The organism is Rhizobium arsenicireducens (assembly GCF_964021225.1).
Genome location: NZ_CAXHYK020000001.1, coordinates 1,739,762 through 1,793,592 on the forward strand (window position 1 = coordinate 1,739,762; position 53,831 = coordinate 1,793,592).

At 61.2% G+C, this 53,831-nt stretch carries 63 protein-coding genes and 1 pseudogene (2 of these 64 running past the window's edge); 17 read left to right on the plus strand and 47 right to left on the minus strand.

What is annotated here, in order from left to right:
- The 4 genes from ACWPVA_RS08585 to ACWPVA_RS08600 form a co-directional block, all read right to left on the minus strand.
- On the minus strand, positions 1–196 hold the beginning of the coding sequence (locus ACWPVA_RS08585; RefSeq protein ID WP_454287292.1) for a DNA polymerase. 2,537 nt of this gene lie to the left of the window's left edge; only the first 196 of its 2,733 coding nucleotides appear in the window; it begins with the start codon at positions 194–196; its stop codon lies off the left edge, out of view.
- Entirely contained in the window at positions 193–930 is a 738-nt protein-coding gene (locus ACWPVA_RS08590) for a hypothetical protein (RefSeq protein ID WP_454287293.1), read from the minus strand. The genes ACWPVA_RS08585 and ACWPVA_RS08590 overlap by 4 nt, the downstream gene beginning before the upstream one ends.
- A 62-nt stretch (positions 931–992) precedes the next feature.
- Positions 993–1,712, minus strand: a complete 720-nt coding sequence (locus ACWPVA_RS08595; RefSeq protein WP_454287294.1) for a hypothetical protein — start codon at positions 1,710–1,712, stop codon at positions 993–995.
- Positions 1,713–1,806: 94 nt separating this feature from the next.
- Positions 1,807–3,222 (minus strand): helicase-related protein, encoded by a 1,416-nt coding sequence (locus tag ACWPVA_RS08600; protein WP_454287295.1) that lies wholly within the window; start codon positions 3,220–3,222, stop codon positions 1,807–1,809.
- A gap of 13 nt (positions 3,223–3,235) precedes the next feature.
- On the opposite strand from ACWPVA_RS08600, the gene ACWPVA_RS08605 reads away from it, so the two are divergent.
- Positions 3,236–3,502, plus strand: a complete 267-nt coding sequence (locus tag ACWPVA_RS08605; protein ID WP_454287296.1) for a hypothetical protein — start codon at positions 3,236–3,238, stop codon at positions 3,500–3,502.
- Here the strand turns inward: ACWPVA_RS08605 and ACWPVA_RS08610 are convergent.
- The 3 genes from ACWPVA_RS08610 to ACWPVA_RS08620 form a co-directional block, all read right to left on the minus strand.
- The gene (locus tag ACWPVA_RS08610) at positions 3,486–3,803 is read right to left on the minus strand and encodes a hypothetical protein (protein ID WP_454287297.1); all 318 of its coding nucleotides are present in this window, start codon (positions 3,801–3,803) and stop codon (positions 3,486–3,488) included. The two genes, ACWPVA_RS08605 and ACWPVA_RS08610, sit on opposite strands and share 17 nt — an antisense overlap.
- Before the next feature lie 152 nt (positions 3,804–3,955).
- Positions 3,956–4,180, minus strand: coding sequence for a hypothetical protein (locus tag ACWPVA_RS08615; RefSeq protein ID WP_454287298.1), 225 nt, complete (start codon positions 4,178–4,180; stop codon positions 3,956–3,958).
- A gap of 246 nt (positions 4,181–4,426) precedes the next feature.
- Complete coding sequence (locus ACWPVA_RS08620; RefSeq protein ID WP_454287299.1) at positions 4,427–4,864, minus strand: hypothetical protein; 438 nt, start codon at positions 4,862–4,864, stop codon at positions 4,427–4,429.
- 532 nt (positions 4,865–5,396) lie between these two features.
- Here ACWPVA_RS08620 and ACWPVA_RS08625 point away from each other — a divergent pair.
- Positions 5,397–5,636 carry a hypothetical protein gene (locus tag ACWPVA_RS08625; protein ID WP_454287300.1) on the plus strand — a complete coding sequence of 80 codons (240 nt, stop codon included), beginning with the start codon at positions 5,397–5,399 and terminating at the stop codon, positions 5,634–5,636.
- 126 nt (positions 5,637–5,762) lie between these two features.
- Here ACWPVA_RS08625 and wrbA read toward each other — a convergent pair whose 3' ends face one another.
- A complete protein-coding gene (wrbA, locus tag ACWPVA_RS08630) occupies positions 5,763–6,359 on the minus strand; it encodes an NAD(P)H:quinone oxidoreductase type IV (RefSeq protein WP_454287301.1) in 597 nt (198 codons plus the stop codon).
- Between the two features lie 228 nt (positions 6,360–6,587).
- Between wrbA and ACWPVA_RS08635 the strand changes: the two are divergent.
- From ACWPVA_RS08635 to ACWPVA_RS08655, 5 genes and pseudogenes are all read left to right on the plus strand, one after another.
- A pseudogene (locus ACWPVA_RS08635) lies at positions 6,588–7,377 on the plus strand (competence/damage-inducible protein A).
- Between the two features lie 114 nt (positions 7,378–7,491).
- Complete coding sequence (locus ACWPVA_RS08640) at positions 7,492–8,334, plus strand: universal stress protein (protein WP_454287302.1); 843 nt, start codon at positions 7,492–7,494, stop codon at positions 8,332–8,334.
- Between the two features lie 220 nt (positions 8,335–8,554).
- On the plus strand, positions 8,555–9,052 hold the full coding sequence (gpt, locus tag ACWPVA_RS08645; RefSeq protein ID WP_454287303.1) for a xanthine phosphoribosyltransferase: 498 nt from the start codon (positions 8,555–8,557) through the stop codon (positions 9,050–9,052).
- A 734-nt stretch (positions 9,053–9,786) separates the two neighbouring features.
- Positions 9,787–13,575 carry a vitamin B12-dependent ribonucleotide reductase gene (locus tag ACWPVA_RS08650; RefSeq protein WP_454287304.1) on the plus strand — a complete coding sequence of 1,263 codons (3,789 nt, stop codon included), beginning with the start codon at positions 9,787–9,789 and terminating at the stop codon, positions 13,573–13,575.
- A gap of 13 nt (positions 13,576–13,588) precedes the next feature.
- Complete coding sequence (locus ACWPVA_RS08655) at positions 13,589–14,320, plus strand: hypothetical protein (protein WP_454287305.1); 732 nt, start codon at positions 13,589–13,591, stop codon at positions 14,318–14,320.
- A gap of 221 nt (positions 14,321–14,541) precedes the next feature.
- On the opposite strand, the gene ACWPVA_RS08660 is transcribed toward ACWPVA_RS08655, so the two are convergent.
- Positions 14,542–15,174, minus strand: a complete 633-nt coding sequence (locus ACWPVA_RS08660; RefSeq protein WP_454287306.1) for an outer membrane protein — start codon at positions 15,172–15,174, stop codon at positions 14,542–14,544.
- Between the two features lie 1,046 nt (positions 15,175–16,220).
- Here ACWPVA_RS08660 and ACWPVA_RS08665 point away from each other — a divergent pair.
- The gene (locus tag ACWPVA_RS08665; protein ID WP_454287307.1) at positions 16,221–16,649 is read left to right on the plus strand and encodes a GNAT family N-acetyltransferase; all 429 of its coding nucleotides are present in this window, start codon (positions 16,221–16,223) and stop codon (positions 16,647–16,649) included.
- A gap of 123 nt (positions 16,650–16,772) precedes the next feature.
- Here the strand turns inward: ACWPVA_RS08665 and ACWPVA_RS08670 are convergent, their stop codons facing one another.
- Positions 16,773–17,015 (minus strand): hypothetical protein, encoded by a 243-nt coding sequence (locus ACWPVA_RS08670; protein WP_454287308.1) that lies wholly within the window; start codon positions 17,013–17,015, stop codon positions 16,773–16,775.
- Between the two features lie 174 nt (positions 17,016–17,189).
- Between ACWPVA_RS08670 and ACWPVA_RS08675 the strand changes: the two genes are divergently transcribed.
- Positions 17,190–17,501, plus strand: coding sequence for a DUF1883 domain-containing protein (locus ACWPVA_RS08675; RefSeq protein WP_454287309.1), 312 nt, complete (start codon positions 17,190–17,192; stop codon positions 17,499–17,501).
- A 6-nt stretch (positions 17,502–17,507) separates the two neighbouring features.
- Here ACWPVA_RS08675 and ACWPVA_RS08680 read toward each other — a convergent pair whose 3' ends face one another.
- From ACWPVA_RS08680 to ACWPVA_RS08690, 3 genes are all read right to left on the minus strand, one after another.
- Positions 17,508–18,818 carry a replication-associated recombination protein A gene (locus tag ACWPVA_RS08680; RefSeq protein ID WP_454287310.1) on the minus strand — a complete coding sequence of 437 codons (1,311 nt, stop codon included), beginning with the start codon at positions 18,816–18,818 and terminating at the stop codon, positions 17,508–17,510.
- A complete protein-coding gene (locus ACWPVA_RS08685) occupies positions 18,815–20,218 on the minus strand; it encodes a DegQ family serine endoprotease (protein WP_454287311.1) in 1,404 nt (467 codons plus the stop codon). Before ACWPVA_RS08685 ends, ACWPVA_RS08680 begins: the two co-directional genes overlap by 4 nt.
- 470 nt (positions 20,219–20,688) lie before the next feature.
- Positions 20,689–22,167 (minus strand): ferredoxin reductase family protein, encoded by a 1,479-nt coding sequence (locus tag ACWPVA_RS08690; protein WP_454287312.1) that lies wholly within the window; start codon positions 22,165–22,167, stop codon positions 20,689–20,691.
- 127 nt (positions 22,168–22,294) lie between these two features.
- Here ACWPVA_RS08690 and ACWPVA_RS08695 point away from each other — a divergent pair, with 127 nt between their 5' ends.
- Positions 22,295–23,383 carry a polyheme membrane-associated cytochrome C gene (locus tag ACWPVA_RS08695; protein WP_454287313.1) on the plus strand — a complete coding sequence of 363 codons (1,089 nt, stop codon included), beginning with the start codon at positions 22,295–22,297 and terminating at the stop codon, positions 23,381–23,383.
- Between the two features lie 99 nt (positions 23,384–23,482).
- Here ACWPVA_RS08695 and ilvD read toward each other — a convergent pair whose 3' ends face one another.
- Positions 23,483–25,318 carry a dihydroxy-acid dehydratase gene (gene ilvD / locus ACWPVA_RS08700; protein WP_454287314.1) on the minus strand — a complete coding sequence of 612 codons (1,836 nt, stop codon included), beginning with the start codon at positions 25,316–25,318 and terminating at the stop codon, positions 23,483–23,485.
- 447 nt (positions 25,319–25,765) lie between these two features.
- On the opposite strand from ilvD, the gene ACWPVA_RS08705 reads away from it, so the two are divergent.
- The 4 genes from ACWPVA_RS08705 (at position 25,766) to ACWPVA_RS08720 (ending at position 28,909) form a co-directional block, all read left to right on the plus strand.
- Positions 25,766–26,254 (plus strand): thermonuclease family protein, encoded by a 489-nt coding sequence (locus tag ACWPVA_RS08705; protein ID WP_454287315.1) that lies wholly within the window; start codon positions 25,766–25,768, stop codon positions 26,252–26,254.
- Between the two features lie 128 nt (positions 26,255–26,382).
- Positions 26,383–27,330 carry a protein-methionine-sulfoxide reductase catalytic subunit MsrP gene (gene msrP, locus ACWPVA_RS08710; RefSeq protein ID WP_454287316.1) on the plus strand — a complete coding sequence of 316 codons (948 nt, stop codon included), beginning with the start codon at positions 26,383–26,385 and terminating at the stop codon, positions 27,328–27,330.
- Between the two features lie 127 nt (positions 27,331–27,457).
- On the plus strand, positions 27,458–28,126 hold the full coding sequence (gene msrQ / locus ACWPVA_RS08715; protein ID WP_454287317.1) for a protein-methionine-sulfoxide reductase heme-binding subunit MsrQ: 669 nt from the start codon (positions 27,458–27,460) through the stop codon (positions 28,124–28,126).
- 141 nt (positions 28,127–28,267) lie between these two features.
- A complete protein-coding gene (locus tag ACWPVA_RS08720) occupies positions 28,268–28,909 on the plus strand; it encodes a hypothetical protein (RefSeq protein WP_454287318.1) in 642 nt (213 codons plus the stop codon).
- Between the two features lie 78 nt (positions 28,910–28,987).
- On the opposite strand, the gene lhpI is transcribed toward ACWPVA_RS08720, so the two are convergent.
- A complete protein-coding gene (gene lhpI / locus ACWPVA_RS08725; RefSeq protein ID WP_454287319.1) occupies positions 28,988–30,730 on the minus strand; it encodes a cis-3-hydroxy-L-proline dehydratase in 1,743 nt (580 codons plus the stop codon).
- Positions 30,731–30,947: 217 nt separating this feature from the next.
- Between lhpI and ACWPVA_RS08730 the strand changes: the two genes are divergently transcribed.
- On the plus strand, positions 30,948–31,379 hold the full coding sequence (locus tag ACWPVA_RS08730; RefSeq protein WP_454287320.1) for a YciI family protein: 432 nt from the start codon (positions 30,948–30,950) through the stop codon (positions 31,377–31,379).
- Positions 31,380–31,460: 81 nt separating this feature from the next.
- The gene (locus ACWPVA_RS08735) at positions 31,461–32,726 is read left to right on the plus strand and encodes an RNA polymerase sigma factor (protein WP_454287321.1); all 1,266 of its coding nucleotides are present in this window, start codon (positions 31,461–31,463) and stop codon (positions 32,724–32,726) included.
- Between the two features lie 80 nt (positions 32,727–32,806).
- Here ACWPVA_RS08735 and rplQ read toward each other — a convergent pair whose 3' ends face one another.
- The 31 genes from rplQ to rpsL all read right to left on the minus strand — a co-directional run bounded on the left by rplQ (position 32,807) and on the right by rpsL (position 52,169).
- Positions 32,807–33,223: a 50S ribosomal protein L17 gene (rplQ, locus tag ACWPVA_RS08740; RefSeq protein WP_454287322.1), complete on the minus strand. Its 417-nt coding sequence runs from the start codon at positions 33,221–33,223 to the stop codon at positions 32,807–32,809.
- Between the two features lie 119 nt (positions 33,224–33,342).
- Complete coding sequence (locus ACWPVA_RS08745) at positions 33,343–34,353, minus strand: DNA-directed RNA polymerase subunit alpha (RefSeq protein WP_454287323.1); 1,011 nt, start codon at positions 34,351–34,353, stop codon at positions 33,343–33,345.
- 94 nt (positions 34,354–34,447) lie between these two features.
- Positions 34,448–34,837: a 30S ribosomal protein S11 gene (gene rpsK, locus ACWPVA_RS08750; RefSeq protein ID WP_454287324.1), complete on the minus strand. Its 390-nt coding sequence runs from the start codon at positions 34,835–34,837 to the stop codon at positions 34,448–34,450.
- Between the two features lie 130 nt (positions 34,838–34,967).
- Entirely contained in the window at positions 34,968–35,336 is a 369-nt protein-coding gene (rpsM, locus tag ACWPVA_RS08755; protein WP_454287325.1) for a 30S ribosomal protein S13, read from the minus strand.
- 227 nt (positions 35,337–35,563) lie between these two features.
- Positions 35,564–36,214, minus strand: a complete 651-nt coding sequence (locus tag ACWPVA_RS08760; protein ID WP_454287326.1) for an adenylate kinase — start codon at positions 36,212–36,214, stop codon at positions 35,564–35,566.
- Positions 36,211–37,551, minus strand: coding sequence for a preprotein translocase subunit SecY (secY, locus tag ACWPVA_RS08765; protein ID WP_454287327.1), 1,341 nt, complete (start codon positions 37,549–37,551; stop codon positions 36,211–36,213). Before secY ends, ACWPVA_RS08760 begins: the two co-directional genes overlap by 4 nt.
- A gap of 236 nt (positions 37,552–37,787) precedes the next feature.
- Positions 37,788–38,267, minus strand: a complete 480-nt coding sequence (gene rplO / locus ACWPVA_RS08770; RefSeq protein WP_454287328.1) for a 50S ribosomal protein L15 — start codon at positions 38,265–38,267, stop codon at positions 37,788–37,790.
- Between the two features lie 16 nt (positions 38,268–38,283).
- Positions 38,284–38,493 (minus strand): 50S ribosomal protein L30, encoded by a 210-nt coding sequence (rpmD, locus tag ACWPVA_RS08775; RefSeq protein WP_007598359.1) that lies wholly within the window; start codon positions 38,491–38,493, stop codon positions 38,284–38,286.
- Positions 38,494–38,507: 14 nt separating this feature from the next.
- Positions 38,508–39,077 (minus strand): 30S ribosomal protein S5, encoded by a 570-nt coding sequence (gene rpsE / locus ACWPVA_RS08780; protein ID WP_454287329.1) that lies wholly within the window; start codon positions 39,075–39,077, stop codon positions 38,508–38,510.
- 140 nt (positions 39,078–39,217) lie between these two features.
- On the minus strand, positions 39,218–39,580 hold the full coding sequence (gene rplR / locus ACWPVA_RS08785) for a 50S ribosomal protein L18 (RefSeq protein ID WP_154720133.1): 363 nt from the start codon (positions 39,578–39,580) through the stop codon (positions 39,218–39,220).
- Between the two features lie 12 nt (positions 39,581–39,592).
- Positions 39,593–40,126, minus strand: a complete 534-nt coding sequence (gene rplF, locus ACWPVA_RS08790; RefSeq protein WP_454287330.1) for a 50S ribosomal protein L6 — start codon at positions 40,124–40,126, stop codon at positions 39,593–39,595.
- Between the two features lie 42 nt (positions 40,127–40,168).
- Positions 40,169–40,567 (minus strand): 30S ribosomal protein S8, encoded by a 399-nt coding sequence (rpsH, locus tag ACWPVA_RS08795; RefSeq protein WP_454287331.1) that lies wholly within the window; start codon positions 40,565–40,567, stop codon positions 40,169–40,171.
- Positions 40,568–40,579: 12 nt separating this feature from the next.
- On the minus strand, positions 40,580–40,885 hold the full coding sequence (rpsN, locus tag ACWPVA_RS08800; RefSeq protein WP_115672068.1) for a 30S ribosomal protein S14: 306 nt from the start codon (positions 40,883–40,885) through the stop codon (positions 40,580–40,582).
- 33 nt (positions 40,886–40,918) lie between these two features.
- Positions 40,919–41,476, minus strand: coding sequence for a 50S ribosomal protein L5 (rplE, locus tag ACWPVA_RS08805; RefSeq protein WP_454287332.1), 558 nt, complete (start codon positions 41,474–41,476; stop codon positions 40,919–40,921).
- Entirely contained in the window at positions 41,469–41,777 is a 309-nt protein-coding gene (gene rplX / locus ACWPVA_RS08810) for a 50S ribosomal protein L24 (RefSeq protein WP_454287333.1), read from the minus strand. Before rplX ends, rplE begins: the two co-directional genes overlap by 8 nt.
- A 12-nt stretch (positions 41,778–41,789) precedes the next feature.
- A complete protein-coding gene (gene rplN, locus ACWPVA_RS08815; protein ID WP_003495199.1) occupies positions 41,790–42,158 on the minus strand; it encodes a 50S ribosomal protein L14 in 369 nt (122 codons plus the stop codon).
- A gap of 231 nt (positions 42,159–42,389) precedes the next feature.
- A complete protein-coding gene (rpsQ, locus tag ACWPVA_RS08820; RefSeq protein WP_027677420.1) occupies positions 42,390–42,626 on the minus strand; it encodes a 30S ribosomal protein S17 in 237 nt (78 codons plus the stop codon).
- A gap of 14 nt (positions 42,627–42,640) precedes the next feature.
- Complete coding sequence (gene rpmC, locus ACWPVA_RS08825; protein WP_028735898.1) at positions 42,641–42,841, minus strand: 50S ribosomal protein L29; 201 nt, start codon at positions 42,839–42,841, stop codon at positions 42,641–42,643.
- A gap of 11 nt (positions 42,842–42,852) precedes the next feature.
- Entirely contained in the window at positions 42,853–43,266 is a 414-nt protein-coding gene (gene rplP / locus ACWPVA_RS08830) for a 50S ribosomal protein L16 (RefSeq protein ID WP_015915745.1), read from the minus strand.
- Between the two features lie 37 nt (positions 43,267–43,303).
- Complete coding sequence (gene rpsC, locus ACWPVA_RS08835) at positions 43,304–44,026, minus strand: 30S ribosomal protein S3 (protein ID WP_454287334.1); 723 nt, start codon at positions 44,024–44,026, stop codon at positions 43,304–43,306.
- Positions 44,026–44,415 carry a 50S ribosomal protein L22 gene (gene rplV / locus ACWPVA_RS08840; protein ID WP_454287335.1) on the minus strand — a complete coding sequence of 130 codons (390 nt, stop codon included), beginning with the start codon at positions 44,413–44,415 and terminating at the stop codon, positions 44,026–44,028. The genes rpsC and rplV overlap by 1 nt, the downstream gene beginning before the upstream one ends.
- 2 nt (positions 44,416–44,417) lie before the next feature.
- Positions 44,418–44,696: a 30S ribosomal protein S19 gene (gene rpsS / locus ACWPVA_RS08845; protein WP_028735901.1), complete on the minus strand. Its 279-nt coding sequence runs from the start codon at positions 44,694–44,696 to the stop codon at positions 44,418–44,420.
- Positions 44,697–44,712: 16 nt separating this feature from the next.
- The gene (gene rplB / locus ACWPVA_RS08850; protein WP_454287336.1) at positions 44,713–45,549 is read right to left on the minus strand and encodes a 50S ribosomal protein L2; all 837 of its coding nucleotides are present in this window, start codon (positions 45,547–45,549) and stop codon (positions 44,713–44,715) included.
- Positions 45,550–45,566: 17 nt separating this feature from the next.
- Entirely contained in the window at positions 45,567–45,860 is a 294-nt protein-coding gene (locus tag ACWPVA_RS08855) for a 50S ribosomal protein L23 (protein WP_028735903.1), read from the minus strand.
- Positions 45,857–46,477 (minus strand): 50S ribosomal protein L4, encoded by a 621-nt coding sequence (gene rplD, locus ACWPVA_RS08860; RefSeq protein WP_454287337.1) that lies wholly within the window; start codon positions 46,475–46,477, stop codon positions 45,857–45,859. Before rplD ends, ACWPVA_RS08855 begins: the two co-directional genes overlap by 4 nt.
- A gap of 12 nt (positions 46,478–46,489) precedes the next feature.
- Entirely contained in the window at positions 46,490–47,131 is a 642-nt protein-coding gene (gene rplC, locus ACWPVA_RS08865; protein ID WP_454287338.1) for a 50S ribosomal protein L3, read from the minus strand.
- 173 nt (positions 47,132–47,304) lie between these two features.
- On the minus strand, positions 47,305–47,613 hold the full coding sequence (gene rpsJ, locus ACWPVA_RS08870; RefSeq protein WP_006728688.1) for a 30S ribosomal protein S10: 309 nt from the start codon (positions 47,611–47,613) through the stop codon (positions 47,305–47,307).
- A 256-nt stretch (positions 47,614–47,869) separates the two neighbouring features.
- Positions 47,870–49,045: an elongation factor Tu gene (tuf, locus tag ACWPVA_RS08875; protein ID WP_454287339.1), complete on the minus strand. Its 1,176-nt coding sequence runs from the start codon at positions 49,043–49,045 to the stop codon at positions 47,870–47,872.
- A 72-nt stretch (positions 49,046–49,117) separates the two neighbouring features.
- Positions 49,118–51,217, minus strand: coding sequence for an elongation factor G (gene fusA / locus ACWPVA_RS08880; RefSeq protein ID WP_454287340.1), 2,100 nt, complete (start codon positions 51,215–51,217; stop codon positions 49,118–49,120).
- Positions 51,218–51,251: 34 nt separating this feature from the next.
- Positions 51,252–51,722, minus strand: coding sequence for a 30S ribosomal protein S7 (rpsG, locus tag ACWPVA_RS08885; protein WP_454287341.1), 471 nt, complete (start codon positions 51,720–51,722; stop codon positions 51,252–51,254).
- Positions 51,723–51,797: 75 nt separating this feature from the next.
- Positions 51,798–52,169: a 30S ribosomal protein S12 gene (gene rpsL / locus ACWPVA_RS08890; protein WP_003507760.1), complete on the minus strand. Its 372-nt coding sequence runs from the start codon at positions 52,167–52,169 to the stop codon at positions 51,798–51,800.
- A gap of 507 nt (positions 52,170–52,676) precedes the next feature.
- On the opposite strand from rpsL, the gene ACWPVA_RS08895 reads away from it, so the two are divergent.
- Entirely contained in the window at positions 52,677–52,970 is a 294-nt protein-coding gene (locus tag ACWPVA_RS08895) for a transcriptional regulator (RefSeq protein WP_454287342.1), read from the plus strand.
- 87 nt (positions 52,971–53,057) lie between these two features.
- Here the strand turns inward: ACWPVA_RS08895 and ACWPVA_RS08900 are convergent, their stop codons facing one another.
- Positions 53,058–53,831, minus strand: partial view of a cytochrome-c peroxidase gene (locus tag ACWPVA_RS08900; RefSeq protein WP_454287343.1) — the 3' portion only. It continues 282 nt past the right edge of the window; only the last 774 of its 1,056 coding nucleotides appear in the window; the start codon falls outside the window, past its right edge; its stop codon occupies positions 53,058–53,060.

Genomic DNA, 53,831 nt, shown 5'->3' on the forward strand with positions numbered 1-53,831 from the left:
CGAAGACCAGCTTGGCGGTCTTCGACTTGGTTCCGTCCTCCCGGTAACCGCAGAGGGTGTTGAGCCCCTCGTGGCGGTTGCTGTCCTGGGTCTCGACGTCGATGCCGACGAACGACGCCGATTTCATTGCCAGGATGATTGCGAGGGCGTGTTGCTCGAAGTTGGTCTTGTCGACGAGAATGGTCGTGATGCTCATTGGAAAAATTCCTTGAGATAGGCATCCGCCGCGGCGTAGTTCGGGCGACCGAACACGACGTGCTCAAGGAGTTCCTTGCGAGGAACATCGAAGAACGAGACGACTGCGTGGAGGGATTTGATAAGCTCGACGGTCGGCTTGACCGCCGGCGGGAGGCCGATGTCAATGATGACGTCACTCTTGAGTGCCGTTGTGGTAAGGAGCTGGAGTTGCTCCAGGTCCGTCCGCTCCCAGGTCTTCGGTCCGAAGGTCGGGATGCCGGAAATCTTGTCGGCGGGGTCACCGACCCAGATCTTGTAGAGGAGCGTCAGTTCGGGGGGCACCTTACCCGCGGCGGTGCAGGTGACCAGCTTTGGGAACTCGCCCTTCAGCTGCAGGAAGTCGGCGTCGGTGCTTTCAATGTGGACTGCCTGGCCAGCGCCGGCATATTCCCGGGCCAGTGTGGCGATCACGTCGTCGCCCTCATAGCCGGGGTGCATCATTTGCGTCACGTCGCAGTGCGACAGCACCTTCACCAGTGTGGTGAAGTGGAGGCTGATGTCCTTGTCGAGCGGCGTGCGGTTGGTCTTGTACTGCGGGTAGATGTCCCGGCGGCGCTGCGAGCCACGTTCTCCGTCCCAAACCACAATGGTCTGCACCTTCGGTGTGAGGAACGTGTTCAGGATCGACCGGGCGTCACTCCCGACCGAAACCAGCCGGCGGAAGTAGTTGTGGCCATCTATGATGTTGATCATGGTTTCCTCTCAAAGAAAAAGGGTGGCTTTCGCCACCCTCTTCTGTTGATCATCGATCGGTTTCAGTGAACGGTTTCGAACAGCGGGACCTGATCGATTTCCTCGAAGGAGAGGAAGCTCGGGATGGCCCAGTCGTTGACACCGGTCTTCTGCTTGACTTCGAAGCCGAGCTTCATCTTGACCGTACCGTCCCGGACGTCGAGGCCGGCGCGGGTCATGTCCCGGATGAGGGTCTGGAACGGCTTCCAACCAGTGGTCGAGAGCGTGAGACCGAGGGTCTCGCCGGCCTTGACCGCAACGGTCTTGCCATCCTTGCCCATCACGTCGACAGCGGCGATCAAGGGGATCTCCGCCGAGCGATACTCGAAGGCCTTCGGGTCGATCGACTGTGCCTTCTGGATGGTTGCCATCCAGGATCCACCGGCCGCGTCGGAAGTGCGGTCGTAGGAGCGGTGGTAAACCGCCGAGCCGTTGAGCTGGTACTTGATCTGGAAGCAGTAGGCGATCTCGTTCATGTTGAGGTAGACGTCGAGATCGTCCAGCGGCTTCGTCTTGTCGCCGATGGCGATGCCGTAGGCGGAGAGCTTCAACCAATGGTCGACCTGGACGCCGCCCGAGAGCATGTCGTCGATGCCGAGAGGTGCTCCGGGTGCGGTCGGGGCGCCGACTGCGGTGCCAGTGTTCTGCTGGACGGCCGGAGTGTTGGTGACCTGGGCGGGCATTGCTGCCGCTGCGGCCTGTGCCTGTGCAATTGCTTCTGCGATTGTCTGCTGCTGAGTCATGTGATTTCTCTTTCGTTTCTGTCTTGGTGACAAGGTGATAGATGGCATAAGTCTTTTGGCTTTTTTAGATCTCTTCTTTCTTGGTATGTCCCACTCAGTATTTTCCCTCAAAGCCGGAGAGTTGTAGGATTGGTCTGCTCGGATCGACCTTGTTGGCATCGACGCTCTTTTTGTAGATGAGCTTGCAGATGTGCTGGTCGAGTGAGTCGTTGTATTCGAGCGTGGTGATGCGGAGAGGTGACGACCTCTTGCCGCGGATCGCGCGCTGTCTGGCCTGGATGAAGGTTGCATCCCCGAAGTCGAGGGCGGCGAAGATCATGTGATCCACCTCCTTCTTTCCGTTGAACTGCCAGTTGTAGCCAAAGGCTGCAGTCTGGGGAGTTGCCAGCACCGCCTGCACCCTACCCTCTTCGAAATCCTCACTGGCTTTGTCCCGCTGGTTCTGCGTCACGCTGCCATTGATGAAGGCGTAGGTGATCTTGTGCTGCTCCAGCAGCCCAGCGATCCGCTGTTGCTGCCGGGTGAGCGGCGTGAAGATGATGAAGGGCTTCTCGTTGGTATAGTGTTCCTCGAAGTGAACCTTGAGTTCTTCCTCCTTCTCGGTCGGCTCGCCGTCGAGGATGTCGAGGAAGTGCCCTGGGTTCGAGAGATCGGGGAAGTTGGCCGGGTGCTCCATCAGCTGACGGGCGCGGGTGAAGGCCACGCCGGGCATCGTCCCGTCGATGAAGAACTTCTCCAGTTCGAGGATCGCCTCGTCGCGGAAGAGGTCGTAGAATTGGCGCTGCTTCGGCGCCATGTCGACCATCTCTGGGATGACGACCGACTCCTGCTCACCATGGACACTGGCGAAGGTCCGCCGGATGGCGTGCCGGCCGAAGATCCGGGAGAGCTTGTCGTGGTTCTTCCAGGCGACGACGTTTCCGTCGAAGTCCTTGACCCCGTGGTATTCGATGAACTGCTGTTGCGAGAGGTAGTAGCGGGGCTCGACGATCCGGATCGCCGGATAGGCCGACGACAGCTTGCCGTCGATCAGCGTGCCGGTCATGGGGATGAAGTGGGTCATCTGCCCACAATCAAAGGCCTTGAAGAGCGCCAGGGTCTGCTGACTATCAGCGGACTTGTAGCCCATGTGGAACTCGTCGACGTGGACCGCTCGGACGAACTTCGGGAGCTGGCGCCAGGATAGAGTGAACCGCCGGAAGCCCATCAGGAACACCTTGCCGCCTGAGGCGAGCTGCTTCTCGATCTGCTTCTTGGTCCCGTTGACGATGACAACGTCCTCGTCCTTGAAGTCCGTGAAGCGGAGAATTTCCTTTTTGTTCTTCTTGAGGAGAGATTTCGGTTGCGGCCACACAGTTCCGATGCCAAGCTGGGACCACATGTACCATTGCATGACACAGACCGAAGGGGTTTTCCCCGATCCCGGGTCGGAGAGATTGAGGCATTTAGGGTTGGCCATGTAGTAGGCCAGGTCCGCGATCTGATCGACCCGGAGTGAAGCATTAGTCATTGGAGACTCGCTTATGAAAGTGGAAGACATTGATCGGCAGATAGCCGAGCTGCAGGAGCTGCGCGCTCTCGCTGCCAAGGAAGCTGAGGAGAAGAAAATTCAGCAGAATTTTGAGGAAGCGCTCGAGATATACCCGCGCTTGATTGCGGACATTCGCCGCCTGGATGTGATTGGCTACATGCCGCCCAGACTGGCGGAGGCGCTGAGGGATGGCTCGGGAAAGTTCAACCCCGGCATGTACATCAAGCGCCCCCGGCCCCCGGTTAAGCCACACGACTGAACGACCGGGTGTGGTTCAACCACTCCCGAGTGTCTCGCCGTTCTTCCGCAGCCCGATCGTCAAAGTCGGGCTGTTCCTTTATCCAGGCCGGTGATGCTTCATCGAAACTGCCCTGGTAGAAAGGGTAGATCTCCTGGGTGATGTCCCAGACCTGCAGCGTCTGCGGGTCGAACTTCAGGATGCGGATAGCATCCACGCAGCCGGCCTCATGCACGATCTTGGCAGGCTCGGCGCCAGCGGGAACCACCGGGTCCACAATGGCATAGTGGTTCCGTTCCAGAACCTCAAAGAGGATCTTCATGGTTATTTCCTTCGATGTTGGAGAGGGAGAGTTTGCTCGTTTTACGTCCGAGCTAGACGACCAGGGCCTGAGGAAAGGCTTACTCATCCCTGATTGCGGGTGTTACCAGGCCACCGCCCGCTGGGCTTGGACAAGCAAAAGGGCCGGTATTTTCAATACCGACCCTTCTTGGGTTTCACTTCTGGTTCAGGCAGGACCTCCGGGGGGTCCGGCTCAGGTTCATCAGGCGGGATGACCACGGGTTCGGGAAGGAGAGCGATGTTCTTTTCGACCTCTCTCATTTCCTCGTACCGCGCGGGGTCCCAGTAGCCCGCCTTGTTCATAGCGGCGAGGAGTTCATCCCGGCGTGTCATGAGTTTGGTGCGTTGGTTATCCATAGTTCCTCCATTGGGTTGCATATGGGTCTTCAGACCCAGATTTTCAACGCCTCCGTGTCCAGGCCCAGCCGGCTGGCCTGGGAGTACCAGAAGTTCCGGAGCCTGTTCTGTGCACCAACCGGCCCCGGTGCCCCACAGCGGGCCAGGATGGGCCCCCGGAGGAGCACCACCTGTCTGGTTGGTGATGCCCGGTGGAATTGGCTGACCAGTGTGAAATAGTCCTGGTGGGTGTCGACGACGGTATTCTCAGTGTTGGGCATTTTTGCTCCCTTGATAGATGTTGCTCTCGAAGGTCCTCATCAGATCCCCGAGGACGAGGCCGGTGACCTCACAGATTTTCAGCAGCTGGCTCAGCTTGAAGTCGTGCTGACCGACTTCCATGCTCATGAGGACGGGGACGCTTACGCCAATTCGGTTGGCGAACTCCCGCACGCCGACGTTGGCCCGATACATGTTCAACCGGATGCCGATCGCGTGGTGCTGGCGAGACACGGGTAGCATGTTCTCCCGCCGCTTCGGCCCACGCCGCTTGTTCGGGTTCAGCCGGACAATTTTGCTCTGATAGAGCAGCCTCTCGATGGTCCGCGGTGACCGGCCATATTTCAGGCCAATCTCCGAGACGGTCATGCTTGTATTTTCCAAATCGGCCAACGCGGCCGGATGCCAATTGTTGATGTCGTTCATGTTCCGCATTTCTCATTTTTGGGTGGAAATCTGCCACACGTGTGACCGATTTTTCAAGCAGATCCAAGTTAGACCCACATGTGGGTACTATGTACTTAAGAGAAGACCCCAAGTTTCCAAGGGGTCTTACTGTCCAAAATGAGAGATGTATGTACTAGTGGGTAGATGCGTTGAATAGATTTTAAGTCTCTTGCGTCTACCAGTTTCGCCACGTCCGCGCCGAAGCTTTTTCAATGCTTCACGGGGAAATTGCAAGTCCCTGTTTTGCACAGGCTTTGCCTTGTGTTGCGAAGAATTTGATCGCCTGGCCACCGCGAATTCATGAGTGACGGCGTCGATCCGGAGGCCATTCTCAAGCTCGCCTTCACACGTCGGACCGATGGTATGGGATTCTTGGCTGACTTCCCAGCTTTGCGGACGGCACATTATCGTCACACCCCCATGTTACTAGGATTGTTCCAACACGATTTGCATCCGAACTTAGGACGTGACTTTTCCGTGACTGGAGAACGATGGCGGAAAGGACTGTCCCGTGACAAAGATCGAGATACGCCAGCAACCTGACATGGTCAAAAACGCAATTCGGCGGCTTCTGAGAGATCACCGTTTTGCCGAGACGCCGGAACTTGCGAGGAACGCAGTGGCGCTGATCATCCAGCTTCACGAAAGCGGCGTGTCCGACGAGGATGATCTGGTCGAACTGGCAGCGCTCAGCGGCGGCAAGCGGCTGGCAGGGATGGCCACCTCAGGCGCGATGCGCGATCGCAACTGACCTCTTCAGCGCCACCGGATTATCAAGAATTGCCGGCACATGCCGGCCAAGCGACGTCACAGACTCCGGACGAAGAACGGCGGAGGCAAGCCCCCGCCGTCTACAATCCGAAATCCTGCGTCGCGATCAGGCGAGCTTGGCGGCAATCTTCGCCACATGGGCGCCCTGATAGCGGGCACCGTCCAGTTCCACCTCGGACGGCTGACGCGAGCCGTCGCCGTCGGTGATGGTCGACGCGCCATAGGGCGAGCCGCCCTTGACCGCCTCGACGCCCGACTGGCCCTGGAAGGCGTAAGGCAAGCCGACCACGACCATGCCGTGGTGCATGAGAGTGGGGATGAAGCCGAGGATGGTCGATTCCTGGCCGCCGTGCTGGGTGGCCGTCGAGGTGAACACCGATCCGACCTTGCCGACCAGCTTGCCCTGCGCCCAGGCGCCGCCGGTCTGGTCCCAGAAATTGCGCATCTGCGAGGCGACCGTGCCAAACCGCGTGCCGGCGCCGACGATGATCGCGTCATACTGCTCGAGTTCGCCCGGCGTGGCGATTTCGGCCTTCTGGTCCATCTTGTAATGCGAGGCCTTGGCAACGTCGTCGGGAACCAGTTCTGGAACACGCTTCACGGTGACGTCGGCGCCGGCCGATTTTGCACCCTCGGCGACCGCATAGGCCATGGTTTCGATGTGTCCATAAGCGGAATAGTAGAGAACCAATACCTTAGCCATGACGTATCTCCATTTGGGACTGAGCGGCGACAACCGCGTTGTGAATTCGATAACGATTATGTAGCGGACCAAGGCCAACAAACCAGCCCTTGCCACGGCGACGGACTGTTCATGTTTCGGCTACAGCCCTCAGCCAATCGCAGAATTTTGGTGAACGACGGCTGCGGCGGTCTCTTGCCAAGCCTTCGGCAGACGATAGACTCAGCTTGAAACGATCGGGATATCCTCATGACTGAAACGACCATCAAGACGGCCGCCATGCTCGCCATCGGCGACGAGCTTCCTGTCGGGCCGTACCAAGGACAAGAATATCGGCCATCTCGCCGAGGTGCTGACGCTTTCCGGCATTGACCTGAAAGAGGTGCGGATCGTCGGCGACGAGGAGGCGGAGATCATTGCCGCCCTCAACGCGCTGCGCGCGCGATACACCTATGTCTTCACCTCCGGAGGGATTGGCCCCACGCACGACGACATCACCGCCGATGCGGTCTCGAATGCCTTCGGTGTGCCCTGCACCCACGATCCGGACGCCATGCGACTGCTCGCAGAGATGTACCAGCGCCGCAATATGGAGTTCACCGAGGCCCGCCAGCGCATGGCTCGCATGCCTGAAGGTAGCCGCCACATCCCCAATCCGGTGTCGGTTGCGCCCGGCTTCATCATTGGCAATGTCCATGTGATGGCCGGGGTGCCTCAGGTGTTCCAGGCCATGCTGGATACCGTCGTCGCCACGCTTCCGGCCGGCGCCAGGGTCCTTTCGCGTGCGATCCACTGCCCCTTCGGCGAAGGCGATATCGGAACCTTGTTGGGCGCGGTGCAGAAGGCTCACCCGGAGACCTCGATCGGCTCCTATCCGCACTTCGACGGCCTGCGGTTCACCACCGAGCTGGTAGTGCGGGCGCGAAACGGCGAGGCGCTCGAGGCCGCGGCCGGTGATGTCGCGGCGATGATCGAAGCGCTTACCACCGAACAGGAAGGCGCTACGGAAAAGGATCTCGGGACCGGCGAACTTGCCTGAGAACTTCGGGCGCTACACACCGCCGCTATTGACCGAAGTCAAGGAAGGCCGCAAGGATTGTCGCCATAAATCGATTATGCGGGATCCCATGATCACCGCTCGAGGGAGACATTTATGGGCTATAAAACCATTCTCGCCGTCTTGGACACGCCCAAGAACGCGCAGCAAATTACAGATTTTTCCATTTCGCTCGCCGAACAATTCAAATCGCACGTGATCGGCCTGCATGCCGAGGCGCTCGCCACCTTGCCGCTGGTGGCACCGATGGAAATCCCCGACCCCTCGACCGTCCAGGCCCTGCAGGACATGGCCCATGCCGAGGCGGTCGACGTCGAGAGGATCTTCCGCGAGCGCTCCGCGCGCAACGGCACCTCCCATGAATGGCGCAGCTTCGTGTCGTCCGCCGGTTACGGTGCAGCGTCCCTGGTCGACAGCGCGCGCCACTGCGACCTCGTGGTCGCCGCCCAAGGCGAAAACACCATTCTCTCCGAGAGCCGCGCCGATCTCGAGGGCTTCTTGTTCGAAAGCGGCCGACCGGTCCTGCTCGTTCCCTATATCCTCAAGGAGCCGAAGCCGATCAAGCGCGTGCTCATCGCCTGGAACGGCTCACGCGAGGCGGCCCGCGCTACCTTCGACTCCCTCCCCTTCCTCAAGGCCGCGGAGAGCGTCGAGGTCTTCACCGTTGATCCGCCGGAGACCCGCTCGCAGTCTCCCAGCATGGCCGGCGCCGAGATCGCCGCCACGCTTGCCCGCCACGGCGTGAACATCACCGTCGTTCGCGAGGAAACGGACCAATTGCCGGCGTCTGCGGCGATCGAGAACCGTTTGTCAGACAGTTCCATCGACCTTCTCGTCATGGGCGCATACGGCCACAAGCGCTGGTGGGAAATGCTGTTCGGCGGCGTGACCCGCACCGTGCTCGAATCGATGACAGCGCTCACCCTGCTTTCGCGCTGACAGCTGGGTGCCGGGCCTTGCCTTGCGCCTTCAAATACCGCTAATAGCTGCGGGCAAGGACTAAGGCCCTTGCGGGCAGCAATCGCGCGGCACTGTCCGCGCGATCAGCGTTTGAAGCATCCACCAAACGCGACGGCATTTCCCGCAACCGGCCGGTCTTGAAACCGCCGGAACAACGCCGGCACCTCGATCATGATGCCTTTTGCGGAGCCTGAGAGCGATGTCCCTGCCTGAAAAAGCCTTTCCCGTATCCTGGGATCAGTTTCACCGCGACGCCCGGGCGCTGGCCTGGCGGCTCGCCGGTCTCAAGCAGGACTTCCGCGCCATCGTCTGCATCACCCGCGGCGGGCTCGTGCCGGCCGCCATCATCTCGCGCGAACTGAACATCCGCTTGATCGAAACGGTCTGCATCGCCTCCTATCACGACTATACCAGCCAGGGCGACATGCAGCTCCTGAAGAGCATTACGGCGGAACTGACCACCGACGGCGGACAGGGGGTACTCGTCGTCGACGACCTGACCGACACCGGCAAGACCGCAACCGAGGTCCGGGCGATGATGCCAAAGGCGCATTTCGCCTGCGTCTACGCCAAGCCCAAGGGCGTGCCGACGGTCGACACATTCATCACCGAGGTCAGCCAGGACACCTGGATCTATTTCCCTTGGGACCTGGGCTTCACCTACCAGGAGCCGATCGCCAAGCACAACGGCGCCTGAGCCGCGGCAACATCGATTCGCGACCGCGAGGTCGGCCGGAAGGGCGCGAGACGATCGCGCCTTTTTTGATTGTACTTCCCGCCCACATTGCCCCAAACGCTAGATACCGTCCGCGTGCGAATCTGCATGGGAATCACTGAGTGCACCCACCTTGAGGCGCAGCAAGGGGCCGCGCTGCCGCGGGTGGATTTTGCAGCAACCGAAAAAATCAAACGCCTCTCGCCGACCACGCCTGGCCCGCCTTGGCCGGCTGTCATTGCAAAACCCGAACAATTCCATCGACATGCACCTTTCCCCGTTTTCCACAGCCGGTAACCACAATATCTGGTATTAATAATTTCGTCACAACCCACCCCTTGACGGAATCAGCCCTTTCAAAGTTAATGCTTCCTTATGTTGCGGCGGCGACGGAACCGGACATCACGAGGCCGGTTCGTTTCAGTAAATCGCGAGGCGTAAATGCGGGGTCGGGGCCATGATCAGCCCTCTGGCTGGCGGGTCTTACTGTGCGATTTCAGACCGCCAAAACAGCGTGCGGGGACTGGCGAAAACGAACTGTTAATACTATATTTAGCGTTTGCAGCCACAATCACCACAAGATACAGAGTGACCATCGCTGGATGAATCACCTGATTTGAAGCGGACGGAGACTGGCTGTGCATCGAAAAGCGCCGCCGGAACGGGGTATATTGCGCCTTTGACGAGGCGCTGAATTTTCAAGGGACAAGAGCCAGATGCGCATCGAACGTCGTTTCACCAAACCCGGCCAATCACCTTACGCGGAAATCGAATTCCGCCAGGCGGTGAGTGAGATCAAGAATCCGGACGGCTCGATCGTCTTCAGGCTCGCTGACATTGATGTTCCGGCGCAATTCTCCCAGGTCGCAACCGACGTTCTGGCGCAGAAATATTTCCGCAAGGCCGGCGTGCCGAAGGTGCTGAAAAAGGTCGAGGAGAACGACGTCCCCTCGTTCCTGTGGCGCTCGGTCGCCGACGAAAAGGCGATGGCCGCCCTGCCGGAAGGTGAGCGCTACGGCTCTGAAACCGATGCCCGCCAGGTCTTCGACCGTCTCGCCGGCACCTGGGCCTATTGGGGCTGGAAGGGCAAGTATTTCACCTCGGAAGAAGACGCCCTCGCCTTCCGCGATGAGCTCGCCTACATGCTTGCCACCCAGCGCGTCGCCCCCAATTCCCCGCAGTGGTTCAACACCGGCCTGCACTGGGCCTATGGCATCGACGGCCCTGGCCAAGGCCATTTCTATGTCGACCCCTTCACCGGCAAGCTCGTCAAGTCGAAGTCGGCCTATGAGCATCCGCAGCCGCATGCCTGCTTCATCCAGTCCGTCGGCGACGACCTGGTCAACGAAGGCGGCATCATGGACCTGTGGGTGCGTGAAGCCCGCCTGTTCAAATACGGCTCCGGCACCGGCTCCAACTTCTCCTATCTGCGCGGCGAAGGCGAAAAGCTGTCGGGCGGCGGTCGCTCAAGCGGCCTGATGAGCTTCCTCAAGATCGGCGACCGCGCCGCCGGCGCCATCAAGTCGGGCGGCACCACGCGCCGCGCCGCCAAGATGGTGGTGGTCGACATCGACCATCCGGACATCGAGGAATACATCAACTGGAAGGTCAAGGAAGAGCAGAAGGTGGCGGCGCTGGTCACCGGCTCGAAGATCGTTGCCCGCCACCTGAGGGCGATCATGAAGGCCTGCGTCAACTGCTCGGCCGAGAACGACGCCTGCTTCGACCCGAACCAGAACCCGGCCCTGAAGCGCGAGATCAAGGCCGCCAAGAAGGACCAGGTTCCGGAAAGCTACGTCAAGCGCGTCATCCAGTTCGCCCAGCAGGGCTACAAGGACATGGAGTTCAAGACCTACGACACGGACTGGGATTCGGAAGCCTATCTCACCGTCTCCGGCCAGAACTCCAACAATTCCGTCTCGCTGAAGGACGACTTCCTGCGCGCCGTCGAAACAGACGGTGACTGGAACCTGACCGCCCGCAAGGACGGCAAGGTGATGAAGACGCTGAAGGCCCGCGACCTGTGGGAGAAGATCTCCTATGCCGCCTGGGCATCGGCCGATCCGGGCCTGCACTTCAACACGACGATGAACGACTGGCATACCTGCCCGGCCGCAGGTCCCATCCGCGCGTCGAACCCGTGCTCCGAATACATGTTCCTCGACGACACGGCCTGCAATCTGGCCTCCCTGAATCTCCTGCAGTTCAAGGACGCCAAGACCAAGAAGATTGACATCGCCGACTACGAGCATGCCGTTCGGCTGTGGACCGTCGTTCTGGAAGTCTCGGTGATGATGGCGCAGTTCCCGTCGCGCCAGATTGCCGAACTGTCCTATGAATACCGCACGCTCGGCCTCGGTTACGCCAATATCGGCGGCTTCCTGATGTCATCGGGCATCCCCTATGATTCGGCAGAAGGCCGCGCCCTTTGCGGTGCGCTCACCGCCATCATGACCGGCGTCTCCTATGCGACCTCGGCGGAAATCGCCTCGGAGCTCGGCCCCTTCCCGGGCTACGCGCCGAACCGCGACAACATGCTGCGCGTCATCCGCAACCATCGCCGCGCCGCCCACGGCCTGTCCGAGGGTTACGAGGGCCTGTCGGTCAACCCGGTTCCGCTCGTTCATGCCGAGTGCACCGACCCGGCGCTCGTCGCCCATGCAACCGCCGCCTGGGACAAGGCGCTGGAGCTTGGCGAAAAGCACGGCTATCGCAATGCCCAGGTTTCGGTCATCGCGCCGACCGGCACGATCGGTCTGGTCATGGACTGCGACACCACCGGCATCGAGCCCGACTTCGCGCTGGTCAAGTTCAAGAAGCTCGCCGGCGGCGGCTATTTCAAGATCATCAACGGCGCCGTTCCGGAAGCGCTGCGCTCGCTCGGCTATAGTGAGAGCCAGATCGCCGAGATCGAGGCCTATGCCGTCGGCCATGGCAATCTCAACCAGGCGCCGGGCATCAACCCCGGCACGCTGAAGGCCAAGGGTTTCCACGACAGCACCATCGAGGCGATCAACACCGCGTTGAAGTCGGCCTTCGACATCAAGTTCGTGTTCAACCGCTGGACGATCGGCGACGAGCAGATGTCGGCGCTGATGATCCCGGAGGAGCATTTCTCCGATCCGGCCTTCGACCTGCTTCAGCATCTCGGCTTCACCAAGAAGGAAATCGAGGCGGCCAACGTCCATATCTGCGGTGCGATGACGCTCGAAGGCGCCCCCTTCCTCAAGGATGAGCATCTGCCGGTGTTCGATTGCGCCAATCCGTGCGGCAAGGTCGGCAAGCGCTACCTCTCGGTCGAAAGCCACATCCGCATGATGGCGGCCGCCCAGCCGTTCATCTCGGGCGCCATCTCCAAGACCATCAACATGCCGAACGAGGCCACCGTCGAGGATTGCGGCGCGGCCTACATGCTGTCGTGGAAGCTGGCGATCAAGGCCAATGCGCTCTATCGCGACGGCTCCAAGCTCAGCCAGCCGCTCAACGCCTCGCTGATCGAGGACGAGGAGGACGAGGATGCGCTCGAAGACCTGATCCAGCAGCCGGCCGCCGCCCAGGCGGTCACTGTCACCGAGAAGATTGTCGAGCGTGTGATCGAACGGGTCGTTCGCGAGCGGGAAAAGCTGCCGAACCGTCGTCAGGGCTATACCCAGAAGGCGACCGTCGGCGGCCACAAGGTCTACCTGCGCACCGGCGAATTCGGCGACGGCCGGATCGGCGAGATCTTCATCGACATGCACAAGGAGGGTGCTGCCTTCCGGGCGATGATGAACAATTTCGCCATCTCGATTTCGCTCGGCCTGCAATATGGCGTGCCGCTCGAGGAATTTGTCGAGGCCTTCACCTTCACCAAGTTCGAACCGGCCGGCATGGTCCAGGGCAATGACGCGATCAAGAACGCGACCTCGATCCTCGACTACGTGTTCCGCGAACTGGCCGTCTCCTATCTCGGTCGCCATGATCTGGCCCATGTCGACACCTCGGACTTCTCCAACACCGCGCTCGGCAAGGGGATTTCCGAAGGCAAGACCAACCTGCTGTCGACCGGCTGGACCCGCGGCTACAAGCCGACCCTGGTGGCCGGCGGCACGATCGACCGCCCGCTCGGCGAACCGAAGGGCGCGGCGACCGGCGCCCCCGCCAAGGCTTCCTCCGGCGGCAATGTCTCCGCCTTTGCCGGCTCAGCCGCCCGCAAGCTGGAAGTGACGACCGCCATCTCGACCTCGGAAGTCGTCTCCTTCAAGCGCGACTACGAGGAGCGCGCGGTGGAGGAAATCGCTGAGTCCGGTACCCAGGACGCGACCGCGCTGTTCTCCGACAAGGCCGCCGCCGACGCCGCCGACGCCAAGGCCGAAGCCAAGAAAAAGGAAGCCGACCGCCGCATGCGCTCGATCGCCCAAGGCTATACCGGCAACATGTGCTCCGAGTGCCAGAATTTCACCATGGTGCGGAATGGGACGTGCGAGAAGTGCGACACGTGTGGGGCGACGAGCGGGTGCTCTTGAGCGCGGGTTCTAAATGAGCATCTTTGACGAAAGTTCAGTGGAGGCGAGCCATAACCGGCTCGCCTCTTCTGTTTCTGCCCAAGTTGAAGCTTTGGCAGCATCGGTGGACCTGATACGAAAAGCTCTTCTGTATCAGGACATCGGCAGACACGATCCAAAAGATCACGGGGACTATCTCGCTGTCTCACAACTCGGATTTCGAGTTGTCAACGACGTCGGCGCCGCTACGAAGCTTCTTGACTGCGGATATTTCGTGCAAGCTGCGAGCCTACTGCGCGATATAGCCGAGATCGGAATCCTAGCCCTTCATTTCGCAGTCTCACCGCGGGATATAACGCTTTGGAGATCGCTGAATGGCCGAAACCAGTCAAACCAGTTTGGCCCGCCAGCGCTCAGACGTAAACCGCACCTAAAAGACAGCAGTAAGTTGTCCTATCTCGACGAAAGGTTCAACTTGTTCTCCGATTACGGAGCGCATCCCTCAACAACGTCGATAATTGCCCATCACAATGGCGTCCGTTTTCACATCGGCCCACATTTCAATGAGAACATCTATATCGATACCTACCGCGACCTTGCCGACCTTACTTGGCATGTTACCGACGCGTGCGGCGACGCATATTGCGCTGCTTTCCACATCTCTGTTGCCGACATACTTCCGTCGGAAACGCAACGGTTCAGGTTAGCTTGGAACGGAATCGCACCAGAGAAGCCGGAAGACACGGAAAGCCGGTTGGATACTTGAGTTAAGCCGAAACACGCCGCCCCCACCTCTCCCCTTGTGGGAGAGGTTACAAAATCGCGGTCTTAGCGCCAGCTAAGTCGCAGATTTTGTTGGTGAGGGGGTAGGAAGACGGGCACAAACGCCCCCCTCACCTGAAGAATCTGGCACTTAGCGGAAGCCCAGATGCCGATTTTTCTTCCTCTCCCACAAGGGGAGAGGAAGAGATCACAAACGGCTCCGTCCTAGAACTTGTAGTTCAGGCCGCCCTTGATGACGTGGTCGCTGATGTCGGTGTTCGAGGTGGAGACACCGTTGAAGCTGCGCACGTCGTTGGTGCGGACATAGTTGTACTCGACCTTGGCGGAGAGGTTGGCGTTGAGGTTCTGCTCGACGCCGGCACCCAGCAGGTAGCCGGGCTTCCAGCCGTCGGGGCCTCTTACGCTGCCGGTGTCGCGCAGGCTGGTCATTGCCATGCCGGCGGTGCCGTAGAGCAGCGTTTCGCCCATGGCGGCACCGGCCTTGGCCTTGGCCGCGACGCGATGGCGCTCCTTCAGCGTGCCGCCCGGCACGCCGACTTCCGTGTCGCCGAGATGCGAATATTCGAGTTCGCCGCCGACAATGACGCCGCCCACTTCGCCGTTATAGCCGCCCTGGATGCCGCCCATGAATTCCTTTTCGCCCGAGAACGGATTGATCCGCTCGGATGAGACGCCGGCATGGATACCGGCATAAGCGCCGGTGAAGCCGGAGGATGTCGCGGCCGGTGCCTCGTAGGAGGGAGTGGGTTCGGAATAGGTCAGATCTGCGGCGAAGACAGGGGTGGTTGCAAATGCCGCCGTCAGCACCAGGGCGAAGGACTTCACGGTCTTGGTCATCGGTTAACTCCATACAGAGCCCGCATCCCGAAAGGAGCGGGCGAACATTCGGATAGGCTGCCTGCCGCGGCGCGGACCCTCTCGCCGGACCTTGTGTCCCCCCGGCGATCCCGCGCACAGCAGGTCCTTCTAATTTTCACGAACGGATAAAGACTTTGTTAATTCGAGCAGCACGTTCGGCCGTTTCGGGAGAAACATTTTCGTGATGCTCCGGCCGGTCGCACGAACCGCCCGCCCCGCCCTTCGAGGGTCGCTTGCGCGCCCACCTCAGGGTGAGGGCTACCGTTGCGCTTCAGGCAGGGAGTTCTCCCGATGCGCCTTGTAGTGCGAGCCAGACACTCCCCCTCATGCTGATGTGCTTGGCCAAAAGGCCAAGCCTCGAAGCAACCGGCCCACATCCCGGCCCCTGCCCCCAAATCCGGGGATGAAAGAACCGGAAACGGCTGCAAATTCAGTGCCCGCACCCTTCATTCATCCCCGCATCCCAAACCACCACTACACTGGCCTCGTCCCGCCATCGGTTACACCGGTTTGCGTTGCCGGCGAGGCGGGACCGGTGCCCGGGGGCGTGGTCGAAGCGCGGGCCGCCTCCCCGGGGCTGGGCATGAAGGGTCTCCCTCTCGCCTGAAACAGGGCGGGGCGTGCCTGTAGGGCACACATGATTGGACCGGCGACTGGCGGGGGCTCCCCCGGCTTTCGTTCCGCAGCGGGATAAGCAAGAACAAACACCCGCGAGCGCAACCCTGGAAAAGGTGCCGTCATCCGCGCAGAGAGACCGAGTTTGCCCGGCAAAAGACACCGAACGGGACACAATCGGGTGTCATGTAATTTAACTTAGTCGCGGCACGCGATCGTGTCCCGGCCGACTACCCCTCCCGTCAGGGGAGGACCAGAATTGCAGCAAGCCACGGGGCCGAAACGCCCGCGTGAAGGGAAAACCGTATCCGGCGCCCGGATCCGCGCCTTTACAGCCGCCTCCCGCCCGGCCATCAACGCCATCAGCAAATGCGCTACGCCGCGAGTCGGACTGCAGGAAGGAAGAGACCATGCCGAGCCCCATCATCGAAGCCGTACCGGACCGGCCCTTGGACGAGGACCGCTATGCCATCTATGCCGCGCTTCGGGCCTATAACACCGCGCAGACAGGAAAGAGCGACCGGCCCGATTTCGCCGTGCTGGTGCGCCATCCCGAAACCCGCGCCGTCGAGGGAGGGCTCTATGGCGAGGAGAGCTTCGGCTGGGCCTTCATCCGCTATCTCGTCGTGCCCGAGGCCTATCGCGGACAGGGCATCGGCAGCCGGTTGATGGCGGAAGCGGAAAAGATCGCACGGGCCCGCAGCTATGTGGGCATCTGGCTCGATACCTACGAGTTCCAGGCTCGGCCGTTCTACGAAAAGCTCGGCTACCATGTGTTCGGCGAACTCGAGGGCGGCAATGGCGCCCATGGCCAGTTCTTCCTGAAGAAACGCTTTTGAGCGCCGCCATCGGTGGCCGATGGCGAGCGGAATCAAGACAAAAAGAGACCCCGGTGGAGGTGCCGGGGTCAGTGGAGTAGAGGGAATGGGAATGGCAATGGCGTTTGGCGCCTTGGTCCTATTTCAGACGACTGTCTTGGGTTTCAACTCGTCACGACGGCGCCAGTTGCGCAGGCGCATCCGCGGGGCGATGAGGCGGGCGATAAAGGGTGCCGCCACGAAGGAAATGACGATGACCAGCGGCAGCAGGTATTTTGCCTGCTCGGCCAGCGCCGGAATGGAGAGCACAGTGATTGCGCCCGTGCCGAAGATGACGGCATTCACCATCATCGAGACGAAAATGGTCAGATAGGTGTTGGTCTTCATCGGATTGCTCCTGGCGTTGGATCGTTGAAAGACAAACGCCGGCACCCGCGCTTTGTTCCCGAAAACTCAGGGCCTCTCTCGCCGCCCGTCCTGCGCGATCGCTGAAAAAACGCTTCCTTAACCGCCGTCGCCTAAATTGCCCGCCAGGATTTCACTGGACAGACGAGCAGCAGAATGGCCAAGCCGACCTTCCGCTTTACCCATTACGACCTGAAGGAACAGCGCGCCGGCGCGATCATCGAGGTGACGCTGTCAGCGGTCAACAATGTGCGGCTGATGACGCCCGGCAATTTCCAGCGCTTCAAGGAAGCCCTCGATTTCAAATATGTCGGCGGCGTTGCCAAGAAGTCGCCGATCCGGCTTGCCATCCCCGACAGTGGTCATTGGCACCTGATCGTCGACATGGAAGGCCATCACGGATTGGCCGAATCCTCTGTCAAGATGATTGCCGCACCGGTCGCCGCCAGGGCGCCGAAGGCCTCTTGAAGCGCGTCAGCTGTTGCGCTCGCGCCTGAGCTTCGCCCACCAGTCGAGGCGCTTGCGGATCTCCCGCTCGAAGCCACGTTCCGGCGGATCGTAGAAGGTCTTGCGCCCCATCTTCTCCGGAAAATAGTCCTGCCCGGAAAAGGCATCCGGCTCGTCGTGGTCATAGCGATAGCCCTCGCTATAGCCTTCGCCCTTCATCAGCTTGGTTGGGGCGTTGAGAATATGCTTCGGCGGCAGCAGCGAGCCGTTCTCCTTGGCCGCCCGCATCGCCGACTTGTAGGCCATGTAGACTGCATTCGATTTCGGCGCCGTCGCGAGATAGACGCAGGCCTGTGCCAGCGCCAGTTCACCCTCGGGTGAGCCGAGATAGTCATAGGCGTCCTTGGCGGCGTTGCAGATGACCAGCGCCTGCGGATCGGCTAGCCCGATGTCCTCGACCGCCATACGCACGAGCCGGCGACCGAGATAAAGCGGGTCCTCGCCAGCATCGAACATGCGGCACAGATAATAGAGCGCGGCATCGGGATCGGAACCGCGAACCGCCTTGTGCAGCGCCGAGATCAGATTGTAATGGCCGTCCTGGCCCTTGTCGTAGACCGGCGCCCGGCGCTGGACGATCAGGGACAGGCCTTCGGTATCGAACACCTCGCCTGCCCTTGCCGCCCGCCAGACTTCCTCGGCAAGCGTGAGCGCGGCGCGCCCGTCGCCATCGGCCATGCGGATCAGGCTGATGCGGGCATTCTCGTCGAGCGGCAGCGGCTTGCCCTCGGTCTCCTCGGCGCGTTTCAAAAGCGTCTCGATGCTCGACTCGTCATGCGGCTTGAAGGTCAGGACCCTGGCACGCGACAGAAGTGCGGCATTGAGTTCGAAGGAGGGGTTCTCCGTGGTCGCGCCGACGAGGATCACGGTCCCGTCTTCCATGACAGGCAGGAAGCTGTCCTGCTGGGCGCGGTTGAAGCGATGGATCTCGTCGACGAACAGAAGGGTCTGCCGGCCCTCCATGCGGCGCATGCGGGCGGCCTCAAACACCTTCTTCAGATCGGCTACGCCGGAGAAGATCGCCGAGATCTGCTCGAAAGCGAGCCCCGCTTCGCCCGACAGAAGCCGCGCAACCGTCGTCTTGCCGGTGCCGGGCGGGCCCCAGAAGATCATCGAGCCGAGCGAGCCGGAAGCGATCATGCGCGCCAGCACCCCGTCCTCACCGGTCAGATGCTCCTGGCCTGTCACCTCGCCCAGCGTCTTCGGCCGCAGCCGGTCTGCCAGCGGCCGACGCGCCTCGACGTCCTTGGGAACTGTAGACGCGAACAGGTCGCTCATCGGAAAATCTGCCGGATGCGCTGGCCGTCACGCTCGACTTCCACCTGCCAGAAGCTCGGACTGTCGGCAAGCACCCCCAGCATGACTGCAGTCGAGGCAATGTTGACGCCGTTGACCGAGACGATGATGTCATGCGGCGCAAAGCCGAGGCGGGCAGCCGGCGAGCCACGGGCGATCTCGGTGATCACGACACCGGTGACTTCGGACGGCATGCGCAACTCAAAGGCGAGCTTCGGCGACAGATTGGCGATGCGAGCGCCGGCAAAGGGGCTTCCGCCTTCAATCAGCCGCTCGTCGCGCGGCATGGTCTCCGGCGCACCGGCAAGCGTCATGGCAATCTCCTCTCCACGACCGTTTTCGCGAATGGAGAGCTTAACCGTCTTGCCGAGCCCTGCGGTCGTCAGCCGGTAGCCGAGCGCATCGGGATGCTCAACCGGAATGCCATCGACCTCCTCGACGACCTGGCCGGCCTTCAACCCCGCATTGGCGGCCGGCCCGCCCTCTGCAACGCGCACGACAAGCGCACCGCGCACCTTGTCGAGGCCGAGCGCTTCGGCGACATCTGAGGTCACCGGCTCGAAGGTGGCACCAACATAGGGGCGCTCGAAGCTGGCATCGCCCCGCTCGGCGGCAGCCAGGAACACCTTGACCAGATTGGCGGGGATGGCAAAACCGATGCCATTTGACCCGCCACCCTTGGAGAAGATCGCGGTGTTGATGCCAATCAGTTCGCCCTTCATGTTCATCAGAGCGCCTCCGGAATTGCCCGGATTGATCGCGGCATCGGTCTGAATGAAGAAGCCGAAATCGCCTTCCGTCACGCGATTGCGGGCAAGTGCCGAGACGATACCGCTGGTGACGGTCTGACCGACGCCGAAGGGATTGCCGATGGCAAGCACCAGGTCGCCGACATCGACCCTGTCGCTGTCGGCGATCGCCAAGGCGGGAAGCTGTTCCCTCGCGTCGATCTTGAGCACCGCGAGGTCGAGCCGCTCGTCCTTGAGCACGACCTTGACCGGAAATTCGCGACCATCGGACAGCGCCACCTTGATGTCGTCGGCGCCATCGATGACGTGATTGTTGGTGACCACCATGCCGTTTGCGCCGAGGACGACGCCAGAGCCGAGCGAGGACTGCTTTTCCGTCCGGTTCGGCATGCGCTGTCCGAAGAACTGCTCGAAGAATGGGTCGCCGGCGAAAGGCGAAGCACGCCGTTGCACCAGCCGCTCGGCATAGACATTGACCACCGCGCCCTGGGTCCGTTTGACCAAGGGTGCGAACGACATCTGCATCTCTGCGGCGGTCTGGGGAACGCGAAGCTCCTGCGCGGCCAGTTGCACGGGGAATGCCGCGAGAAGCGCCAGTACCGAAACGGCCAAACCACGAACGATGCCTTGCATGGGGTTCTCCTCATTGTTTCCAAGGATCAATAAGCGCCCGACGTACAAAAGAAAAGCGTCGGCGATGCGCCGGTCCGCGCGCTCCCAAAGGTAATGGTGAAATCAGCTTTTCCAAGACGTACGCAAGGACGCAAAACTCAGAAATAAGGCGTTTCCGGCTTGCCGGCCTATCGCCCCACGGACCGCATCGACGCCGAACGACCGCCACTCATCCAGTACCTGCCGCTGCAGAAGCATTGACCGCGCTTAAAAAGCCCAAACCCGCTACGAGGCCCACCAGGCTAATTGTTTATTCCGTTAATTAGCTTTTCACCTAAATGCGTCGCCACATTTCACCGACTGATTGAGGGAACCTCCTCACCCTTCTTGCCGGCGGGAATACGGAGCGCGAGCGCAAGGAGCGGGCACCACTGGCTGCACAGCGGTAGGGACAGAGGCCATGGCGCTCGCGAAAAAGGCCGGTCTTCGCGTCAGGCTGCCGCCGCCATGAAGGTGAAGCTGGCGACCGCAGCGGTGAGCAGCGACCCCACCGCGAGAAAAGCGAGGCTGCGGCGTCGATCCTGCCGAGAGGTTGCTCCGCCCGAATAGTCGAAGCGCTCGTAGACGACATTTTCCATGGGCATGCCGAGATCGAGGAGTTCATCGGAGACCGCGGTCACCATGGCACCGGGGCCGCACATCATGGCAATGGTACGCTGCGGGTCGAGGCCTTCCAGGAGTTCCGCGAGCCGCGCGCGATCCAGCCGTCCGATGAGACCGTCCCAGCCTTCCTGTGGTGTTTCGCAGATGAAAAAGGCTTTCAGATCGAGCACTGCGGTGGCCGCATCGATTTCCTCCCGACAGGCGATGTTGCTGACGGCGCCAACCGCATAGACCAGCCGCACGGGGCGCGGATCGCGCCGGGACACCAGATCACGCAGCATGCCCATCACGGGGGCGATGCCGACTCCGCCGGCGATCAGCAGCACGGCATCGGCGGGATGGGCTTCCAGGAAGAACTCGCCGTAAGGGCCGTCAATGCCGATCTTCGTGCCGGGTGCGAGGGCTCCGATCTGCCGGGTGAAATCGCCCACTTCCTTGATGATCAGGCTGAGACCTGGGCGGGTCGGGCTGTCGGCAATGGAAAAAGGATGGTCGAAAAGCGGGAAGCGGCGCTTGCCCTCGGTCATCCAGACGAATTGTCCGGCGCGATAGTCAAGCTGCGGCGTGCCGGTTTCCGGCTGAAAGTCGAGCTCCCAGAGCCGGTCCGCCCGCCTCGTCACCGAGGCAAGCCGCCAGGGCTGGCGGTGCAGCTTCCACCAGCGATAGCCGTAAAGGGTCGCAAGGACAACGACGATGGCAATCGCGAGCAGGTTCCAATAGACAGCGGTGGGACCAAAGGCTGCGAAACGGCCGGTGCTGACGGCGTGATGCAGGCCGCAGCCGACAGCGAGGGATCCAAGCAAGACGTGGCTCGCTCGCCAGACCTCGTAGCGCCAGGGCAAAAACTCGCGCAGGGCAGCCGAAAAGACCAGCAGGACAAGCGCAATCCAGGCGATCACGCCTGTGCGATAGTGCGGCAGGGTGAGGTAGGCGACAAGGCGTTCGGAGCCGAGCGCCGGCTTCTCCAGCCAGGTCGGCAAAACGTAGACAAGGGGATGCATGACCACGGCCAGAAGGATCCACCAGGCAGCAATCTTGTGGAACGCCATGATCTTGTCGATGCCAAGGCGACCCGATACGATCTCGAACCTCCCCGAGGTGACGAATTGCACGGCCATACCACCGAGGCCGACCATGCCGAGGGCCGCGGCCGCCAAGCCCCAACGATCGGCCGGCGAAACGCTGGCGGAAAGCGCAATGAGGAGCGGCACGAGGCAGATGCCGAGATAAAGCGCGGCGAGCGCCACGCCCGGCAGCCGGGGAAGCGAGTGGGCTGGAGCCACTGGCGTCTTCGCAATTTCATTCATGACCATCCTCCTTGCCCTTCCTTCTAACAGGCTCAATACTCCATGGAATTGATCTCTGTCATGTACGGCGGTGCGATTCTTGCGCAAGCTGCCATCCTAGCGAGATCAGGTCGTGGAGGAGAATAATATGCGATTGCACCATCTTTTCGGGTTGCTTGCCATGCTTGTCGGGTTCGGCGGGCTGCCGGCAACGCTTCAGGCCGAGGAAAAATCAGGCATTTCCGCGCTGGTCGATGCCTGGCTGAAATCGCCACACGGCAATTACCATTCGCCATCCTTCACCTATTGGAACAAGCAGGGAGAAATCCCGACCGCCTGCGCCGCCTGTCACTCCGAGCCCGGCTTCCTCGACTTTCTCGGCACCGACGGCAGCACGGCCGGTGTTGTCGATCATCCGGGCGTAATCAATTCGCCGATAGGGTGTGCCTCCTGTCACAGCGCCGAGGCCCACGCGCTGAATGCGGTGCGTTTCCCCTCCGGCGTCACCGTCGACGGCTTGGGCACGTCGGCAACCTGTACCGTCTGCCATCAGGGCCGCCAATCGGGTGCCGCCGTGTCCAAGGCGGTGGCAAACCTTGGAGAAGACGAGGTTTCAGCGGAGCTCGGCTTCCTTAACATTCACTACGGAGTGGCTGCTGCGACCATGCACGGTTCCGAAACCGGTGCCGGCTATCAGTATCCCGGCAAGACCTATGCCGGGCGCTTCTTTCACGTGCCGAGCGCCAATACCTGTGTCGCCTGTCACGATCCGCACAGCACGAAAGTGGCGGTGGATGACTGTCTCAGCTGTCACCGCGGCGTCGAGCAATTGACCGATATCCGCATGCGGCACGGCGACTTCGACGGCGACGGCGACGTCAAGGAAGGCATCCAGGGCGAGATCATGACGCTGCATGCCCGGCTCGGCGAGTCGATCCAGGCCTATGGCCGTGACGTCGCAGGCACGCCGATCGGCTACCATAAGGACCGCCATCCCTATTTCTTCCGCGACACTGACGGCAACGGCACAATCAGCGATGAGGAGGCGGTGGCCGACAACCGCTATCAGGCCTGGACGCCTCAACTCCTGAAGGCTGCCTACAACTATCAAGTCGTAAAGAAGGACCCGGGCGGCTACGTCCACCATCCGACCTATCAACTACAGTTGCTGTATGACAGCCTTGAAAGCCTCTCGGAACAGATCGGAATGGACATGGCCGGGATCACCCGCCCCTGACTGCACAGCACCTGCTGCCCGCCCTCGCCGCGCCGTGCCCCCAAATGAGAACGCCGCCCATCGGGCGGCGTTTGTCGTTCATCGGAACTTGGCCGTGATTCACTCCGGGAGGATGCGCACCGCGCCCTTGTCGGCTGAGGCGGCAAAGGCTGCATAGGCCTTGAGCGCGGTAGTGACATTGCGCTTGCGGGGCTGCGCCGGCTTCCAGCCGAAGGCATCCTGCTCGGCGCGACGCTTCGCCAGCACATCCTCGGCAACGGCCAGGTTGATCGTGCGGTTCGGGATGTCGATCTCGATCGTGTCGCCTTCGCGCACCAGGCCGATCGTGCCGCCGTTCGCCGCTTCCGGCGAGGCGTGGCCGATGGACAGGCCGGACGTGCCGCCGGAGAAGCGGCCGTCGGTGATCAGCGCGCAGACCTTGCCGAGGCCCTTCGACTTCAGATAGCTGGTCGGATAGAGCATTTCCTGCATGCCCGGACCGCCCTTGGGGCCTTCGTAGCGGATGACGACGACGTCACCGGCAACGACCTCGTTGGACAGGATCGCCTTGACCGCCGCATCCTGGCTTTCATAGACCTTGGCCGGGCCGGTGAACTTCAGGATCGACTCGTCGACGCCGGCGGTCTTCACGATACAGCCGTCGAGCGCCAGATTGCCCTTGAGCACGGCGAGACCGCCATCCTTGGAGAAGGGATGCTGGGCATCGCGGATGACGCCGTTTTCGCGGTCGAGGTCGAGGTCTTCCCAGCGGGCCGCCTGGCTGAAGGCGACCTGGGTCGGGATGCCGCCCGGTGCGGCGCTGAACAGCTTGAGGGCCGCCGGGTCCTCGGAGACGGAGATGTCCCACTTGGCCAGCGCGTCGCCCAGCGTGCGGGCGTGAACGGTCGGCAGCTCGGCATTGAGCAGGCCGGCACGGTTGAGTTCGCCGAGGATGGACATGATGCCCCCTGCCCGGTGGACGTCTTCCATGTGCACGTCGGCCTTGGCCGGCGCGACCTTGGACAGGCACGGAACCTTGCGCGACAGGCGGTCGATGTCGTCCATGGTGAAGTCGACCTCGGCCTCGTGGGCGGCGGCGAGGATGTGCAGGACGGTGTTGGTCGAGCCGCCCATGGCGATGTCGAGCGCCATGGCATTCTCGAAGGCGCCCTTGGAGGCGATGACGCGCGGCAGTGCGGTTGCGTCGTCCTGCTCGTAATAGCGCTTGGCAAGCCCGACAATGCTGCGGCCGGCCTCAAGGAAGAGTTCCTTGCGGTCGGCATGGGTGGCGAGCGTCGAGCCATTGCCCGGCAGGGAGAGGCCGAGCGCCTCGGTCAGGCAGTTCATCGAATTGGCGGTGAACATGCCCGAGCACGAGCCGCAGGTCGGACAGGCCGAGCGCTCGATGGTCTGCACGTCCTCGTCGGAGATCTTGTCGTCGGCGGCGGCGACCATGGCGTCGACCAGGTCGAGCGCGACCTTCTTGCCGTGCATGACGACCTTGCCGGCCTCCATCGGGCCGCCCGAGACGAAGATCGTCGGGATGTTGAGGCGGAGCGACGCCATCAGCATGCCGGGGGTGATCTTGTCGCAGTTGGAGATGCAGACCATGGCGTCGGCGCAGTGGGCGTTGACCATGTATTCGACGCTATCGGCGATCAGTTCGCGCGACGGCAGCGAATAGAGCATGCCGTCATGGCCCATGGCGATGCCGTCATCGACGGCGATCGTGTTGAATTCCTTGGCGACGCCGCCGGATGCCTCGATCTCGCGGGCAACAAGCTGGCCGAGGTCCTTGAGGTGCACGTGGCCGGGGACGAACTGGGTGAACGAGTTGACCACCGCGATGATCGGCTTGCCGAAATCGCTGTCCTTCATGCCAGTGGCGCGCCAAAGGCCGCGCGCACCCGCCATGTTGCGGCCGTGGGTCGTGGTTCTCGAACGATAGACTGGCATGGGTGTTACCTCGGATTCTGTCTTGGTTTTTGCCGGGCATTGGCTAGCCGAAAACGATCGGCTGCGCGCGTTTCTGCTCCGGATTTTGACCTTGTGGTAGGGCAAACGCCCAGAACTGTCACTATCAGCATAGCGTAAAACGGTACGCCTGGCACGAGAACGCTGACGAACAGGCTGGCATTTTAGCGATCTTCGAAAGCCGTGCGAAAGCTTTGCCGCCTAACCTGCCGCGAGCAGGCGGAGGTAGTCATGGCGTTTGGAGATGCATCCGGAAAGGTGATCGACTTCCGAGCCAGAAGCACGTTTGGGAAGAAGGCCAGACATGCCGAGGCAAGCAATGGAATGGCGACCGGTGTGCCGGGCCAGCGCCGAGGCCCAATGGACCGCGGAGCCAGGTCGCCTGTCGCAAGGCGCGTTTGGTTCGCATGCCTTGTCCTGCTGGCATCGTTGGCCCTGCCTCTCCTTTTCGCCAGGTTCGGCGACTATCAGCCACTGGCGCAGGCGGTTGCCACGCCGGTCAGGAACATTGCCGCCTGGTCGAGCCCCGGGCGATCGGGGGACGCCCTACCTCAAGGCAAGGGCATCTCGGTCAGCTTCACGTTTTGCGGCAGCGGGATCAGGCGCAATTGCGTGGTCGATGGCGATACGTTCTGGCTGAACGGCGAAAAAATCCGCATTGCCGACATCGACACCCCCGAGCTCAGCCCACCACGGTGCGATCGGGAGAAGGTCAAAGGCGAGGCGGCCAAGCGTGTGCTGCTCTCCGAGCTGAACGCCGGTGGTTTTGAGCTCGTCTCCTACGGCTCGCGCGACGCGGATCGCTATGGCCGCAAGCTGCGGACTGTTGTGCGCCACGACCGTTCGATTGGCGACATCCTGATCGCCAAGGGGCTCGCGCGTCCATGGACCGGCTCGCGGAGCAGCTGGTGCGACTGACGACCGGCGCAGTAGGGTCGCGTACACGAAAATGTGGTCGGAAGTTTCTTTTCGTGGCGATGAAACTCTGATGAGATTTGCTACGTAGAAAGGGTGAGACAAAGCATCCACAGCGAAAGAACCGCCCCATGTCCCGCTACCGTCCGCCGAAGATCGCCCAGAGCGAGATCACGCCGCAATCGCTCCATATCAATCGGCGCAGCCTGATCGGTGCCGCTGCCGGGGGGCTCGCGTTTGCGGCGGCGCCCAAGGCCTTTGCCGCGGCGATCGCCGCCAAGCCGAGCGTTTATGTGCTGACGGAAAAGCCGACGGCGAAGCAGGACGTCACCACCTACAACAATTTCTACGAGTTCGGCACCGACAAGATCGACCCGATCAACAATTCCGGGGCCTTCCAGACCCGGCCCTGGACAGTCGAGGTCGGCGGACTGGTGGCCAAGCCCCAGGTGATCGACATCGAGGCGATCCTCAAGGATTTCCCGATGGAAGAGCGCGTCTACCGCATGCGCTGCGTCGAGGCCTGGTCGATGGTCATCCCCTGGGTCGGCTTTCCGCTGGCAAGCCTGCTCGACCGGGTCGAACCGCTCGGCTCCGCCAAATATGTGGCCTTCGAGACCGTCGTGCGGCCCGACGAGATGCCGGGTCAGCGCGGGCTGTTCCAGCCGATGAAATGGCCCTACGTCGAGGGCCTGCGCCTCGACGAGGCACGCCATCCGCTGACCATCCTGGCAACTGGCCTCTATGGCGAGACGCTGCCGAAACAGAACGGTGCGCCGCTGAGACTGGTCGTGCCGTGGAAATACGGCTTCAAGGGGATCAAGTCGATCGTGCGCATCACGCTCACCGAAAACGAGCCGCCGGCGAGCTGGAACGTCATGCAGCCAAGCGAATACGGCTTCTATGCCAACGTCAACCCGGCGGTCGACCATCCGCGCTGGAGCCAGGCGACCGAGCGGCGGATCGGCGAGGCAAGCGGCCTGTTCGGCGGAGCCCGAATGAAGACGCTGCCCTTCAACGGCTATGCCGACGAGGTGGCGGGGCTCTATACCGGAATGGACCTGACGAAGTTCTACTGAGGACACACAGCACGATGCTTCGCCCCCTGATCCGGCGCTGCACGAAACCTTCTCGCCTGCGGGGAGAAGGTGTCTGCCGCCCTTCCCTCTGGGAAAAGGATGCTGAGGGGCCAGTTGATACCGGAGAATGACGATGGCCATGCCCGCCCTGCCCGCCCGATACAAGCCGGCCTCCGTCTGGGCGCTCTATGTGATCGGCCTCATGCCGGGGCTCTACGCCTTCTATCTCGGCATTTTCGGCGGGCTCGGTGCCGATCCGGTGCGGGCCTTCGAGCACCTGCTCGGGCTCTGGGCGCTTCGGTTTCTGTGTCTCGGGCTCGCCGTCACGCCGGCGCGCGATCTCTTAGGTATTAACCTAATTGGCTACAGGCGCGCGCTGGGCCTTCTCGCCTTCTATTACGTCCTCGCCCATTTCGCCGTCTACCTGACCCTCGACCGCGGGCTGATCCTGACGTCGATCGCCGGCGACATTCTCAAGCGTCCCTATATCATGCTCGGCATGGCGGGGCTCACGATGCTGATCCCGCTCGCACTGACCTCCAACCGCTGGTCGATCCGCAGGCTCGGGCAAAAGTGGAACCGGCTACACAAGCTGGTCTATGCGATCGCGGCCGTCGCGGTGCTGCACTATGCGCTGTCGCTGAAGGTGATCACCGCAGAGCCCGCCTTCTACATCGCCGTGGTGATCGTCCTTCTGGTCTACCGGCTCGTGCGTCCGAAGATCATGGCGTGGAAACGGGCCAACAAGCCGGGCAACAGAGCCCTCCGCTCGCCGGTGGCATGCACCGGCGACTGACAAGCGCGCCGCCGCGTCCTGCCTCTGTTACCAATCAAAGTCAGCACAACCGCGGCCGCGCCACGACAGGGGCATCGATCCATGCGATAGACTCCGCACCAGTCCCCGGAATGCCGGCGGCAATCACGTACGGAGACGTCCATGAAGGCGAAGGGCGCGGTTCTGTTTCTGGCCATGATCTCTCTGGCGGCCGCACTGCCGGCCCGGTCGCAAGACGGCATAACGATGACGACGCCGGTGTTCGGCCAGATCGTTTCCTACCAGCTGCCGGCGGGCTTTCAGCCGCGCTACGAGGATGCAAACGACCACGCCTATTTGCAGGAAGCCGTGCCGGCGGGGGAAACCGTCACCAACTGGTCCCAGATGATCACCATGACGGGCGTCAAGGACGCCGAGGGGCAGGCCCAGACACTGGAGGGCGCCGCCAGGGTGCTTGCAGGGCACTACCAGCAGGCCTGTGCGGAGACCTTCACCGGAACCTCATTCGGGGCGACCGAGATCAACGGTCTTACGGGCCTGGTGGTGTTTCTCGGCTGCGGTACCGTTGCGCCCGCCGAAGAGGGCCAAGACGCGCGGAGCGAAGCGGCCGTCATCGTCTACGTCAAATCGGACTTCGGTTATATCACGGTCCAATGGGCCGAGCGCGGCCCGCCCGTGGCCGCGCGCCCGGTCTACGACATCGACACCTGGAAGCCGCGCCTCGCCCAACTCCTGCCGATCCGCCTGTGCGACGCCGTCGACGGCGAAGCACCGCCTTATCCCAGCTGCAACGCGCAGCCATAGCAGGAATGCGCGACCGGCCATTGCGCCTTGCCAGGGACGGGTCGCCGACGTTGCAGGCGGGCGTTCGCTGCGACACGCTCACCCTACCAGCCAGGCTGGTGGTCCTGCCTGTGCGCTGCCCGTCACCGCCGCTTCAACACAAGCGGCAAGGCCGGCGAAGCGCACCTGCTTGCCGCTGAGGCCGGGGCCGTAGTGGGCATATTTGCCGGAATTGGTGAGAATGGTCCGCGCGCCCGGCGGAACGATCGGCTGCATGACCGTGCACCAGCAGGCATCGCGCACCAAGGTGGCGCCGAAGGCTTCGAGGGTGGTGGCGATGCCGGCCTCGACGATGCGGGCATGGGTCGCGCGGCTCAGGGTGACGGTGAGCGCCAGGTCCGCATGCTTCGTCCGGCCGGCACAGAGTTTGGCCAGAGCGTCGCACTCGTCGAAGGAAAAATGCGGATTGCCGAGCGCCACGAGATCGATCGTCTCGCCGGTGGTCGGGTTGAAGTGAAGCCAGTCGCCGGCGACGTCGCTGCGGCTTACCTTGACCGTCGGAAGCGCCCTACCCCCGGTCGCGGCGGAGAGCGTGGGCACCTCCGGCGTGACGCCGACGATGTGGAACATCGGTGCGGCCGAGGTCGTGGCGAAGGCGGCGCCGAAGGCCTTGAGGTCGTCGGCCGTCGGGTGAGCCCGCTCCAGGCCTGTGACGGCGGGGATGGCGTTCGGCGCCAGCATGCCGACCCGGTAGCCGAACAGCGGCCAGAAGCTGTCGTCGCGGCCGTCCATCGCCTCGACCTCGACGACCAGCCGCGCCTTGCGGTTCTCGTCCAGATGACATCCGGCCTCGGGGGCGCGGCCGGTGAGCGCGATGCAGATGTCGAGGAAATCCGGATATTTCATCGTGCGGGCGCCGAGCACGCTGTTGGCGTAGACGACGGCGTTCGATTCGGCCCAGGCGATGTTCTCGCCTTCGGCCGGGGCGCCGTCCAGCTGGTAGGGTGCGCAGGTGAAGGTCGGGCGGGCGCCCATGCGGACATAGGCATCAGCCAGCGCGCTGGCCGCCATCGAGAGAACCGGGTCGGTGCCCTGCTCGCGCCAACGGGCCTGGTCGGCGGAAATGGCATTAAGCGAAGTCGGCACGACGACCCTGCCGCCCCAGTCCGCGAGCTTCTGGGCAAAGTCGAGGCTCGCCGGGCCGGTATAGATGCAGCCGTCGACATGGACCTGGGCGACGTCGATCAAGCTCTTGGCGCCGAGCAGTTCGGCCATGCGCACAACGATCCGCATCGCGGTGCGCGTCGCCTGCGGCACGGCATCGGAGAGAAGGTGTCGGTCGTTGTCGCTCAGGACAAGGCTCGGCAAGGCTGCGGTCGGGGCCATGTCGGCCAGGGAATGCTTGCCCCCCGGCTCGGACACCAGACCGGCCTCGATGCGGATCCTGTCCAGTCCTTCCATGCGGGCGAAGGTCTCAGGCGCGACCACGGCGATCGGCAGCGAGCGGCCGTACATTTCCTCGGCGACCATGACGCCGAGCGTCAGGATCTCCTCGGCCTGCGAGAAAACCATGCCGGCCGGCGCCTTGCCGTTGAGGATGAGTTGCATCAGCACGGCGCTGCCGGTGCAGGAACCGCGGCCGCCGGGGATTGCCAGGATCGCGCCGGCAAGGCACCGGCCGTGCAGCGGGTGCGCCTGGTCGATCACCAGGCCGGTTTCCGGATCGACTCCGCCCCAGAAACTCAGCGCCGTGTCGGAAAAGAGCAGCGGCCCTTCGGCCGCGCCGTCGATCAGCAGGCGTGCGGGCGCGGCAAACGGCGCTCCCCCGAATTCGACTGACATGCGCTTCCCTTCCCCGATGACCGAACTCACCGACTAGCACGCCGGAGGGGCAAATCAAGCGCCAAGCCTTGCGCCCAGCAAAGCCATGGGGTGTCATGGCGGCCGGCCGCGCTATGTGAAGAAAAAAGTTCGGCGCGATGTCGAATCCATCGGCAGCCGTTCGTCATGACATTACGCACCCCTTGGGAGCGCTGTTTCACAAAAGAGGAGAACGACAATGCGTGTGATGGTGATGGTGAAGGCAACGGAAGACAGCGAAGAAGGCATCATGCCCTCGACCGAACTGTTCGAGGCGATGGGCAAGTTCAACGAGGAACTGGCCAATGCCGGCATCATGCTGTCGGGCGACGGTTTGAAGCCGTCGAAGCTTGGCAAGCGGGTTGCGTTCGACGGCGCCAACCGCCGGGTGATCGACGGTCCCTTCGCCGAGACGCGGGAACTGGTCGCCGGCTACTGGATCTGGGAGGTCAAGGACATGGCCGAGGCGGTGGAATGGGTCAAACGCTGCCCCAATCCGATGCCCGGGCCGAGCGAGATCGAGATCCGTCCGTTCTACGAGATGGCGGATTTCGCCGAGATTGCCTCGCCCGAGGGACAGGCACGCCATGACCGCGCCGGCGAGCGGCTCGCCGCGCGCGACGGCAAGTAGCGCTGGAAGCCGAAGCCGCGGCCGCAGGCACGGTCCCGCTGGCCGTTGACTGAAACGGCCGAGCCCGCATACTGCCGCCGCATGGAGACATCCGAAGCGCACAGGACGGCGGAGACCGTCTTCCGCATGGAACGGGCCCGGCTGATCGCCGGGCTCGCCCGGATCGTGCGCGATGTCGGCCGGGCCGAGGAACTGGCGCAGGATGCGCTGGTGGTGGCGCTCGACCGCTGGCCGACGAGCGGCATTCCCGACAATCCCGCCGCCTGGCTGATGGCGACCGCCAAGCGGCGCGCCATCGACACGCTGCGCCGCGCCCGCATGATGGAACGCAAGCACGACGAGATCGGCCGCGATCTGCAGCTCGAACAGGACAGCACGATCGAAGCGATCGAGGCGAGCATGGACGACGACATCGGCGACGAGCGCCTGAGCCTGATCTTCACCGCCTGCCATCCGGTGCTTTCGACCGATGCGCGGGTGGCGCTGACGCTGCGGCTGATCGGCGGGCTGTCGACGGAGGAGATCGCCCGCGCCTTCCTGTCGAGCGAGACGACGATCGCCCAGCGCATCGTTCGGGCGAAGAAGAGCCTCGGCGGGGCCGGCATCGCCTATGAGGTACCGCGCGGGGCCGAGCGCGGCGCGCGTCTCGCCTCGGTGCTGGAAGTCACCTACCTGATCTTCAACGAGGGCTATGCCGCAAGCGCCGGCGAGGACGCGATCCGGCCGCAACTCTGCGCAGAGGCCATGCGCCTTGGCCGCGTTCTCGCCGGTCTCGCCCCCGACGAACCGGAGGTGCATGGACTGCTGGCGCTGATGGAAATCCAGTCGTCGCGGCTTGTCGCCCGCAACGGCCCGGACGGCGTGCCGCTGACGCTCGAGACACAGAACCGGGCGCACTGGGACCAGTTGCTCATTCGCCGGGGGCTCGCGGCGCTGGAGCGTGTTCGTGCACTCGGCGGAGAAGACGGCCCTTATGCCCTTCAGGCGGCGCTGGCGGCCTGCCACGCCCGTGCCCGGCGCTTCGAGGACACGGACTGGCACATGATCGCGGGGCTTTACGACCGGCTGCTCACCGTCCTGCCCTCCCCCGTGGTGGCACTCAACCGGGCCGTCGCCCACGCGATGGCGTTTGGGTCGGAAGCGGGGCTGGAACTGCTGGACGCGCTGGAGGACGAGCCGGCGCTCAAGGTCTACGCACCGATGGCGGCCGCGCGGGGTGATTTCCTGCTGCGGGCCGGGCGGCGCACCGAAGCGCAAGCCTGCTTCGAGCGGGCGGCGGCCCTGAGCCGCAACGAAAGCGAAAGGGCGTTTCTCCTCGGCCGGGCTCGGGCTTGCATACCAACCTGACAGACGCCCCCGCCACAGACGCAAAAAGCCGGGTGATCGCTCACCCGGCTTTTCAATGGCATTCCCTTACGGGAAGAACCTTACGCTGCTTCGGCTTCGGCGGCGACGCGGGCCTTGTCGGCTGCGCCCTTGGCATCGACATCGCGCTCGACGAATTCGATGACGGCCATGGCGGCATTGTCGCCCTGGCGGAAGCCAGCCTTCATGATGCGCAGGTAGCCGCCGTTGCGGGTGGCGTAGCGCGAAGCGATGGCGTCGAACAGCTTCTTGACGGCGTCAAGGTCGCGGATCTGCGAGATGGCCTGACGACGAGCGTGCAGGTCGCCGCGCTTGCCTAGGGTGACCAGCTTTTCGACGATCGGGCGAATTTCCTTCGCCTTCGGCAGGGTGGTGACGATCTGCTCATGGGTGATGAGCGAAGCCGCCATGTTGGCGAACATCGCCTTACGGTGGCTGGCGGTACGGTTCAGCTTGCGACCGGCTTTCTGGTGGCGCATTGCTATTCTCCTTCTACGCAGGCTCGCGCTTTATGCGGCGCCCTGCCGTTTCCTGACACATACAGGCATCCGCCTGCAGTTTGACTGGAAAGGCAGAGGTGAACCTGCCTTTTTGTTTCTTAGTATTGGTCTTCGTAGCGCTTGGCGAGATCTTCGATGTTCTCGGGCGGCCATGCCGGCACTTCCATGCCGAGGTGCAGGCCCATGGAAGCGAGAACTTCCTTGATTTCGTTCAGCGACTTGCGGCCAAAGTTCGGAGTGCGGAGCATCTCTGCTTCGGTCTTCTGAATGAGGTCGCCGATATAGACGATGTTGTCGTTCTTCAGGCAGTTGGCCGAACGGACCGAAAGCTCGAGCTCGTCGACCTTCTTGAGGAGGGCCGGGTTGAACGCGAGTTCGGTGACGGCTTCCTCTTCGACTTCCTTCTGCGGCTCGTCGAAATTGACGAAGACGCCGAGCTGGTCCTGGAGAATGCGGGCCGCGAATGCAACAGCGTCTTCACCGGTGATCGAACCGTCAGTCTCGATGGTCATGGTCAGCTTGTCGTAGTCGAGAACCTGTCCTTCGCGGGTGTTTTCCACCTTGTAGGACACCTTCTTGACCGGCGAGTAGAGGCTGTCGACCGGGATGAGACCGATCGGAGCATCTTCCGCACGATTACGCTCAGCCGGAACATAGCCCTTGCCGTTGGCAACGGTGAACTCCATGCGGATCTCAGCGCCCTCGTCGAGGGTGCAGATCACATGATCCGGGTTGAGGATTTCGATATCGCCAACCGTCTGAATGTCACCGGCGGTCACAACGCCCGGACCCTGCTTGCGCACGACCATGCGCTTCGGATCATCGCCGTCCATCTTGATGGCGATTTCCTTGATGTTGAGCACGATGTCGGTCACGTCTTCCCGCACACCCGGGATCGACGAGAACTCATGCAGCACGCCGTCGATCTGGACGGCGGTGACGGCACCACCACGCAGCGACGACAAGAGAACGCGGCGCAGCGCGTTGCCGAGCGTCAGGCCGAAGCCGCGTTCCAGCGGCTCGGCGACAAGGGTCGCCTTGGTGCGGCCGGACGAGGTGAACTCGACCTTGTTCGGCTTGATCAATTCCTGCCAATTCTTCTGAATCATTATTTTACCTTCCGTTCGTCGCCACCATCCAATCGTGGCTACCGAGCTAACACCAGAGGAGCGCGTCTGCGCTCATCGGCGGGATGAAAGATGATCAGACGCGACGCTTCTTGCGCGGGCGGCAACCATTGTGCGGGATCGGGGTAACATCACGGATCGAGGTGATCATGAAGCCCGCAGCCTGCAGAGCGCGCAGAGCGGATTCACGACCCGAACCCGGACCGCAGACTTCCACTTCAAGCGTCTTCATGCCGTGTTCCTGCGCCTTCTTGGCGGCATCTTCAGCGGCGATCTGGGCGGCGAACGGGGTCGACTTGCGCGAGCCCTTGAAACCCTTGGCACCAGCGGACGACCAGGCAATGGCATTGCCCTGTGCATCGGTGATGGTGATCATGGTGTTGTTGAACGTCGAGTTGACGTGGGCAACGCCCGACGAGATATTTTTGCGTTCGCGACGGCGTACGCGGGTGGCTTCCTTGGCCATGACTTCCCTTTCGTTGATCTAAACACCGCCGTAGTTCCAGCGGCTACACCTTCGAGGCAATAGGACACAGGCAGTAGGCAGTAGCGAAAACCACTACTGCCTACTGCCTACTGGCCAATGCCTCAAAAAATTACTTCTTCTTACCAGCAATCGCCTTTGCCGGACCCTTGCGAGTACGGGCATTGGTATGGGTGCGCTGGCCACGGACCGGCAGGCCACGACGATGGCGCAGGCCACGGTAGCAACCAAGATCCATAAGGCGCTTGATGTTCATCGCGGTATCGCGACGAAGATCGCCCTCGACCTGATAGTCGCGGTCGATGGCTTCGCGGATTGCCAGAACTTCGGCATCCGTGAGCTGATGAACGCGACGCTCGGCCGGAATACCGACCTTCTCGACGATTTCAGCAGCGAATTTCGGTCCAATCCCGTGAATATAGGTCAGCGCAATAACTACGCGCTTCGCGGTCGGGATGTTGACGCCAGCGATACGTGCCACGCCTATTCTCCTTGCTTCCAGTTGCCATCCGGCAAGTGGTGTCTCGTTACACGGCCGTTTGAGGCCGCAATTACAAATAAGGTTCTCAACAAGTCAAAACGATCGAACCCGGTCTTCCCGAAGGAAGAACGCGCCGATCGCATAATTGCCGCGAGTTGGCGCGCTATTTAGCGGAATCAGTTGCCGAAAGCAACCGGCTCCGTGAAGATTCTTGAAACCCGCCAAACTCAGAGCTTGGCGAGAATTGCCTCGATGTCCGCAGTGACGGTACCGATCTCGGCCATGCCGTCAACCGATTCCAGCTTGCCCTTGGCGTAGTAGTAGCCGATCAGCGGCGAGGTCTTCTTGTAGTAATCCTGGAGACGCGTCGTCATCGTCTCGGCATTGTCGTCGGGACGGCGCTTGAACTCCGTCGATCCGCACTTGTCGCAAACACCCTCGACCTTGGGCTTCTGCAACTGGTCGTGGTAGCCCGTGCCGCACTTCGCACAGGTGTAACGGCCCGAGACACGATCGACCAGCACCGAATCATTGACCTGCAATTCGATGACGACATCAAGCTGCATACCCTTGGCCGCAAGCATCGCCTCGACCGAGTCGGCCTGAACGAGGGTGCGCGGATAGCCGTCGAGAATAAAGCCTTTGGCGCAATCCGGCTCATCAATTCGTTCGGAAACGATGGCATTGACGATCTCGTCGGAAACGAGGTTCCCGGCATCCATGACCGCCTTTGCCCGTTTGCCGACCTCGGTGCCGGCGCTCACGGCGGCACGAAGCATGTCGCCGGTGGAGAGCTGCGGAATACCGTAGTTTTCGACTATACGCTGTGCCTGGGTACCCTTGCCCGCTCCCGGCGGTCCCAAAAGAATAAGTCTCATCGTCCCCTCTTTCCTCCACGCAACTTCGACTTCTTGATCAGCCCCTCATACTGCTGGGCGATCAGGTGGCCCTGGATCTGTGCTACAGTATCGAGGGTAACGCTGACAACAATCAAAAGAGAAGTACCACCAAGGGCTAATGGCACGCCGGTGTTGGCCACCAGAATCTCGGGGAGGATACAGACGAAGACAAGGTAGATGGCGCCGACCGTCGTGATACGCGTCAGGACGTAGTCGATGTATTCCGCAGTCCGGTCACCAGGACGAATGCCGGGGATGAAGCCGCCATGCTTCTTCAGGTTATCGGCCGTGTCCTTCGGATTGAAGACGATCGCCGTGTAGAAGAAGGCGAAGAAGGCAATCAGGGCGCCATAGAGGGCCATGAACAGCGGTTGGCCGTGGCCGAGCGCCGTGACGATGGTCGTCGCCCAAGGAGGCAGGGTAGAGGTGCCGGCAAAGCCCGCAGCGGTGGCCGGCAGAAGCAGCAGTGAGGAGGCGAAGATCGCAGGAATGACGCCGGCGGTGTTGAGCTTCAGCGGCAGGTGCGAGGTGTCGCCCTGGAACATGCGGTTGCCGACCTGGCGCTTGGGATACTGGATCAGCAGGCGGCGCTGGGCCCGTTCAACGAAGACGATCAGCCCGATCACGCCAATGGCCATGAGAATGACCGACAGGATAAGCAGAGTGGACAGCGCGCCAGTACGACCGAGCTCGAGCGTTCCGGCTATGGCAGTCGGCAGGCCAGCGGCAATACCGGCGAAAATGATCAACGAAATGCCGTTGCCGATGCCGCGCGAGGTGATCTGCTCACCCAGCCACATCAGGAACATCGTACCGCCGAGCAGCGTGACGACGGTGGAAATGCGGAAGAACCAGCCCGGATCGACCACCATGCCTTGCCCGCTCTCGAGGCCAACGGCAATACCGTAGGCCTGGAGTGTGCCGAGCAGCACGGTGCCGTAGCGGGTGTACTGGTTGATGATCTTGCGGCCCTGCTCGCCCTCTTTCTTGAGGTTCTCGAGCGTCGGAACGACCGAAGTCATGAGCTGCACGATAATAGAGGCGGAAATATACGGCATGATGCCGAGGGCGAAGATCGCCATGCGCTCGACGGCGCCGCCGGAGAACATGTTGAAGAGGCCCAGAATACCACCTGCCTGCCCCTGGAAGGCAGCGGCATAGGCTTCGGGGTTGAGGCCGGGCAGCGGAATGTGAGTGCCCAAGCGATAGACAAGCAAGGCGGCCAGCGTGAACCACAGACGCTTCTTCAGATCCTCCGCCTTGGCGAAGGTCGAGAAGTTGAGGTTCGAGGCCAATTGTTCCGCTGCAGAAGCCATGAAATTCTCCGCAAAACCAAAACCGGGGGCGCACGTTCGCCAGAACCGGAGGCTATCGTCCAAAATTTTTAAGAAAACCGGGCGTCGGAGAGATTGCGCAGCAATCGCATGCCTCACCCTTGTTTTCCAGAATATCCCGGAAGACGAAACGACGTCACTCCGTCCTGGGATTGTGAGGCTCACATATGGGAGCAAAATCGCCCGGTGTGAAGCACCCCGGGCGATCTATTCAAGACTTATTCGGCAGCTTCAGCAGCAGCAGCGAGCTGCTTGATCGAACCACCAGCCTTTTCGATCTTTTCGACGGCGGCCTTCGACGCACCGGCAACCTCAAGGGCTACCTTCGTCGTCAGTTCGCCACCAGAGAGAACGCGAACGCCGTCCTTGGGGCGACGGATCACACCGGCTGCCTTGAGAGCAGCTGCATCGATCGTTGCCTTCGGGTCGAGCTTCTTGGCATCGATGGCAGTCTGGATACGACCGAGCGAAACGGTGGCGTAGTCCGTCTTGAAGATGTTGGTGAAGCCGCGCTTCGGCAGACGACGATAGATCGGCATCTGGCCGCCCTCGAAGCCATTGATAGCAACGCCAGAACGGGCCTTCTGACCCTTGACGCCGCGACCACCGGTCTTGCCCTTGCCGGAACCGATACCGCGACCTACGCGCATACGGTCCTTGCTGGAGCCTTCGTTGTCTTTGATTTCATTCAGTTTCATGATGATTTCCTCCGTCTCACTTCTCGTCGACGACGCGAACGAGATGCTGGACAGCACGGATCATGCCACGAACGGAAGGCGTATCTTCCAGGGTGCGGACCCGGTGCATCTTGTTGAGGCCCAGGCCGACCAGCGTTGCGCGCTGGACAGCCGGACGGCGAATGGGGCTGCCGATCTGTTCGACCGTAACCGTCTTTGCTTCAGTCTTCTTCGTAGCCTTGGCCATGGATCAAACTCCTCTCATTCTTCGGAGGCATTGCCGGAAGAGACACGGCGAGCCTGGAGCGTGGCGTATTTCAAGCCGCGCTGAGCTGCAATGTCCTTCGGATGCACCTGGTGCTTCAGGGCGTCGAACGTGGCACGAACCATGTTGTACGGGTTCGACGAGCCGGTCGACTTGGCGACGACGTCGTGCATGCCGAGCGTTTCGAAGACAGCGCGCATCGGGCCGCCTGCGATGATGCCGGTACCGGCCTTGGCCGAGCGCAGCAAAACCTTGCCGGCGCCATGGCGACCATTGACGTCATGGTGGAGTGTGCGGCCGTCACGCAGGGGAACGAAAATCAGTTCGCGCTTGGCAGCTTCTGTTGCCTTGCGGATGGCTTCCGGAACTTCACGTGCCTTGCCATGGCCGAAACCGACGCGGCCCTTCTGGTCGCCGACGACGACGAGGGCTGCAAAGCCGAAACGACGGCCACCCTTCACCACCTTGGCGACGCGGTTGATTGCGACGAGCTTGTCGACAAACTCGCTATCACGTTCATCACGGTTCTGACGGTCGTCCCGCGAACCACGCTTTTCTTGTGCCATTGTCCTTTTCCTTTTTCTTTTCCGGGTGCAATCGGCAGATTACGAATAATTCCTCCCTGCCCTACGGGCATGGGAGCGAATCCGGGAGTGTCCGGCAATAAGCCGGAAATCCGCCCGAGCGCAAGCCCGGGCGGAAGTTCTTAGAAGTTCAGACCGCCTTCGCGGGCTGCTTCCGCCAGAGCCTTGATGCGGCCGTGGTAGATGAAAGCGCCACGGTCGAAGACAACTTCCTTGACGCCAGCCTTGACAGCCCGCTCGGCCACCAGCTTGCCGACTGCTGCAGCGGCAGCAGTGTCGGCGCCGGTCTTCAGGCCCGAGCGCAGATCGGTGTCGAGGGTCGATGCTGCGGCCAGTGTACGGCCTGCGACATCGTCGATGATCTGAGCGTAGATGTTCTTCGACGAGCGATGTACCGACAGACGCGGACGGCCATTGGCCACCGCCTTGATCTGACGCCGCACGCGATTGGCACGACGTACAAGTGCTTCTTTCCTGCTTGCCATTTCGCGCGTTCCTTACTTCTTCTTGCCTTCTTTGCGGACAATCCGCTCTTCGGCATACTTGACACCCTTGCCCTTGTAAGGCTCGGGGCCGCGATATTCGCGGATCTCAGCAGCGACCTGACCGACCTGCTGCTTGTTGATGCCGGAGACGACGATTTCCGTCGGCTTCGGAACGGCGATCGTGATGCCGACCGGCGGCTCATAGACCACATCATGGCTGAAGCCGAGCGCCAGCTGCAGGTTTTTGCCCTGCAGCGTGGCACGATAGCCGACGCCGTTGATCTCGAGCTTGCGCTCGAAGCCGTCCTTCACGCCCTTGAAGATGTTCTCGACCATTGTGCGGGACATGCCCCACTTCGAACGAGCATCCTTGGTGGCGTTGCGCGGCATGACAACAACAGCGTTGTCTTCCAGTGCCACGGAGATTTCGTCATTCGCGACGAAAAACAGTTCGCCCTTGGGGCCCTTTGCAGTCACTTTTTGGCCATCAACGGTGGCCGTGATCCCTGCAGGAACCGGAACGGGCTTTTTACCGATACGAGACATGTTTTGATCCTGTCTGTTCGCTAGGGAGATCTCTGCGCTGTCTTAGAAGACAGAGCAGAGAACCTCGCCACCAACATTCTGTTCGCGAGCCTGGTGATCGGCCATCACACCCTTCGGAGTCGAAAGGATGGTGATGCCGAGACCGTTCGCGACCTGCGGGATGGACTTGACCGATACATAAACTCGGCGGCCCGGCTTGGAGACGCGGCCGATTTCGCGGATCACCGAAGCACCTTCGTAGTACTTCAGCTCGATCTGCAGCTCGGCCTTGCCATTGTCGAATTGGACTTCAGAATAACCGCGGATGTAACCCTCAGCCTGAAGGACATCGAGAACGCGTGCACGAAGCTTGGAAGCCGGGCTCGAAACCGAGCTCTTGCGGCGTGCGGCGCCATTGCGGATACGGGTGAGCATATCGCCCAACGGATCAGTCATCGTCATTTGCCCGTCTCCTTACCAGCTCGACTTGACAATGCCCGGCACCTTGCCGGTATTGCCCAGCTCGCGAAGCGCGATACGCGACATCTTGAGCTTGCGGTAGAATGCACGCGGGCGACCGGTCACTTCGCAACGGTTGCGAATACGGGTCTTGGAGCCATCGCGCGGCAATTCTGCCAGCTTCAGGGTTGCCTTGAACCGGTCTTCGATCGAAAGCGACTGGTTCATGATGATCGCCTTGAGGCCAGCCCGCTTGGCGGCCTGGCTGGCAACGATCTTGCGGCGGCGCTTGTTCTTTTCAACTGCGCTGGTCTTCGCCATATGGAAGTTCCTCTTCTACGCTCGTCGTTACGGTTACTGACGGAAGGGGAAGTTGAACTCTTTCAAGAGAGCCCGAGCTTCGTCGTCCGAGTTTGCCGTCGTGCAAACGATGATGTCCATGCCCCACATCTGATCAACCTTGTCGTAATTGATCTCAGGGAACACAATGTGTTCCTTGATGCCCATGGCGAAGTTGCCACGGCCATCGAAGGACTTCGGGTTCAGACCGCGGAAGTCGCGAACGCGCGGAAGCGCGATGTTGATCAGGCGATCCAGGAATTCGTACATGCGGGCGCCGCGCAGGGTGACCTTTGCGCCGATCGGCATGCCTTCACGAAGCTTGAAACCAGCGATCGAATTACGAGCACGGGTGATGACCGGCTTCTGACCGGCGATGGCAGCCAGATCGGCGGCCGCAACGGTGGGCTTCTTCGAATCCGCGGTGGATTCGCCGACACCCATGTTGATCACGATCTTATCGAGCTTCGGAATCTGCATCTCGTTGGAGAAGTTGAACTGCTCCTGAAGTGCCTTGCGGATGCGGGAAACATATTCCTGCTTGAGCCGCGGCTCATACTTTGCCTCAGCCATCGATCACTTCTCCCGAACGCTTGGCCACACGCACCTTTTTGCCTTCGATGACCTGGAAACCGACGCGGGTCGGCTTGCCGTCCTTGTCAGCGACAGCGAGGTTCGAAAGGTGAATGGAAGCTTCCTTGTTGATGATGCCGGCTTCGGCGGTCTGGGTCTGGCGCTGGTGACGCTTCACCATGTTCACGCCACGCACAACCGCGCGATCTTCCTTCGGCATCACTTGAATGACTTCACCGGTGCGGCCCTTGTCCTTACCGGTCAATACGACGACCTTGTCGCCCTTGCGGATCTTTTGCATCGCCATGGCTCCTTACAGTACTTCCGGAGCCAGCGAGATGATCTTCATGTGGTTCTTGGCGCGAAGTTCGCGCGGAACCGGTCCGAAGATACGGGTGCCGATCGGCTCTTTCTTGTTGTCGATAAGAACAGCAGCGTTGTTATCGAAGCGGATGACGCTGCCGTCGGCGCGACGGATGTCCTTGGCGGTGCGAACGACAACCGCCTTCATCACGTCACCCTTCTTTACGCGGCCGCGCGGAATAGCTTCCTTGATCGAGACGACAATAATGTCGCCGACAGAAGCATACTTACGCTTGGAGCCGCCCAGCACCTTGATGCACATGACACGACGTGCGCCGGAATTATCCGCCACGTCGAGGTTAGTCTGCATCTGAATCATGTCAGGTCGCCTTCTTGTTGTACCGAAACGGTTGGGCTGGAAGCCCCCTATCCCGGCTTATGAGTAATTTCGATGTCGCGCGAGAAGATCGTGCCAGGGTGGTTTCCCCGAAGGGACCTTCCGTGCGCTCAAAGCAAAAGAACGCCCGTTGCCGGAGCGTTCCTGCGCCAATGGCCTGCTTCATACAGATTTCTGCGACTGGCGCAAGGGCCAGGCGCAAAACTCTGCAAATTAAGCGTGGGCGGCAACCACCGTCCAGCGCTTGTCCTTGGAGATCGGTGCGCATTCCTCGATGGAAACTACGTCACCAACCTTGTACTGGTTGTTCTCGTCGTGAGCCTTGTACTTCTTCGACCGGCGAACGGTCTTCTGAAGCAGCGGATGAGCGAATCGACGCTCGACGCGTACAACAACGGTCTTTTCGTTCTTGTCGCTGACAACGACGCCCTGCAGAATGCGTTTAGGCATAATTTTCTGGTCCTTTAGGCCTTGGCTTCTGCCGCCTTCTGGCGGGCAATGGTTTTCACGCGTGCGATGTCACGACGGACTTCCTGGATACGCGAAGACTTTTCGAGCTGGCCGGTCGCCTTCTGGAAGCGCAGGTTGAACTGCTCCTTCTTCAGCTTGGCAAGCTCGTCATTCAACTGATCGGCGCTCATGGCGCGAACGTCTGCGGCTTTCATGGGCTTGATCCTTACTCTGCAATGCGCTGAACGAAGCGCGTCTTGACCGAGAGCTTGGCCGAGCCGAGACGAAGCGCTTCGCGCGCAATCTCCTCGGACACACCGTCGATCTCGAACATCATACGGCCGGGCTTGACCTTGCAGGCCCAGTACTCGACCGAACCTTTACCCTTACCCATACGCACTTCGGTCGGCTTGGCAGTGACCGGAACATCGGGGAATACCCGGATCCACACACGGCCAGCACGCTTCATGTAGCGAGTGATCGCACGACGAGCAGCTTCAATTTCGCGGGCGTTGACGCGGTTCGGCTCAAGAGCCTTGAGACCGAACTCGCCGAATGCCAGGTCGAAACCGCCCTTGGCAACACCCTTGATGCGGCCCTTGAACTGCTTGCGGTACTTTGTACGCTTTGGCTGCAACATTTTCTTATTCTCCGAACTTATCTTTCGCCAGCGTCAATCAAGCGTTTTCGCGGCGGCGATCGCCACGTTCACGGCTTGCCGGACCCTGTGCATCGCCTTCGAGAGCGCGACGCTCAGAAGCCATCGGATCATGCTCAAGGATTTCGCCCTTGAAGATCCAGACCTTGACGCCGCAGATGCCATAAGCGGTTTTCGCTTCAGCCGTGCCGTAATCGATGTCGGCACGCAGAGTGTGAAGCGGAACGCGACCTTCGCGGTACCATTCGGTACGAGCGATTTCGGCACCACCGAGACGGCCGGCGCAGGTGATCCTGATGCCTTCGGCACCCAGACGCATGGCCGACTGAACGGCGCGCTTCATGGCGCGACGGAAAGCAATACGGCGCTCGAGCTGCTGGGTGATCGACTGGGCAACGAGCGTTGCGTCGATTTCCGGCTTGCGCACTTCAACGATGTTGAGGTGCGTCTCGGAGTTGGTCATCGTCGAGATCTTCTTGCGAAGCTTCTCGATGTCTGCGCCCTTCTTGCCGATGATCAGGCCCGGACGAGCCGAATGGATCGTGACGCGGCACTTCTTGTGCGGACGCTCGATGACCACTTTGGCGATGCCGGCCTGCTTCAGCTCTTCCATCAGATAAGCGCGGATCTTGAGATCCTCATGGAGCAGCTTGCCGTATTCGGCGTTGTCGGCGAACCAACGGCTGTCCCAGGTGCGGTTGATGCCCAGACGGAAACCGATTGGATTGATTTTCTGACCCATTATGCGGCCTCCCCATTGGCTTCGACTTCGCGCACAACAATGGTGAGGTGCGAGAACGGCTTTTCGATGCGCGATGCGCGGCCACGGCCACGGGCGTGGAAACGCTTCATGGTGATCGACTTGCCAACATAGGCTTCCGCCACGATCAGCTGGTCGACGTCGAGATCATGGTTGTTCTCGGCGTTTGCGATCGCCAATTCCAGGGTCTTGCGCACGGTACCAGCGATACGCTTGCGGGAGAATTCCAAGTCGGCGAGCGCGCGCTCGACCTTCTTGCCGCGGATCAGCGCGGCAACCAGGTTGAGCTTCTGCGGGCTGACGCGGATCGTGCGCGCAACAGCTTGCGCCTCGTTGTCCTTCAGCCGACGTTCGGCTTTTGCCTTGCCCATTGTTACTTCCTCTTCGCCTTCTTGTCCGCACCGTGACCGTAATAGGTCCGGGTCGGAGAGAATTCACCGAACTTGTGGCCGACCATGTCTTCGTTGACGCTGACCGGTACATGCTTGCTGCCGTTGTAGACGCCGAAGGTGAGACCGACGAACTGCGGCAGGATCGTGGAGCGGCGGCTCCAGATCTTGATCACTTCGCTACGACCACCCTCACGAACCTTCTCAGCCTTCTTGAGAAGATAGCCGTCAACAAACGGGCCTTTCCATACTGAACGAGCCATTTCTGACTAACCTCTCTTACTTCTTTTTCAGGTGGCGGGAGCGCATGATGAACTTGTCGGTCGACTTGTTCGAGCGAGTCCGCTTGCCCTTGGTCGGCTTGCCCCACGGCGAAACCGGGTGGCGACCACCGGACGTACGGCCTTCACCACCGCCATGCGGATGGTCGACCGGGTTCATGACCACACCGCGGTTATGCGGGGTCTTGCCACGCCAGCGGGTACGACCGGCCTTGCCGTCGTTGATGTTGCCGTGGTCCGGGTTGGAAACGGCGCCGATGGTGGCCAGGCAGGAGCCATGGACCAGACGCTGTTCGCCGGAATTCAGGCGAAGGATTGCCATGCCGGCATCTCGGCCGACCAGCTGGACATAGGTGCCTGCGGAACGAGCGATCTGACCGCCCTTGCCCGGCTTCATTTCGACGTTATGCACGATCGAGCCGACCGGGATATACTGCAGCGGCATGGTGTTGCCCGGCTTGACGTCGACAGCCTTCTCAGACGCGATGACCTTGTCACCGGCGGCGAGACGCTGCGGCGCCAGGATATAGGCCTGCTCGCCGTCAGCATAGCTCACCAGCGCGATGAACGCGGTCCGGTTCGGGTCGTATTCCAGGCGCTCGACGGTTCCTTCGACTTCGAACTTGCGACGCTTGAAGTCGACCAGACGATAGGTGCGCTTGTGACCGCCACCGATGAAGCGGGCGGTGATGCGGCCAAGGTTGTTACGCCCACCGCTCTTAGACAGACCTTCCGTCAGGGCCTTGACCGGCTTGCCTTTGTAGAGGCTGGAGCGGTCGACGATGACGAGCTGGCGCTGGCTCGGCGTGATCGGATTGAAATGTTTCAATGCCATTGTTCTTGTTCCCTACCTCAGACGCCCGTCGACACGTCGATGGACTGACCTTCGGCGAGCGTGACGATCGCCTTCTTGACGTCCTTCTGCTTGCCGGCGAAGCCGCGGAAACGCTTTACCTTGCCCTTGCGGACGAGCGTATTCACAGCGGTGACCTTGACACCGAAGAGTGCCTCGACAGCAGCCTTGATTTCCGGCTTGCTGGCACCCTTGGCGACGTTGAAGACGACCTGGTTCTGTTCGGATACCATAGTCGACTTTTCAGTGATCGACGGAGAGACGATCACGTCATAGTGGCGAAGATCAGTCATTTGAACCGCTCCTCCAGAGCTTCAACCGCAGCCTTGGAAAGCACGAGCTTGCCGCGACGCAGGATGTCGTAAACGTTGATGCCCTGAACCGGCAGAACATCGATGTTCGGGATGTTTGCCGCCGCGAGCTTGAAGTTGCTGTCGATCTCGGCGCCGCCGATGACCAGAGCGTTGGTGAGGCCGAGTGAGGCAAAGTTGCCGACCAGAGCCTTGGTCTTGGCTTCAGTCGCCGTCAGCTGATCGACGATGATCAGGTCTTCCGACTTCAGCTTGGCCGAGAGCGCATGACGCAGGGCCAGAGCGCGAACCTTCTTCGGCAGGTCATGGGCGTGGCTGCGAACAACCGGACCATGAGCCTTACCACCGCCGCGGAACTGCGGAGCGCGTGCCGAATGGTGACGAGCGCGGCCGGTGCCCTTCTGCTTGTACATCTTGGCACCCGTGCGCGAAACTTCCGCGCGCGTCTTGGTCTTGTGAGTGCCCTGACGCTTGTTCGCCAGCTGGTAGCGGATCATGCGGGCGAGGATGTCCTCGCGCGGATCGAGACCGAAGATCGCATCCGACAGGGAAACCTTGCCGGCGTCTTTGCCCTCGAGGGTCGTGACGTTCAATTCCATGGTGTGGCTCCCTTACTTCGCTGCCGACTTGACGGCGTCGCGCACGATGATCCAGGAACCCTTGGAGCCGGGAACGGCCCCCTTCACAAGGATCAGACCGCGATCTTCATCGGTCGAAACGACTTCCAGATTCTGGGTGGTGACGCGGGTCTGACCCATGTGGCCGGCCATGCGCTTATTCTTCCACACCTTGCCCGGGTCCTGATTGGAACCGGTCGAACCGTGCGAACGGTGCGAGACCGACACGCCGTGGGTTGCGCGCAGACCGCCGAAGTTGTGACGCTTCATCGCACCGGCAAAACCCTTACCGATGGTGGTACCGGTCACGTCGACCAGCTGACCTGCAGTGAAGTGGCCAGCGGTGAGCTGGGTACCCACGTCAATGAGGTTGTCTTCCGAGACGCGAAACTCAACAAGCTTCGCCTTCGGTTCGACGCTTGCCGCGGCGAAATGGCCGCGCAGGCCCTTCGAAGTATTCTTGACCTTCGCCTGACCGGCGCCGAGCTGTACGGCAACGTAGCCATTCTTCTCGGTCGTACGCTGGGCAACGACTTGTACGTTATCCAGACGCAGAACTGTTACGGGGATATGCTCGCCGGCGTCGTTGTAGACGCGCGTCATTCCCACTTTCTGTGCAATCACACCTGAACGCATGGGTTCATTCCTCTTGAGAGTCGCACCAGGCTCCGAAGAACCCGAGGCTTTCCTCTTTGTTTAAGGATTCCATTCAAGCCCTTCCAGACTATCAGGTTTCCCGTTTCGAGAAGTCGTTGGCAGGACTTGCCACGTACCTTCCTTGTTATTTCGGCTCTCGCCGGAATTTCTTCTTAAAGCTTGATCTCGACGTCAACGCCGGCTGCCAGATCGAGCTTCATCAGAGCGTCGACGGTCTGCGGGGTTGGATCAACAATGTCGAGCAGGCGCTTGTGGGTACGCATCTCGAACTGTTCGCGGCTCTTCTTGTCGACGTGGGGCGACCGGTTGACCGTGAACTTTTCAATGCGGGTCGGGAGCGGTACCGGTCCGCGAACGCTTGCACCAGTGCGCTTTGCGGTCGAGACGATCTCCCGCGTAGAGGCATCGAGAACCCGGTGATCAAACGCCTTGAGGCGGATACGGATATTCTGGCCGTTCATTCGACTTATCCTTGTTTCTTTTCTTGCGTCTCGCATGCGCAGAGACAGTGAATTACGAATTGCTGGCCGGCCCCTGATTTTCAAAAATCACAGGGACACCCTGGGTGTCCCTGTCACTTATAAAGCATGAGGTGCCCTGCCCGCCCCGATCGCAAGAGCTGACCGGAAAATGCAGCGCAAGAATCGGATGATGCAATCACCATCCGACTCTATTCTGGCCGGCGACATACACCGCCGCCGGCATTTCGTCAATCGATTACTCGATAATCGAGGCGACGATGCCTGCGCCAACGGTACGGCCGCCTTCGCGGATCGCGAAGCGCAGCTTTTCTTCCATCGCGATCGGCACGATCAGTTCGACTTCAACCGTGACGTTGTCGCCCGGCATGACCATTTCCGTGCCTTCCGGAAGCGAGACGATGCCCGTCACGTCGGTGGTGCGGAAGTAGAACTGCGGACGGTAGTTGGTGAAGAACGGCGTATGACGACCGCCTTCTTCCTTCGTCAGGATGTAGGCTTCTGCCATGAACTTCTTGTGCGGCTTGACCGAACCCGGCTTGCACAGGATCTGGCCACGCTCGACGCCGTCACGGGCAACGCCGCGGATCAGGGCGCCGATGTTGTCGCCAGCCTGGCCCTGGTCGAGCAGCTTGCGGAACATTTCAACGCCGGTCACCGTCGTCTTGGTGGTCGGACGGATGCCGACGATCTCGACTTCTTCGCCAACCTTGACGATACCACGCTCGACGCGGCCGGTCACAACCGTACCACGGCCCGAGATCGAGAACACGTCTTCGATCGGCATCAGGAAGGGCTGGTCGATCGGACGCTCAGGCGTCGGAATGTAGGCGTCGACAGCGGCCATCAGTTCGCGGATCGCGTCTTCGCCGATCGTCTTGTCCGAATCTTCCAGAGCCGCCAGAGCCGAGCCCTTGACGATCGGGATCTCGTCGCCGGGGAAGTCGTAGGACGACAGGAGTTCGCGAACTTCAAGCTCGACGAGCTCGAGGAGTTCCGGGTCATCGACCTGGTCGACCTTGTTCAAGAACACCACGATCGCCGGAACGCCGACCTGACGGGCGAGCAGGATGTGCTCGCGGGTCTGCGGCATCGGGCCGTCGGCAGCCGAGCACACCAGGATCGCGCCGTCCATCTGGGCCGCGCCGGTGATCATGTTCTTGACGTAGTCGGCGTGGCCGGGGCAGTCGACGTGCGCATAGTGGCGGGCCGCCGTCTCATACTCGACGTGGGCCGTCGAAATGGTGATGCCGCGCGCCTTTTCCTCCGGCGCCGCGTCGATCTGGTCATAGGCCTTGTATTCACCAAAGTACTTGGTGATCGCTGCCGTCAGAGACGTCTTGCCATGGTCGACGTGGCCGATCGTACCGATGTTGACGTGCGGCTTATTGCGCTCAAACTTACTCTTTGCCATTTTCGGCTCTCCGTTCTTGATCCCGCTCGCGGGAAATTCCGTTTATTCGTTAAGGCTTGGGACGTATCCCGGTCACTTCTGACCGGAATACTTTGCCTGGATTTCTGCAGCGACGTTGCTCGGTACCGGCGAATAGTGGTCGAACACCATCGAGTACTGGGCGCGGCCCTGCGACATGGAGCGCAGGTTGTCGACGTACTTGAACATGTTGGCCAGCGGCACATGGGCGTTGATGACCACGGCGATGCCGCGTGTCTCCTGCCCCTGGATCTGACCACGACGGGAGTTCAGGTCGCCGATGACGTCGCCGACATAGTCTTCCGGCGTCACGACTTCGACCTTCATCATCGGCTCGAGCAGCTGAGCACCAGCCTTCTTGGCTGCTTCACGGAAGCAGGCACGCGAGGCGATTTCGAAGGCGAGCACCGAGGAGTCAACGTCGTGGTAAGCACCGTCGATCAGAGTCGCCTTGACGCCGAGCATCGGGAAGCCCGCGAGCGGACCCGAAGACAGAACGCTCTCGATACCCTTCTGAACGCCCGGGATGTATTCCTTCGGAACTGCACCGCCGACGATCTTCAATTCGAACTTGAAGTCCTCGCCATCCGGGTTCGGTTCGAACACGAGCTTGACGCGCGCGAACTGACCGGTACCACCAGACTGCTTCTTGTGTGTGTAATCTTCTTCGTGCGTCCGGGTGATGGTTTCGCGGTAGGCAACCTGCGGCGCGCCGACGGTGGCCTCGACCTTGAATTCGCGACGCATGCGGTCGACAAGAATGTCGAGATGCAGTTCGCCCATGCCGGCGATGATCGTCTGGCCCAATTCCTCGTCCGTCTTGACGCGGAAGGACGGGTCTTCGGCGGCCAGACGATTGAGCGCGAGGCCCATCTTTTCCTGGTCGTTCTTGGTCTTCGGCTCGATGGCGATCTGGATGACCGGCTCGGGGAATTCCATGCGCTCAAGAATAACCTGGTGCAAAGGATCGCAGAGCGTGTCACCCGTCGTCGTATCCTTCAGGCCCGCCAGAGCAACGATGTCGCCGGCAAAGGCTTCCTCGATGTCTTCACGGCTGTTGGAATGCATCTGCAGCATACGGCCGACGCGCTCGCGCTTTTCCTTGACCGTGTTCATGACCGACGTGCCCTTTTCGAGCTTGCCGGAATAGATGCGGGCAAAGGTCAGCGAACCGACGAAGGGGTCGTTCATGATCTTGAAGGCGAGCATGGCAAGCGGCTCTTCGTCAGACGCATGACGTTCGATCTCGCCTTCGGTCTTGACGTCGATACCCTTGATCGCCGGAATGTCGAGCGGCGACGGCAGGTATTCTACGACGGCGTCGAGCAGAGGCTGGATGCCCTTGTTCTTGAAGGCAGTGCCGCAGAACATCGGATGGAACTTGACGTCGATCGTGCCGCGGCGAACCAGCGCGCGGATCTGATCATTGTCGGGCATTTCGCCGTTCAAGTACTTTTCCATCGCGACTTCGTCGATGTCGACGACGGTCTCGATCAGCAGCTCACGATATTCCTGAGCCTTTTCCTTCATGTCTTCCGGGATTTCGACAACGTCCCACTGGGCGCCGAGCGATTCGTCGCGCCAGACCAGGGCATTCATCTCGATCAAGTCGATCACACCCTTGAACTCGGTTTCAGCGCCGATCGGCAGCTGCATAACGACCGGGATCGCACCGAGACGGGACTTAATCATCGAGACCGACCGGTAGAAGTCGGCGCCGGTCTTGTCCATCTTGTTGCAGAAGATCATGCGCGGAACATGATACTTCTCGGCCTGACGCCAGACGGTTTCCGTCTGCGGCTCAACGCCCGCATTGGCATCAAGCAGTGCGATCGCGCCGTCGAGCACGCGCAGCGAACGTTCTACCTCAATGGTGAAGTCGACGTGGCCGGGGGTATCGATGATGTTGAAGCGACGCATCTTGCCGTCACGACCCTTCCAGTAGGTCGTCGTGGCTGCAGACGTGATGGTGATGCCGCGTTCCTGCTCCTGCTCCATCCAGTCCATGGTGGCAGCGCCGTCGTGCACTTCGCCGATCTTGTGGGACTTACCGGTGTAATAAAGGATACGCTCGGTGGTCGTCGTCTTGCCGGCATCGATGTGAGCCATGATGCCAAAATTGCGGTAGTCTTCGATTTTATATTCGCGAGCCATAACGGACTGCCTTTCAATATTCGATCGGTTCAGATTACCAGCGGTAATGCGAGAACGCGCGGTTGGCGTCGGCCATCTTGTGCGTGTCTTCACGTTTCTTGACAGCGCTGCCGCGGTTGTTTGCAGCGTCCATGAGTTCGCCGCAGAGGCGATCGACCATCGTCGTCTCGTTGCGCTTGCGAGCAGCGGCGATCAGCCAGCGAATGGCGAGAGCCTGACGGCGCTCCGGACGAACATCGACCGGGACCTGATAGGTCGCACCGCCAACACGGCGGGAGCGGACTTCGACGTGCGGAGCGACATTTTCGAGCGCCTGATGGAAGACCGTGATCGGCTCCTGCTTCAGCTTGCCTTCAACGGCATCGAACGCACCGTAAACGATGTTTTCGGCAACCGACTTCTTGCCGTGAAGCATGATCGCATTCATGAACTTGGTGACAACCAGATCCCCGAACTTCGGGTCCGGGTTGATCTCGCGCTTTTCTGCACTATGGCGACGGGACATATTTTGTCTCTCAACTAGTTAGGACGCTTTATCACGCGGAGAACCTCACGCAGCGCCGGAAAAATGAAAACCGAATTACTTCGGACGCTTCGCACCGTACTTCGAACGGCGCTGCTTGCGGTTCTTGACGCCCTGGGTGTCGAGAACGCCACGAATGATGTGGTAACGCACGCCCGGCAAGTCCTTTACGCGACCGCCACGGATCATGACGACAGAGTGTTCCTGCAGGTTATGCCCTTCGCCCGGGATGTAGCCGATAACTTCGAAGCCATTGGTCAGGCGGATCTTGGCAACCTTACGCAGAGCCGAGTTCGGCTTCTTCGGGGTCGTCGTATATACGCGGGTGCAAACGCCGCGCTTCTGCGGGTTTTCCTGCAGAGCAGGAACCTTGTTGCGCTTTACCTGCGCCTGACGCGGCTTGCGGATCAGCTGGTTTACGGTAGGCATATAACCATCCCTTGCAAATTCTTGTCTCTAAGACCCTTTCGGGCCCTGGTTTAACCGTTTCCGGCGGTGACCGCACGATTTCTTCATGCGCAAAATGTGGCCCGACCCGAATTCAACGGATGGACCACAAAAGGCAGAGGACGCACGTCGAGCGCGTCTTGCGTGCAGCATTCGTGTCGTCAACGTGCGAAAAGAGCCCTGTTTGAGGCGAACTCCAGAACGTGTCGTTCCGAAAAGCCTAGCCTCACATCGGCTCCGATGGTGGGCGTACTACTGTTTTCACCCGTAGACGTCAAGTCTCTATCACAAAATATTGCCCCGAAGCCCCGGACTGGCTGGGGTTTGGCGGCATCGCGGGGCGATTCCCGAGCGATCCAAACAAATTGGTTTGGGATTTGACGGCTGAAGTCTTAAATAGAACCTTGGGAGGCCGTCAACTCCCATCCCCGCTTCATTCGATTCGATAGGTCGGGGAATCAACCAACGCCATCAAAAGAAGACCAGGCCATGATCTCCAGCCCCGACAACGACAACACCCCAGACGAACCGATGGTCTTCATCATAATTGCCAAGGCCTATGAGGTAGAGGGCGGCGAAGGCATCGACCTGCATGTCATGCTGGCCGCTCCGGATGACGACACGGCGGTGCGCCTCGCGCTCAACGCGCTTTCCGAAGAGGGCTTCCTTGAGGCCGATCTCGACCAGATTGGCATGATCAACGGAGCGCCGGACGAGGAGCCGCATGCATCCGCCTATCAGGGCGCACTGGAAGGTGAAGTGGCGATCATCCGCTTCAACTGAAGCGAACGCCTGACGGTGCACAGTTTGCAAATGCTCAGGGCCGCCCGGAAACGGGCGGCCCTTTTCTTTCGCGGTGCGCAACCGCGCTTACTTGGTGATAACCTCGCCGCTCGGACGCGGAGTCGTGGCTGTCTCCGGCGGCAAGATCGGGTAGGTCACTTCCGGGACCCGGCCGGTCAGCGATTCGAGGAAGGCCACGATCAGATCGGCTTCTTCGTCGTTGATGTCCTCACCCAACTGAGACACGCCCATGATGCCGATGGCCTGCTTCAGATCCCAAACCTTGCCGGAATGGAAATAGGGCGCCGTGACCGACACATTGCGCAACGGCGCAGCGCGGAACACGTAGGAGTCGTCGGCCGTTGCCGTGACGGCAAAACGCCCCTTGTCGTTTTCCGGCAGCACGTCCGAGCCGGGCTTTTCGATCAGGCCGAACGGGAAGTAGCCTTCACCGCCGAGATTAATTCCAGCATGGCACGAGGAGCAGCCCTTCTCGATGAACAGCGCCAGACCCTTCTGCTGATCGGCGGTCAGCGCGTTGTCGTCGCCATTGAGGAAGGCATCGAAGGGCGCTGGCGTGATCAGCGTTGCTTCGAAGGCTTCGATCGCCTTGGCGAAATTGTCGAAGGTTACCGGATCTTCCTCACCGGGGAACGACGCCTTGAACCACTCGACATACTGCGGCATCGACTTCAGCGTCGCTACCACCTGTTCCGGCGTATTGGCCATTTCGACGCCGGCCTGCACCGGCCCCTTGGCCTGTGCAGCGAGGTCGTCTGCGCGACCGTCCCAGAATTGGGCGATGTTGAACACGGCGTTGAAAACCGTCGGCGCGTTTCTCGGCCCCTTCTGCCAGCCGTG

Excerpts from the sequence above, each read along its gene's own strand:
- ACWPVA_RS08855 (WP_028735903.1), bottom strand. The coding sequence starts at position 45,860 with ATGACTGATCTTCGCCACTATGACGTGATCGTCTCTCCGTCGATCACT.
- ACWPVA_RS08640 (WP_454287302.1), top strand. The coding sequence starts at position 7,492 with ATGGGCTATAAAACCATTCTCGCCGTCTTGGACACGCCCAAGAACGCG.
- ACWPVA_RS08720 (WP_454287318.1), top strand. The coding sequence starts at position 28,268 with ATGAAGGCGAAGGGCGCGGTTCTGTTTCTGGCCATGATCTCTCTGGCG.
- ACWPVA_RS08605 (WP_454287296.1), top strand. The coding sequence starts at position 3,236 with ATGAAAGTGGAAGACATTGATCGGCAGATAGCCGAGCTGCAGGAGCTG.
- ACWPVA_RS08735 (WP_454287321.1), top strand. The coding sequence starts at position 31,461 with ATGGAGACATCCGAAGCGCACAGGACGGCGGAGACCGTCTTCCGCATG.
- rpsE (WP_454287329.1), bottom strand. The coding sequence starts at position 39,077 with ATGGCACAAGAAAAGCGTGGTTCGCGGGACGACCGTCAGAACCGTGAT.
- ACWPVA_RS08760 (WP_454287326.1), bottom strand. The coding sequence starts at position 36,214 with ATGAGACTTATTCTTTTGGGACCGCCGGGAGCGGGCAAGGGTACCCAG.
- ACWPVA_RS08660 (WP_454287306.1), bottom strand. The coding sequence starts at position 15,174 with ATGACCAAGACCGTGAAGTCCTTCGCCCTGGTGCTGACGGCGGCATTT.
- ACWPVA_RS08695 (WP_454287313.1), top strand. The coding sequence starts at position 22,295 with ATGCGATTGCACCATCTTTTCGGGTTGCTTGCCATGCTTGTCGGGTTC.
- msrP (WP_454287316.1), top strand. The coding sequence starts at position 26,383 with ATGTCCCGCTACCGTCCGCCGAAGATCGCCCAGAGCGAGATCACGCCG.
- rplO (WP_454287328.1), bottom strand. The coding sequence starts at position 38,267 with ATGAAACTGAATGAAATCAAAGACAACGAAGGCTCCAGCAAGGACCGT.
- rplF (WP_454287330.1), bottom strand. The coding sequence starts at position 40,126 with ATGTCTCGTATCGGTAAAAAGCCCGTTCCGGTTCCTGCAGGGATCACG.
- secY (WP_454287327.1), bottom strand. The coding sequence starts at position 37,551 with ATGGCTTCTGCAGCGGAACAATTGGCCTCGAACCTCAACTTCTCGACC.
- rplX (WP_454287333.1), bottom strand. The coding sequence starts at position 41,777 with ATGCAAAAGATCCGCAAGGGCGACAAGGTCGTCGTATTGACCGGTAAG.
- rpmD (WP_007598359.1), bottom strand. The coding sequence starts at position 38,493 with ATGGCCAAGGCTACGAAGAAGACTGAAGCAAAGACGGTTACGGTCGAA.
- ACWPVA_RS08745 (WP_454287323.1), bottom strand. The coding sequence starts at position 34,353 with ATGATTCAGAAGAATTGGCAGGAATTGATCAAGCCGAACAAGGTCGAG.
- ACWPVA_RS08600 (WP_454287295.1), bottom strand. The coding sequence starts at position 3,222 with ATGACTAATGCTTCACTCCGGGTCGATCAGATCGCGGACCTGGCCTAC.
- rplN (WP_003495199.1), bottom strand. The coding sequence starts at position 42,158 with ATGATTCAGATGCAGACTAACCTCGACGTGGCGGATAATTCCGGCGCA.
- ACWPVA_RS08655 (WP_454287305.1), top strand. The coding sequence starts at position 13,589 with ATGAGCATCTTTGACGAAAGTTCAGTGGAGGCGAGCCATAACCGGCTC.
- ilvD (WP_454287314.1), bottom strand. The coding sequence starts at position 25,318 with ATGCCAGTCTATCGTTCGAGAACCACGACCCACGGCCGCAACATGGCG.
- fusA (WP_454287340.1), bottom strand. The coding sequence starts at position 51,217 with ATGGCTCGCGAATATAAAATCGAAGACTACCGCAATTTTGGCATCATG.
- rpsN (WP_115672068.1), bottom strand. The coding sequence starts at position 40,885 with ATGGCGAAGACCAGCGCAGTTGAAAAGAACAAGCGCCGCCGCAAGATC.
- rplB (WP_454287336.1), bottom strand. The coding sequence starts at position 45,549 with ATGGCATTGAAACATTTCAATCCGATCACGCCGAGCCAGCGCCAGCTC.
- ACWPVA_RS08670 (WP_454287308.1), bottom strand. The coding sequence starts at position 17,015 with ATGAAGACCAACACCTATCTGACCATTTTCGTCTCGATGATGGTGAAT.
- rpsQ (WP_027677420.1), bottom strand. The coding sequence starts at position 42,626 with ATGCCTAAACGCATTCTGCAGGGCGTCGTTGTCAGCGACAAGAACGAA.
- rpsC (WP_454287334.1), bottom strand. The coding sequence starts at position 44,026 with ATGGGTCAGAAAATCAATCCAATCGGTTTCCGTCTGGGCATCAACCGC.
- lhpI (WP_454287319.1), bottom strand. The coding sequence starts at position 30,730 with ATGTCAGTCGAATTCGGGGGAGCGCCGTTTGCCGCGCCCGCACGCCTG.
- ACWPVA_RS08690 (WP_454287312.1), bottom strand. The coding sequence starts at position 22,167 with ATGAATGAAATTGCGAAGACGCCAGTGGCTCCAGCCCACTCGCTTCCC.
- ACWPVA_RS08685 (WP_454287311.1), bottom strand. The coding sequence starts at position 20,218 with ATGCAAGGCATCGTTCGTGGTTTGGCCGTTTCGGTACTGGCGCTTCTC.
- rplE (WP_454287332.1), bottom strand. The coding sequence starts at position 41,476 with ATGGCTGAGGCAAAGTATGAGCCGCGGCTCAAGCAGGAATATGTTTCC.
- ACWPVA_RS08665 (WP_454287307.1), top strand. The coding sequence starts at position 16,221 with ATGCCGAGCCCCATCATCGAAGCCGTACCGGACCGGCCCTTGGACGAG.
- rpsS (WP_028735901.1), bottom strand. The coding sequence starts at position 44,696 with ATGGCTCGTTCAGTATGGAAAGGCCCGTTTGTTGACGGCTATCTTCTC.
- rplD (WP_454287337.1), bottom strand. The coding sequence starts at position 46,477 with ATGGAATTGAACGTCACGACCCTCGAGGGCAAAGACGCCGGCAAGGTT.
- ACWPVA_RS08610 (WP_454287297.1), bottom strand. The coding sequence starts at position 3,803 with ATGAAGATCCTCTTTGAGGTTCTGGAACGGAACCACTATGCCATTGTG.
- rpsL (WP_003507760.1), bottom strand. The coding sequence starts at position 52,169 with ATGCCTACCGTAAACCAGCTGATCCGCAAGCCGCGTCAGGCGCAGGTA.
- ACWPVA_RS08590 (WP_454287293.1), bottom strand. The coding sequence starts at position 930 with ATGATCAACATCATAGATGGCCACAACTACTTCCGCCGGCTGGTTTCG.
- ACWPVA_RS08675 (WP_454287309.1), top strand. The coding sequence starts at position 17,190 with ATGGCCAAGCCGACCTTCCGCTTTACCCATTACGACCTGAAGGAACAG.
- ACWPVA_RS08620 (WP_454287299.1), bottom strand. The coding sequence starts at position 4,864 with ATGAACGACATCAACAATTGGCATCCGGCCGCGTTGGCCGATTTGGAA.
- rplV (WP_454287335.1), bottom strand. The coding sequence starts at position 44,415 with ATGGGCAAGGCAAAAGCCGAACGTCGGCTGAAGGACAACGAGGCGCAA.
- rpsG (WP_454287341.1), bottom strand. The coding sequence starts at position 51,722 with ATGTCCCGTCGCCATAGTGCAGAAAAGCGCGAGATCAACCCGGACCCG.
- msrQ (WP_454287317.1), top strand. The coding sequence starts at position 27,458 with ATGACGATGGCCATGCCCGCCCTGCCCGCCCGATACAAGCCGGCCTCC.
- ACWPVA_RS08615 (WP_454287298.1), bottom strand. The coding sequence starts at position 4,180 with ATGGATAACCAACGCACCAAACTCATGACACGCCGGGATGAACTCCTC.
- ACWPVA_RS08895 (WP_454287342.1), top strand. The coding sequence starts at position 52,677 with ATGATCTCCAGCCCCGACAACGACAACACCCCAGACGAACCGATGGTC.
- rplR (WP_154720133.1), bottom strand. The coding sequence starts at position 39,580 with ATGGCAAGCAGGAAAGAAGCACTTGTACGTCGTGCCAATCGCGTGCGG.
- ACWPVA_RS08680 (WP_454287310.1), bottom strand. The coding sequence starts at position 18,818 with ATGAGCGACCTGTTCGCGTCTACAGTTCCCAAGGACGTCGAGGCGCGT.
- ACWPVA_RS08730 (WP_454287320.1), top strand. The coding sequence starts at position 30,948 with ATGCGTGTGATGGTGATGGTGAAGGCAACGGAAGACAGCGAAGAAGGC.
- wrbA (WP_454287301.1), bottom strand. The coding sequence starts at position 6,359 with ATGGCTAAGGTATTGGTTCTCTACTATTCCGCTTATGGACACATCGAA.
- gpt (WP_454287303.1), top strand. The coding sequence starts at position 8,555 with ATGTCCCTGCCTGAAAAAGCCTTTCCCGTATCCTGGGATCAGTTTCAC.
- rpsK (WP_454287324.1), bottom strand. The coding sequence starts at position 34,837 with ATGGCCAAGGAAGCCACCCGCGTACGCCGTCGCGAACGCAAAAATATC.
- rplQ (WP_454287322.1), bottom strand. The coding sequence starts at position 33,223 with ATGCGCCACCAGAAAGCCGGTCGCAAGCTGAACCGTACCGCCAGCCAC.
- rpmC (WP_028735898.1), bottom strand. The coding sequence starts at position 42,841 with ATGAAAGCCGCAGACGTTCGCGCCATGAGCGCCGATCAGTTGAATGAC.
- rplC (WP_454287338.1), bottom strand. The coding sequence starts at position 47,131 with ATGCGTTCAGGTGTGATTGCACAGAAAGTGGGAATGACGCGCGTCTAC.
- rplP (WP_015915745.1), bottom strand. The coding sequence starts at position 43,266 with ATGTTGCAGCCAAAGCGTACAAAGTACCGCAAGCAGTTCAAGGGCCGC.
- rpsJ (WP_006728688.1), bottom strand. The coding sequence starts at position 47,613 with ATGAACGGCCAGAATATCCGTATCCGCCTCAAGGCGTTTGATCACCGG.
- ACWPVA_RS08650 (WP_454287304.1), top strand. The coding sequence starts at position 9,787 with ATGCGCATCGAACGTCGTTTCACCAAACCCGGCCAATCACCTTACGCG.
- rpsH (WP_454287331.1), bottom strand. The coding sequence starts at position 40,567 with ATGACGATGACTGATCCGTTGGGCGATATGCTCACCCGTATCCGCAAT.
- tuf (WP_454287339.1), bottom strand. The coding sequence starts at position 49,045 with ATGGCAAAGAGTAAGTTTGAGCGCAATAAGCCGCACGTCAACATCGGT.
- ACWPVA_RS08595 (WP_454287294.1), bottom strand. The coding sequence starts at position 1,712 with ATGACTCAGCAGCAGACAATCGCAGAAGCAATTGCACAGGCACAGGCC.